Genomic DNA, 57,671 nt, shown 5'->3' on the forward strand with positions numbered 1-57,671 from the left:
CGCTCGCGGCGGCCAGGATCGCCTTGACGGGGCGGGAGTCCAAGAGCCGGTGGGTGTCGTTGCGTGCGGTGCCGTTTCCGTCGCCCGGTCCGCCGTCGTCCGGGAGCGGGCCGACGTGCACGCTGGCGCGCAGCCGGATGCGCGGGCCGACGGTGCGCTGGTTGTAGTCGCCGAGGACCTCGTCGAGCACCCCGAGGAAGGGCCAGAGGACGAACGGGAGATGGGCGGGGTCGAACCCGAAGACGATGCCGTCGCCGGTGCTGGCCGGGAAGCGCTTGGCGTCCTTGAGGCCGAACAGCCCGGCTCGTTCGAGCGATTGGTCGACGAGTTCCGGGATCAGCGCGCTGACCGGTCCGTGCAGCACGGCGGGCAGGCCGGTGAAGTCCTTGGCGTCGACGGCGAACAGGGCCCGGTACGCGGGCAGCGGCCTGCTCTCGGCATGGGGCAGGGGCATGGTGGTGGGCATGGGACGCTCCTTCACGGGACGGGGCGGTGCGGTGCACCGCCGGCCGGCTCGTGTCGAGCATCGGCGAGCGTCAGCGGGGCGAATGCCCACCGCAGGGCGCCCCGGAGGTGACGGCCGTCACAGGGCCTCGGAGAGGCCTCACTCCGCTGCCGCCCAGCGGCGTAAGGCCGCCATGTCCCTGATGACCACGACGCGGCGGGCCGTCTCCACCGCTCCGGTGTCCCGGAGTTGCTGCAGACCGCCGATGACCGCGTTCCGGGTGACACCGATGGACTGCGCGATCTCCTCCTGCGTCAGTCCGGTCAGCCGCAGCCCCTCCGGCACGGCGCCGGTGACGGGTTCCGCCAGCTCCGCCAGCCGGACGAGCGACCTCGCGAGCCGTACCACCAGCGGGAGGGTGAGCCGTTCGGTCCGGTGCAGATCCGATTCGCGCAGCCGGGCCAGCGTCTGCCGCATCAGTGCCATGACCAGTCCTCGTTCCTCGACGAACCGGCGGAACCGCTGGGCCTCCAGCACGATCGTGGTGCACGGGCTGAGGGCGATCACATCGGCCGTCCGCGTCGTGCCGTTGAAGACCGAGACCTCCCCGAGGAGATCGCCCGGTCCACGGAAGGCGAGCCAGGTCGTGACCCCGTCGGTCTCGCGGCACACGACCTTCGCCAGGCCGTCGGTCAGCGCCAGCAGATGGGTTCCCGGGTCCCCCTGCCGCAGCATCACGCTGCGCTCGCGGAACCGTCGTACCGTTCCCTGGTCCCGCAGTTCACGCCACACGTCGTCGGACAGCACTCCATGGCCTTCCCGGTGAGTTCTCCGGGGGTTCGTCACCCCGGCGGGGCGGTGCGCGCCGTGGACCACCGCGCGCGTTCCCGCTCCCCGGCGGAGACCTTCCCCCGGGGACCGTTCCAGCACACCCGGGACTGCGGACCAGGTCAGGGCTGGGAGGGCTCGCGGTGGCCGATGGCCCGTCGGACGCCGGGCCCACCGTCCCGCGGCACCGACCGCCCTCCGGCCGTCACCGGAACGCGGGCAATCCGCCGTGAAGCCTCACCCGGCGGGCGTCCGGTCGGTAGCATGTCGTTGCGATTTCAACGATGTTGGGAGTCAGGGCATGGACATCGCGGCGGAGTTACCGGCACCCGAGGACGCCCTCAAGTGGGCCTGGCTCGCCGCCTTCGGGCCCGGGCTCGCCTTCTCCCTCTTCGGGGTCCTGCTGCTGGTCTCGGCCTGGCTGGGCGCCGTGCGCAGCACCCGGCAGGTGGTGCTCCGGGCCAACGGCGCGGTGCGCGCCGGGCGGGCGCGTCTGAGCCGTATGCCGCGGGCGCAGGTCGGCGCCCTGCTCCTGCTGTCGTCCCTGCTGCTCGCGCTGCTGACCGCCTGGGTCCCGGGGGTGCTGGTGATGGGCAACGTGGCGCGGTACGCGCTGGATTCCGCGTCGCAGGAGGAGTTCGTCGCCCTCGATCCGGTGGCGATGTGGGCGGACGGGCTGTGGACCCGGTGGGACGACATGACCGCGACGTACGTCCTGTGTTCGGTGATTCTCGCCGCGCTGCTCTGCGTCCGGCGGTCGTCCGCGGGGACCGCGGGCTGGGCCCTGGCGCTCTGCCTGCCGCAGGTGCTGTGGGTCGTGCCGATCGCCGCGGAGACGCTGTTCACGCTGCTGCTGGGGCTGCCGTCGGCGCTGTTCGGGCAGAGCTCGGGGCTGGCGGAAGTGCCGCGCAACCTGGTGTTCGTCGGAGTGTTCGCGATGTACTACGGCTCGTGCGCGGGCGCCCTGGCCGCGGCCCAGCGGCTGGGACTGCTGTGGCTGGGACCGCCGGCGGCCGCGGGCTGAGCACCGCGGGCAGCGAACGGACAGGCCTGCGGGCGGGCAGAGCCGCGGGGCGAGCGGGCGCAGAGACGCGCCCGCGGAGCGGGGCGGCCCGCGCCTCACCGGGACCCTCGACGGAGCCGTCGGAGGGGTGGCGGCTCGGACGGTACGCACCCCCGACACCACTGACTTGTGCACGCCACCGGTACGTATGGCATGCTCCGCACAGACCGCACGAGCACACCTCGCCGATCCCGCCCGGCGTCACCCTTGGTGCCGTTCACTGCGCCGACAGTGATCCGAAGGGCCCGGGTGGGGCCGAATCACAGGGGTGGATTTCGTCGATCGGCCCTCCGCAGTGACAATCACCGTGGTGCCTCTCCCCCACACCGCGGTGAAACCGCGCTGCGCCCGCCCGGCGGACCTCCTGCCTGGGCGAACGCACGGATTCACGCGCGGGGGCCCGGGAGCGGTCGCCTCGGTATGCAAGAGCTGATCTCCCTCGGGGAGGGATGTCATGGGAAGGAGGCCGGCCATGAGTGCGGACGCGCGTGGTGAGGTCGAGAATTTCTTGCTGGGAGACAGGTTCTCCTGTCTGGCGGGTCGCTCCGCCTGGCGCCAGGGCGGGATCGCTCACCATCATTACGAACGGTTGGGCGACGTCGACGCGGCCCGGCTCATGGCGCGCGACCTCGAGGCCTATGTGCGCTCGGCGGACTGGAGCGCCCGGTCCTTCACCAGCTTCGTGGCGACCTTCGCGGAACCCCGCGGCGTGGACGAGCTGGAGTTCGAGCAGCTGCTCTGGCAGCAGCTGCAGCTGCTCCACGAGTACGACGCCGAGGCCCACCGCTGGGCCGAGGGGTACTCCTCCGACCCCGGGTCCGGGAAGTTCGCCTTCAGCGTCGCGGGCCATCCGTTCTTCGTGATCGGCCTGCACGAGACGCATGTCCGGCTCGGCCGGCGGCCTCCCTTTCCGATGCTGGCCTTCAACTCCCACGAGCAGTTCAGCCGTATCAAGGGGGCCGGGATGTGGGACCGGCTCGCGGAGAAGATACGCAAGCAGGACATCAAGCTGCAGGGGAACATCAACCCCAATCTCCACGAGTACGAGCAGCTGTCCGAGGCCCGGCGGTACTCCGGCCGCCCGAAGCCCGCGGACTGGCAGTGCCCGTTCTCGGCCCGCGAGACGGCTCATGACGCGGTGCGGGAGCCGGAGCTGGAGCCGGCGCCCGTCCGGGAGCCCGCGCGGGAAGCGCTGCGCGAGTCCGGGCGGGAGCCCGAGCGGGAGCTGACCGCCCACGTGGGCTGAGTTCCTCCGCGCATCGCCCGGCACCGCCGTGGCCCCGGCGGCCGTACCCCTGAGGTGCGGCCGCCGGGGCGTTTCGGCAGCGTCCCGCTCCCCCGGTCCCCGTCCGGTCCTCGTCCGGCCCGTGTCCGTTCTTCGTCCCGTCTGTGGCACGCGCGGAATCCGGTGAGCGGATCGGGCCGCCGGTCCGTATCTCCCTGACGGGCCCGGCCCCGGCCGGCCCCCGAAGCAACGGCAGGGCAGCGGTACAGCGGAACGGAGACGTGGGGTGGCCGGAGTGCTCGTGGGAAGGCGTACCGGACGGCGCCGGCAGGGCGGGTACGGCGCACGCCGTGCGGCGGCCGCGGCGGGGAGTCTGATGGTCCTCGCGCTCGTGGCGGGCTGCGGCACGGCCGACGGCTCCGGGACGGCGGACAAGCCGCGGCCGAAGCCCCGCGCCGTCGCTCCCGCGCCCGCGAAGGTGGAACGGATCGCCGCGCTGACCGGCTGCAAGGTCAACATCCGCACGGAGGCGGACGAGCTCCGGGAAGGGGTCTGCCGGACCTCGGTGGGCGACTACCTCATCACCACCTTCCCCCGGGAGAAGTACAAGCTGACCTGGCTGGACAGCGCGAGCATGTACGGCGGGACGTACCTCGTCGGCCCGCGGTGGGCCGTCAGCGGGAAGCCCGGCGTGCTGGAGCGGCTCCGGGCGAAGGTGGGCGGACGGATCCAGGAGCTGAGGGGCCCCGGCGGCGGGGGCTGATCCGGCCGCTCGTGGCCTGGCTTCGCCATGGCCCTGACGATCCATGCCCCTGATGATCCGGGGGCCCTGACCCTTCGTGGCGCGTCCGTAGGGCGTACCCGTGGGGGCGCATCCGTGGCGCGCGTCGTGCCGGAGGCGCTGCTGGAGCACCTCCGGCACGACGTCACGGGTTCCCGGCGTTCCCGCGACGTCACGGCCTTCCCGGCGTCACGGCCTCAACGGTGCCCGCGCCGCCCCGCACTCCGGCCGGCGGCCGCCCGTCCGGAGTCGGGCCGGGCACCCGACTCGGCGGGAGGTCCTGCGCGGCCCCTGCGGCACCGTCACGCGGCGTTGATCAGGGTCCACGGGACAGGGCGGCTGAGGGCCTGGCGCGGCTTGCTCTCCGCCCAGTGCCGCACCGACGCCGCGAGCACTCCGCCCGGGTCGGCGACCTTCCGGGTCGGTTCGAAGGGCTCCCCCATGCTGGTGTAGCTCTGGAACATCGCGAGGAGCTTCACCGCCTGCTGCTGGACCGGGGAGAGCCACTGCTCGGCCAGGGGCAGGAAGAAGCGGTTCCAGCTGTCCGTGGACACCGTCGGCGGCTTGGCGATCGGTTCCACGCCGTGCTCGGCCCGGAAGGCGTTCAGGGTGTCGCAGGTGATCCGGACGAGGGTGTCCAGCCGCAGGCTGTCCGGCCCCGCGGCGATCACCTCGGTGCGGGGCGCGGAGGGTACGGGGCCCAGGGCGGCGGCCGCGATGGCCTCGGCCACCTCGTCGACCGGGCTGATCTCGGCGAAGCCGCCCGGGTCGCCGACGACCACCGCCGCGAGCCCGGAGACCAGCGCGGGGAAGAGGCTGTACGGGCCGGAGAAGCGGGCGATGTGCCCGTCCCCGCGGCGGCCCATGACCAGCGGCGGGCGGACGATCGTGACCGGCCCGCGGTGCTCGGTGGTGACGATCTCCTCGCACCGGGCCTTGGACCACTCGTAGCCGTTGCGGTAGCCCTCGAACTCCGCGCCGCGGAGGTCCTCCGGGGCGCGGACGCCGCCGACGTAGGCGGTGGAGACGTGCACCACGTGGGTGTCGGGGCCGGCCAGTCCGAGTACGTCCCGCAGGGTGCGGATGTTGGCGTCGGTGGCCTCGTCGCGGGTCATGGTCCAGCGGGTGGAGGCGGCGGTGTGCACGATGACGTCCCACGGCCGGCCGGTGAGGGCCTCCGGCGCCGGCTCGGAGCCGATGTTCCACCGCACCGGGGTGTCCCCGGGGGCGCGGCGGGCGGTGTGCACGATCTGCGGGCCGGTACGGCCGGCGGTCCCGGCGGCGAGGCGGGCGGCCACCTCGGTGCCGACGACTCCGGCCGCGCCGGTGACAAGGATGCGCATGGGTGAGCTCCTGGGGTCGTTCAGGTGGCGGGCTGGAGGACCAGGCAGACGTTCTGTCCGCCGAAGCCGAAGGAGTTGGAGAGCACCGGGGCGCAGTCCACGGCGCGGGGAGCGCCGGCGACCACGTCGATCCGGTCGGCCTCGGACGCCTCGGTGAGGTTCGCGACCGGCGGGACGATCCGGCGCTCGGCGCAGACCAGGGCGATCGCGGCCTCCAGGGCCCCGGAGCCGCCGATGAGGTGCCCGGTGACGCCCTTGACGGAGGTCACCGGCGGGGCCTGGCCGTTGAAGCACCGGTGGATGGCCGCGGCCTCGGCGCTGTCGTTGGCCTGGGTCGAGGTGCCGTGCGCGTTGATCTGGCCGATGTCGGACGGCAGCAGTCCGGCGTCGGCGATCGCCTCGGCCATGCACGCGGCCGCGACTTCGCCCTCCGTGTGCGGGGCGACGATGTGGTGGGCGTCGGCGTTGGTGGCGTAGCCCGCGACCTCGCCGAGGATCCGCGCCCCGCGGGCGGTCGCGGCCTCCAGCCGCTCCAGGACGAGGACGGCGGCGCCCTCACCCATGACGAAGCCGTCCCGGCCGGCGTCGAAGGGGCGGCTGGCCCGCTCCGGGTCGTCGTTGCGGGTGGACAGCGCCTGCATCCGGGAGAAGCCGCTGAGCATGAAGGTGGTCACCGCGGAGTCGAAGCCGCCGGCGACGGCCGCGTCCAGCTCCCCGTACCGGATCCGGCGGGCGGCCTCGCCGATGGCGGTGGCGCCGCTGGCGCAGGCGGTGGTGTAGGTGACGCACGAGCCCTGGAAGCCGTAGCGCATCGCGACCCGGGCGGCAGCCGAGTTGGCCATGGTCCGGGGCACGGAGAACACCGGCATCCGGGTGGGTGCGGCGTCGTGGTCGCGTACCAGCCCCTCCATCGTGGGGAGTCCGCCGATGCCGGTGCCCAGGTGGACGCCCACGCGTCCGGGCGGCAGTTCGGGCAGGGCGGCCTGGCCGACGGCGTCCACGGCGGCGCACAGGGCCAGTTCGGTGGGGCGGTCGATCTGCCGGAGCTCCCGGCGGGTGAGGTAGGGGCCGAGGTCGAAGTCGGGCACCTGGCAGGCGAAGTGCACCGGTGAGCCGCCCTCGATCAGCTCCTTGCGGGGCGCGGCGGCCGTGGAGCGGGCGGCCAGGACGGTGTCCATGACCTCGTCGAGGGTGACTCCGGCCGGGGACTTCACGCCGATGCCGGTGACGACGACGCGGTGCCGGTCCGACGGCCGGGGGGCGGGTGCGGGGGCGGGGGCGGGCGGGCGCGCGGTCATGTCCGGTCGGCCTTGCGCTGGGCGAGGAGTTCGACGGCCTGGCCGACGGTCTCGGCGCGGACCAGGTCCTCGGCGGATATCTGTACGTTCAGGGCGCGTTCGAGGTGGGCGCCGATCGACATCAGCTCCAGGCTGTCGATGCCGTACTCGGCCCGCAGGTCGGTCCCGGCCACGATGGCGTCGGGGGTGGTGCCGAGGACCTCGGCGGCGGCCTCGCGGACCGCCGTGAGCAGGTCGGCGTGGGACGAGCCGATGGCGGCGTCCCCGGTGCGGGGGAGGTCGGTGGGGGACGTGCCGGTGACGGTGTCCCCGGTGCGGGCTGCGGCTTCGGTGGATCCGGTGTGAGTCAACTGGGTTCCCTGGTGGTGTGGCTGGTACGGGTCGGTGGTCCGGCTCCGGACGGTCGGCCGTCCGGAGCCGGTGCCGGGCACGGGGCACGGCGGTGCCGGGGCGCGGGCGCCGCGGCGGTGCCGTGACGCCCGCGGCGGCGGTCAGTCGTGGAGGCCGGCGGTCGCCGCGTGCAGCGCGGAATCGAGGATGCTCAGCGCCTCCTCCAGCTCCGCCTCCGTGGTGGCCAGCGACGGCAGCAGACGGATCGTCGTCGGGCGGCTCAGGCAGGGCGAGACGAGCAGCCCGTCACCGGCCAGGGAGACCACGACCTCACCGGCCGCTCCGGGAGTGCTGAGGTCGAGGCCCCACAGCAGCCCCCGGCCGTGGAACCCGCTCAGTACCCGGGGGTGGCGCTCGTGGAGTGCGCGCAGACCGGCGGCGAGCCGGTCGGCCAGCAGCCGCCCGTGGCCGGCGAGTTCCTCCACGGTCTCCAGCGCGGCGGGCAGCGCGGCGCAGCTCAGCGGGTGTCCGCCGAAGGTCGCCGAGTGCAGGAACGGGTCGGTCGCCAGCGGCCGGTAGAGCTCCTCGGTGCAGACCACGGCGGACAGGGGCATCACGCCGCCGCCGAGCGGCTTGCCGACGAGCACGGCGTCCACGGGCAGCCCGTCGGCGAGGGCGACCGAGCGCTCCCCGCAGCGGCGCAGCCCGCACTGGATCTCGTCGGCGATCGCGAACGCCCCGTGGGCGTGGGCGTCCTCGCACCACTGCCGCAGCATCTCGGTGCGCAGCGGCACGGCGCCGTTCTCTCCCTGCACCGGTTCGAAGATCACCGCGGCCACGGGGCCTTCGGCCACCTGCCGCCGGACGGCGTCCGGGTCGTCGGGGTCGAGGTGGACGACGTCGACCGCGCAGCCCAGCAGCCCGGTCCGGAACAGCGGGCTGTGGGTGAGGGAGAGGGCTCCGAGGGTCTTGCCGTGGTAGCCGCCGGTGACGGCGAGCACCCGTTCCCGCCCGGTGGCGAGCCGGGCGAGCTTCACCGAGACCTCGACGGCGTCGGCCCCGTTGAGACCGAAGTAGATCTTGGGCAGCCGGCCGCCGAGGTAGTCGGCCAGGTGTGCCGCGGCCTCGGCCGCCACCGGGTTGGCCAGGCTGCGCGTTGACGTCGGCATCACCTCCAGCTGCCGGGAGACGGCCTCGACCACCCGGGGGTGGCGGTGGCCGACGAGCGTGACGGCGTAGGAGCCGAAGTCGAGCGCCGAGCGGCCGTCGGAGAGGGTGACGCGGGAGCCCAGGGCGCTGGACTCGACGGCGCCCCGGCCGGCGAACTTGCCGGTCAGCGCGAGCTTCGGGGACTGGTGGCGGCGGAGTTTGTCGAACACCTCGCCGCTGGGCGGGGTGGTCATGGCCTGGGGACCCAAGGGGACCTCCTGCGGGAGTAGGGCCGCCCGGCGGGCCGGGCGGTGTCGGACGGGGACGGCGGGCCGGGCTCGGATGCCCGGCGTACAGCACCGGGGCGGCGTACGGGCGGCGCGCCCCGGTTCACCGGCCGGCCGCGCCGGTCAGCCGCCGTTCCAGCGCCTGGAGCATCTGTTCGGCGTTCTCCCGCAGCGCGGTGGCCGCGACGGGGTTGAGCATCTCGGCGAGCAGCGGGATGCCGATCTCGAACTCCACGGTCAGGGACACCAGGCTGCCGCCGTCCTCGCCCGGGCGGACGGCCCAGTGGCCGACGAAGTGCGCGAGGTCGCCGCTGACCTGGTGGAAGTCGAAGCGCCGGGCCGCGTGGTCGAGTTGCTCGGACTCCACCCACTCCAGGACGGAGCCCTTCAGGTGGACGGACCACGCCGTGGTCCGGCGGTCCTCGCCGGAGCTCTCGACGACGGTGACGGACTGGACGCTGTCCATGCAGGCGGGGTACGCCTCGACATCGACGACGGCCTGCCAGGTGTGCTCCGGCGGGGCGGCGATGGGGAGTTCCACGTCGACACGGGGCATGGTGATCTCTTTTCGATGAGAGGTGGTGATGAGCGGTGGTGCGGGGTGGTGCGGGACGGGCTGCCGGTCCCCCCGGACGGCGGCCGCCGGTCCCCCTGACGCCGGTCCCCCTGGTGGCGTCCGCCGGGCAGCCGGACGGTCTCCGCCGGCCTCGGCTCCGGGCCCGTTCTTCGGACCCGTTCTCCGGGCCCGTTCTTCTGATCCGGCCCTCAGGACTTGGGGGCCAGGGCCTGCTCCCGGGCGGCCTCCAGGGCCCGGGGCAGCAGCAGGCGGAGGACGGCGCGTGGCAGCCGTCGGGTGTGGGTGATCGCGTAGCTCTGTTCGACCAGTTCGCAGCCGAATTCACGCTTCGGTTCGTAGGCGGTCTGGGCGAACCGGATGTGCCGGCAGCCCCGGCTGATCGCCAGTTCGATCGCCGCGTAGTGGAGGTTGTGGTAGAGCCGTGCCCGGTGGGCCAGCCGGTAGTCGAGGCCGATCCGGGTCCCGACCGCGCCCCGGCCCCGGAACAGGCAGTGCAGGTAGCCGACGAGGCGGTCGCCGTCGAAGCAGGCGACCAGCCGCTGGTCCACGTCACCGGTGTCCGCGAGCGCCCGGACGAACGCCTCGTCCAGCACGTCCAGCGTCTGGTCCGCACGGTCCATGACCTGCTGGTACAGCTCCATCATGGCCGGCACCAGAGGGCCGAACTCCGCCAGCACCTCGATCCGCAGGCCCTGGTGTGCCCGGAACTTCCGTATCTTGCTGCGGGCGTTGCGGCGGGGCTTGGCCGGCAGCGATCCGAGGTACTCCTCGAAGTCCCGGTGACCGAGGGTGAGTTCGGTGTCCGGCAGGCCGGCGGCGGTGAAGAATCCCGCGTCGTCCAGTGCCGGGCGCAGCGCGTCCAGCTCCTCCGGGGCGAAGTCCTTGAAGACCACCGTGCCCAGCCGGTGCCCCCGGGCGAAGTCCAGGACCTCCCGCACCAGTGCCGTGGCCACCGGGGCCGGCAGCGGGCCCTCGCCGGCGACGTGTCCCTGGCCCAGGAAGTTGCCGCAGAAGAGCATCGGCACCCGGGTCAGGCGGGGCAGCCGGCGGGCCACCGGGGCCAGCAGTCGCCGCTCCCGGGGCCCGACCACGCGCTCCAGTTGCAGGCCGCTCACCGCGCTGAGCGGCAGGACGGCACAGGGGTGTCCGTCCCGGCGCACCAGCAGGCAGGCGTACCCGTCCGGGCCGATCGCGGACCGTTCCATGGCCGCGAACACCCCCCGGGCCCACATCGGGTCGTCGGCCGGCGTCAGCGCGTCCCACACCTCCGGGGGCACGTCGCCGGGGCTCGTCAGCCGCTGCACGGTGTAGCGCGGAGCCGCCGGCGCGTCCGGTGCCGGGCGGGCCGGGCCGCCGCCCGCGCGGACGTCCTCAGCCGACATGCAGCGGTCCGCCGTCGAGCGCCGCGCACAGCGACTCCGCCATCCGCCCCCGGGACGGCGGGTGGAAGTTCAGGCCCGCGGCCGCCGAGGCCAGGTAGGTGCCCTCGTCGGAGGAGATGAAGGACATGCCGCCGAGCGTCTCCAGCGCGGTCCGGGTGGTGCGCCCGATGGCGTCCTGTGCGGCGTAGCGGGCCGTGAGGGCGTCGGTGAGCAGCCCTTCGCCCCAGCTCTCCGACTCCCGCATGGTGCGGGCCACCGCTTCGACGGCGAGCATCGCCGCGCCCAGGTCCGTCACCAGCTCCGCGCGGACGGACGCCGGGGAGCGGCCGTGCCGCAGCACCCGTTCCACCAGGGCGCTCGCCGTGCCGAGGTATCCGGCGGTCATGAGCAGCTCGAACCAGAGGAATCCGGCGATGTGCAGGGAGTCCAGGACGGCGTCGGCGCCGACCTCGGTGAGGACCACCATCTGCGGATCGAGCGCCACGTCCCGGAGGACCACTTCCTCGCTCTCGGCGCCGGCGAGCACGGTGCTGCGCCAGAACGGGCGCACGGACACCCCGTCGGCGTCGGCGGGGACGATGGCCACGGCCAGCCGCCGCTCGCCGCTGTCGTCGGTCATCTCCACGGAGGCGGTGAGCAGGTCCATGGAGTGCGCCAGGCTGCACGGCTTCTTGCTGCCGTTGAGCACCACCTCGCCGCCGCGCCGCTCGGCCCGGATGGCGGGCCGCAGGATGGACTGGCCGGTCTGTCCCTCGGCGAACCCGGAGGCCAGCAGCATCCGTTTGCCGACGACGGCCTCCAGCAGCATCCACTCGAAGCCGGCCCCGTGCTTGGCGGTCTCCACCAGGCTCGCCACGGAGAAGTGGTGCATGGTGGTGGCCACGGCCAGGGACGGGCACCGGGCGCCCACGGCCCGCTGGACCCGTACGGCCTGCAAGGGGTCCGCGCCGATACCGGTGTTCTGCGCCGGCACCAGCAGGGCCGCACCGCCGGCCTCGCGGAACGCGGCGACGGCGGGGCTGCCGGGCCGTTCCAGCTCCGCCAGCGGGTGCCGGGCGAGCGCGGCGTCCAGGCCGGGCAGCAGGGTGTCGAGCGTCTCGCGCTCGGTGTCCAGGAAACCCATGGCGTCAGTCCTTTGCTGTGGTCGCTGTGAGGGACGGGGAGACCGCGGCACCGTCGGTGGTCAGGGGCAGGTCCTCGTACACCCGGAGGCTGAAGGACTCCCGGCGCACCGGGGGTCCGGCCAGGGCGAGGCCGGGGAAGCGGGTGAAGAGGCGGTCGACGGCCACCGCGCCCTCCAGGCGGGCCAGTGCGGCGCCCAGGCAGTAGTGCGGACCGGCGCTGAAGCTCAGCACCTTGCTGCCGGTCCGGCGGATGTCGAAGCGGTGCGGGTCGGTGAACTGGGCGGGGTCCCGGTTGGCGGCCGTGAGCACCGTGGTGACATTGGCGCCGGCCGGGACCGTCACGCCGCCGATCTCCGTCCGCTCGCCGGCGATCCGCTCGGTCATCTGCACCGGGGTGTCCCAGCGCAGCGCCTCCTCGACCGCCTGGGCGGCCAGGTCCGGTTCGGCCGCCAGCAGGGCCCGCTGGCCGGGGTGGGCCAGCAGGGCGTGGGTGGCCAGGCCCAGCATGGCCGTGGTCGTCTCGAATCCGGCGACGAACACCAGCAGCAGGGTGTCCACCAGCTCCCGCCGGGACAGCCGCTCCTGGCCCTCCTGCTCCTCCAGCAGCACCGTGGCGAGGTCCTCGCGGGGCTCGGCCCGGCGGCGGTCGAGCAACTCCTCGAAGTATGCGCGGAGTTCTACCACCGCGGCGTCGGCCCGCGCCCAGTCCTCCGGGGTGCGCACCGGTTCCAGCAGCCGGCTGGCGTCGCTGCCCAGCCGGCGGAACCGGGGGTGGTCCCCGGCCGGGACCCCGATCAGCTCCCCGACGACCGCGACGGGCAGCGGGTAGCCGACCAGCTCCTGGAAGTTCGCCGAACCCTCCCGGGCGGCCGTTTCGGCGAAGGTGTCGAGCAGCCCGTCGGTCAGCCCCTCGACGGCCGTGCGCAGGGCGGCGACCCGGCGCGGGGTGAAGCCGCGGCCGACCAGGCGGCGCAGCCGGGTGTGGTCGGGCTGGTTGGCGCGGAGCATCGAGGCGTAGAAGAACTCGGCCGCGGGATGGTCGCGCCAGTCCGAGAGGTGCTCCTCGCACCAGCTCAGGTCCGGGGTGCGGAAGGCCGCGTCGGTGAGCACCGCCTGGCAGTGCTCATGGGTGGTCAGGAAGTAGGTGTCGAGATCCTTGTCGTAGTAGACGGGTGCGGTCTCGCGGAGCGTTTCCAGCGCCGGGAAGGGGTTCTCCCGCCCTTCCGGCGTGAAGAGGGAGAAAAGCAGGGCCTGGGGGTCCAAGGGATTCCTCAGCAGATCGGCGTGCGGTCCCGGGGTACCGCGCGATGCCCGGGCCGCCGTGGCGCGCTCGTTCGTGCGACGAACGTCCGCGTCAGGCGTTGGTCAGAGCCTGGCAGCGCTGTGCTCGCACGCCCTCAACAGCGCATCAACGGCACATCAACCGGGCGCCGTTCACGCCTCGTCCGGCAGGCCCGGGGTGCCGTCCGACGGGCACGACGACGGGCGCCCCACCGCGGGAAGCGGTGGGGCGCCGAAGGTGGGGTACGGCCCGTGGTGCGGTGGACGCCCGGGGTCAGCCGGTGCCGAGCCGGGCCTCGACGTCCGCGGCGTCCGGCATCCCGAGCCGCCGGAAGACGCCGAGCGCCGACCGGTAGTGGAAGGCCGCCTGTTCCGTACGGCCCTGGGCGCCGTACGCGTGGCCGAGCTGGGTGAGGGCCCGGCCCAGCAGGTACGCGTCGCCGTGCCGGGTGGCGATCTCCCGGGCCTCGGCCGCGTGGCCGATCGCCTCCTCGGGCCGGCCCGTCAGGTTGTACGCCTCGGCGAGCCCGCCGAGGACCAGCGACTCCCGGAACGAGGACCCGGTCCGGCGCCACAGCTCCAGGCTGGAGTGCAGGCACTCCAGCGCCTCGTCGGGGAACCCCGCGTACAGCAGGGTCTGGCCCAGCGCCCGCAGCGCGTTGGCCTCGCCGCCGCTGTCGCCGCGGGACCGGGCGAGCGCGACCGCCGCCCGCCCCGACCGCACGGCCTCCCCGGGCCGGCCGGTGGCCAGCAGGGCGAGGCCGAGGTAGCCGAGGGTCAGGGCCTCGCAGCCGGGGCTGCCGGTCTCCCGGGCCAGCGGCAGCGCCTCGGTGAAGTGCTCCAGGGCGGCCGGGAAGTCGCGCAGGGCGAGCGCGCAGCCGCCGAGGGCGTTGAGGGCGTGCGCCAGCAGCGTCCGGCGGCCCTCGCGGCGGCAGATGCCGGCCGTGGTGCGCAGATGGGGCACGGCGGCCGGCATCTCGAACCGCATGGCGAACGCGCCGCCCAGCATGTAGTGCGCGGCGGCCTCGGCCGGGGCGTCGCCCGAGCGTTCGGCCGCGTCCCGGACGGCGCGCGCGGCCCGCTCCAGGTTCCGCGTCCGGGTGCTGTTGCGGCCCAGCGGGTCGGTGGCCAGCAGCAGTTCGGCGCAGAGGGACGCGGGCGCTCGGGGGACGCCGGCGACCTGCTCGACGAGGGCGAGCAGCGCGGCCTGTTCGTCGAGCAGCCAGGCGGCGGCCTGCTCCTGGGAGGCGAACGCGGCGACGGGCCGCGGTCCGGTGCCGCGCCGGGCCGCCCCGGCGGGCTCCTCGTCCGTGGGGAAGGCGTCGTCCGGGGTGGCGAGCCGGTAGGCGTCCCGGGCGAGAGCCAGGGACGAGCGCAGCAGCCGGACCAGCGCGGCATCGCGCTCCGCGGCGGGCAGCCCGTCGGCCGCGGACTCCCTGGCGAAGAGCCGCAGCAGGTCGTGGTAGCGGTAGCGGCCCGGGGCCGGCGACTGCAGCAGGCTCGCGTCCACCAGGGCTTCGCAGAGGTACTCGGTCACGTGCTCGGGGCGGTCCAGCAGGGCGGCCGCGGCGGACCGGGACAGCTCCGGGACGGCCGGCAGCGCGAGGAGGCGGAACGCCCGCAGCTGCTCGGCGGTGAGCAGCCCGATCCCCAGCCGGAACGTCGGCTCGACGGCGGCGGTGTCACCGCTCAGCTCCGCCAGCCGGCGGCGTTCGTCGGCGAGTGCCCGGGCGAGCTCCGCGACCGGCAGGGCGGGCCGCGCCGCCAGCCGCGCCGCGACGATCCGCACGGCCAGGGGCAGCCGGCCGCAGTCCGTGACCAGTGCGCGGGCCGCCTCCTCCTCGGCCCGCACCCGCCGGTCCCCCACCAGCCGGGCGAGCAGGGCCAGGGCGGCGCTCTCCGTCAGCTCCTCCAGGTCGACCAGGGTCGCGCCGCTCAGCCCGGCGAGCCGGGTGCGGCTGGTGACCAGGACGCCGCAGCCGGGGCCGGCGGGCAGCAGGTCGCGCACCTGGTCCAGGTCCCGGGCGTTGTCGAGGACGAGGAGAACCTGCCGGTCGGCGAGGAGCGACCGGTACAGGGCGGCGCGCTCGGCGGACTCCACCGGGAGGTGGGCCGGGGCCACACCCAGGGCACGCAGGACGTCGCCGAGCACCTGGTTCGGGTCCGCCGGCCGGCGGTCCATGCCGGACAGGTCGACGAAGAACACCCCGTCCGGGAAGCGCCCGCGGACGGCGTGGGCGACCCGTACGGCCACCGCGGTCTTGCCGACGCCGCCCATGCCGCTGATGGCGCTCAGCGCCACCACCCGGCCCTGTTCCAGGGCGCCTTGCAACTGCTCCACCACGGCGTCCCGGCCGACGAGGTCGGTGATGTCCGACGGGAGGTTCAGCGTGACGGACACCGGGGCGAGCGGCCGGAACGGGGCGGCGGGGGCCGCGTCGGGCGCCGTCCCGCCGTCGGCGCGGCCGCGGAGTGCGGTGTGTCCGGGGCCGGGTGAGTGGCCGTCACGGGCCCGCTCACCGGCCAGAATGCGCCGGTGCACCTGCTCCAGTCCGGCGGCCGGCGCGGGGCTTCCGCTCCCGTTCAGGGCGTGGCGGGTGCGGGCGTAGACCTCCAGGGCCTCGGTCTGCCGGCCCGTCTCGTGCAGCGCGGTCATCAGCAGCTCCTGCAACCGCTCGCGCCGCGGGTGTTCCTCGGCGTGGGCCCGTAACTCCTCGACGGCGCGGGCGTGTCCGCCGAGCGTCAGCTCGACGGACCAGCGGGCCTCCACCGCCGCCAGCCGCCGCTCGCGCAGGGCGGCACGCTGCGCGGCGGCGAACGGTCCGGGCACTCCGGCCAGCGGCTCGCCGTACCAGAGCTCCAGCGCCGCGTCGTACAACCGCCGCGCGTCCTGCGGGCGTCCGGCGCGCAGCGCCCGCTCCGCGCTGCCCACCCGGCGGTCGAAGACCGTCAGGTCCAGGGCGTCCGGCTCCAGCCGCAGGGCGTATCCGTGCGGCCGGGTGACCAGGACGCGCGCCGGGGTACGGGGCGGACGGCCGGGCTCCAGCAGCTCGCGCAGCCGGGCGACATGGCCGCGCAGCGAACCGGCGGCCCGGGCCGGCACGCGGGCCCCCCAGACCGCGTCGACGAGCGTCGCGGTGCTGCCGCGGCGGCCGTGGCGCAGCAGCAGGGTGGCGAGCAGGGCCGCGCACAGGGGCGGCCGTACCTCGGTGCCCCGGCCGTCGACCCCGACGTGCAGCGGGCCGAGCACCTGGAAGGAGAGGTCCGGCGATCCGGGCGGCGGGACGGGGTGGTGGGACGGCACGAAGGGTCTCCCTGGGGATCGGTGGCCCTGGGACCTGGGCCCGCAGGCTGCCGACTGGCCGGCGGAGCCGCCTGCGTGGTGCTCCGCCCCTGATCATTATCGGAGTACGGCCGGCCGCGGCGGGCGTCGGTGCGGCTGGCACGCCGGCTGGTCGGCGGATGCGCTCAGGAGGCAAGGTCGTCCTGCCCGCCCGGGCGCAGCCGGCGCGCCGCCGCGCCGCGGCCGCCCTCGTCACCGGGGGCGAAGAGAATCTCCGCGTAGGGACCGTCCTCCCGCCCCGGTCCGCCGCCCGCCTCCCGGGCACCGGCGAACTCCCGGGCGCCGACGAACTCCTGGAGCAGACCGTGGATCCGGTAGTGCCCGGGCGCCGCGGACTCCACCCAGCTGACGTCGACCAGCTCCTCGCAGAGGTCGTGTGCGGCGTGCGCGGACCTGCCCAGGGCTCCGGCCAGCGCGGCCGTCCCGATGACGCCGTCCTCGTCCGCGGACCGGGCCACCGCCGGGAGCGCCTGACGGAGCCGGACCGGCAGCCGGGCGTACTCCCGCTGGAACACCCCCTCCGCGGAGAGGTCCGCGACGCGCAGCCAGGCCGGCCGGTTCCGGCCGGACACGCTCTCCACCACGGACGCGACCGTCCAGGACGGCCGGGTCGCGAGCCGCATGGCGAGGATGCGCACGGCCAGCGGCAGGCTTCCGCACACCTCGGCCAGCCGCGCGCACGCCTCGGGTTCCGCCGCGACCCGCTCCGGGCCGATCGCCTTCTCCAGCCAGGCGAGCACCTCGTCCGGGGTGAGCACGTCCAGATGCGTGTGACCGGCGCCGGCCGGCGCCGTGGCCCGGACGCCGCTGGTGATCAGTGCGGCACAGGCCGGGCCGCCGGGCAGCAGGGGCCCGATGAGCTCCGGGTCGGTGACGTTGTCCAGGAACACCAGGACCCGGCGTTCGGCGAGTTCGGTGCGGTACAGGGAGACGCGGTCGGCGACGCTCTCCGGGATCGGCTCGACCGGTCCCCGGAGGGCGCGGAGGAACGACCCCAGCACACCCCCGAGATCCGCGGGCCCGCCGTCCGGGGCGCGCAGATCCGCGTAGAGCTGCCCATGCGGGAAGTGGCCGCGCACCCGGTGGGCGGCGTGCACGGCGAGCGCGCTCTTGCCCACCCCGGCCATGCCGGAGACCAGCACCACGGGCACCGCCCGGCCGACGGCCGTGGTGAGTGCCCCGGTGACCCGCTCGACGGCCACGTCACGGCCGGTGAAGTCGGCGAGGTCGCGCGGGAGTTGTGCGGGGCGGTGGAAGCCGCTCCGCACGGTGCCGGTCCCGGCCGCCGTCGCCGCTTGCGGGAGGGAGCCGGGGGCGGGCGGACCGCCCGGCGCCCGGCGCAGGGGGAGGCTACCGGCCAGCGACGCCATCTCGTGCCCGGGGTCGAGACCGAACTCCGCGGCGAGGACCCGCCGGGTGCGTTCGTAGACGGCCAGCGCCTCCGTCTCCTGGCCACTGAGCACCAGCGCCCGCATGAGCAGTTCGCCCAGCCGCTCCCGCAGCGGATGACGTTCCGTCAGTTCACGCAGCTCGCCGAGGACCGCGGCCTGCTCCCCCAGCTCCACGTCGAGCGCGAGCCGTGACTCGAGGGCGGAGAGCCGCCGCGCGGACAGCCGGGCCCGCTCGGCCTCGATGCCGGGGCCGCCGAGCCCCGCCAGGGGCTCCTCGCCCCACAGGGCGAGCGCGGTCCGCAGCAACTCCCGCGCCTCACCCGGCCGGCCCGCCGCCCGGGCGAGCTCCGCCGCGGCCACGTCCCGCTGGAACCGCCCCAGGTCCACCGCCTCCACCGGGACCCGCAGCACATAGCCGCCGTGTTCGGACACGAGCACGGCCGGCGCGTCCCCGGTGCCGTGGCGCGGCTCCAGCAGCTTCCGTAAGCGGGAGACATAGGTCCGCAGCGCGCCGACGGCCCGAAGCGGAGGATCCTGCCCCCAGACGGCTGCCACCAGCCCGTCCACCGACAGCGGCGCCCCCTGGCGGAGCAGCAGCAGCGCCAACAGCGTCCGCTGCTGCCGCGATCCCAGCTCCACCTCCTCCGCGCCGCGCCATGCGCGCAGTCGATCGAGCAGCGCGTAGCGCACCGTCTCAGCCCCGGCGGTCATCTCGTTCCCCATGCACTGTCTCGCCCAGCAGGCCCGGATGCGACCGGCACTCCGGCCACTTCCGTAACACTCCCCCACCAGGCAAGGAGCCATGAATCGCCCCTGCGGTTTGTTTGCCGCCGGGAAAGAGATCCGCGTCATAGCGACACCGCGCGACGAGTCCGACCGACACCCGGGCGGGCCCGAGGGCGCACCGGGGACGGGACGGAACGGCATCGACCGGCCCGGCCGGACCGGGCCCCCGGACGCCGTCGACCGCTGAGCGGGAACCGGTCCGTTCGGTGCCGTCGGAGCCGCACGGCACGCAACGCGGCTCGTGAGGGGCGGTATACGGTCGGTAACACCGCTGCGGAAGCGGAATCCACCCGAGGGCAGGTCGAGCCCCAACACGCCACTGGCAGGCCTGCCCCGCGCCAACAACCCCCATTCGGAACGATCTTGGCGATTACACTGACCGACCGGGCTGCCCCCGGCCTGTCCGTGGCGGGGCCCCTGAACCATGGGTGACGCCGAGAAGGGGAGCTTTCCATGACCGCCGCCGCCATCGTCGGCTTCAGTCTCTTCGCCTTGCTGGTGACCATGGCGCCGGGTCCGGACACTCTTCTGGTGCTGCGGAACTGCCTGCGCGGTGGCCGGTTTTCCGGTGTCGCGACAGCGCTGGGTGCGGCCGGGGGCTCACTCGCCTGGGCCGTGGCCGCCGCGCTCGGCCTGGCTGCGGCGCTTCAGCGGTGGGATGCGGCGCTGACGGCTGTTCGTCTGGCCGGTGCCGCGTATCTGATCCTCCTGGGCGTGCAGGGTCTGTGGGCGCACCGGCGCGGCACGGCCCAGCGGCTGCCGGTCTCAGAGCAAGCCGCCACTGACGCACCAACGCCCGGACGCGCCTTTCGCCAAGGCCTTCTGAGCTGTCTGCTCAATCCCAAGGTGGGACTCTTCTTCGTCGCGGTGGTCCCGCAGTTTCTCCCCGACCATCACTCGACGCTCGTGCCGACCCTGGTCCTCGGAGTGATCGACGCCGCGATCGCGGCACTGTGGCTGATGCTGGTGGCAACGACCGCGGCCCGCATGCTCACCTGGCTGAGGCGGCCACGGGTCAACACGGTCCTGGAGCGAACAGCAGCGGGAGTCCTGGTGGCCCTGGGCGTCGGCACCGCAGCGGAGTCGGTTCGCTGATCGTCCCGGCGAGTGCTCGTCGCGGCCTCGACAGCTGTCGTCATCGAGGAGTTGGATCCCGCCCCCGAGGTCCGATGCCTTCCCCCTTCTCCCTCCACACCGCTCCCCCGGCTGGGATGATGCCCCCCATGGAAGCGACCACCCTGCACGCCGATGAGGTCCGGACCGACGCCGCGCTCGTCCGTCGGCTCGTGGCGGGGCAGTTCCCCGACTGGGCCGGGCTGCCCGTCCGCCCCCTTCCGTCCTCCGGGACGGATCACCGCGTCTACCGTCTCGGGGACGCGCTGTCCGTCCGCATGCCGCGCGTCGCCGGGGCCGTCAAGCAGGCGGTGACGGAAGCACAGTGGCTCCCGGTGCTCGCCCCGCGGCTGCCCCTGCCCATTCCCGCCCAGGTCGCGGTGGGAAGGCCGGACGGGGACTACCCGTTCGACTGGTCCGTCCACGCGTGGCTGCCGGGCGAGGCCGCCACCCCGACGACCGGTGACACGCCACACGTCGCCACCGCACTGGCCGAGTTCGTCACCGCGCTGCGCGCTGTGGACACCGAGGGCGCTCCCCTGTTCTCCCACGGCTCCCGGGGCGGGCCGCTCGCGGGTCTGGACGCCTCCGTGCGCCGGGCCGTGGCGGAGCTCGGCGACCGTGTGGCGGGAGCGCACGTGCTGCGGTCCTGGGAGGAGTCGCTGACGGCCGAGCCCGCCTCCGCCGTGACATGGATCCACGGCGACCTTCTGCCCGGGAACCTCCTCCTGGCCGGGGACCGGCTCTCCTCGGTGATCGACTTCGGCTGTCTGGGCGTCGGCGACCCGGCCGTCGACCTGCTGCCCGCCTGGAACCTGTTCACCGGCCCGAACCGCGCCGAGTTCCGCGCGCGGACGGCCGCCGGGCCCGCCGCCTGGCTGCGCGGCCGCGGCTGGGCCCTCGCGCAGGCGGTGACGGCGCTGCCGTACTACTGGGACACCGACCCCGCGATGGTCCGCCAGGCGTCCCATGCCCTGAGGCAGGTGCTGGCGGACACCGAGGCGGGCTGCTGACCGGTCGTCGGCATGGCTTACGGGTGTCGGCTGGCGGTTCGAACAGGATCCGCGTCTCTCACCGGTAGCGGGCCCGCCCCGCGGCCGCCGCCACCGTCAGGGGCACCGTCAGCACGGCGGCGAGCCAGAACAGGGGCCGGTAGGCGTGGTGGTCCGCGGTGGACGCGGCGAGACCGGTCGCCAGCGCGCTGCCCACGTACAGGGCGACGCCGAACATCGCGACCCCGGTGGCGCGGGCGGCGGGGACCAGGGCCGTCGCCCAGGACTGGACCGTGGAGTGCAGGAAGGACCAGCCGCCGCCGAGCAGCAGTGCCGCCACCACGAGGGCCGGGACGGACTGGCTCCACCCGGCGAGCAGATGGGCCGCCCCGGTCTGCACCCCGCCCACGACGATCAGGCGCACCGGTGTCCACCGGCCGACCAGGCGCGTAACGAGCCGCGCCGCCGCCATCGACCCGACCCCGTAGAGCGCCACGACCGCGCCCGCCAGCGGGACCGGCACCCCGCGCGCCTCCAGCGCCGGTGCCAGATAGGTCAGGAAGCCCAGCAGGACGGCCCCCTCCAGCAGGGCCACCGCCATGACGAACCACTGCCACCCCGAACGCAGCACCAGGCGGAACGGGGCCAACGGGGTGCGGGGCCGCTCCCGTTCGGGCTCGGGCAGCCGCCGCAGCCGCACCGCCAGGCCGGCCGCGAGGAGTCCGGGCACGGCGAAGACGAGCCGCCAGCTCAGCCAGTGGGCCAGGGCGCCCGCGGCCACGGACGCCGTGGCCGTGCCCAGGGCGAAGGCGGTCATCAGCTCGCTCAGCGGGCGCTGCCGCACCGCCGCGGGCACCGTGTCGCCGACGTAGGTCAGGGATGCGGCGATCGCCGCCGCGAAGCAGCCGCCGGCCACCATGCGCGCCCCGATGAGCACCGGGGCGTTGCATGCCGCCGCGGAGCCCAGGGCGGCAACGGCCGCACCGCCGAGGGACACCCGCATCGCCCACACCCGGCCCCGGAGATCACTGACCAGGCCCCACACCGGCTGCATGAGGCCGTAGGCGAGGTAGTAGCCGCCGGCCGCGAGGGCCACCACCGGTAACGGGGCGCCCAGCTGCGGGCCGATGAGTACGAGCATGGGGGCGATGCAGAAGCGGTCGAAGTTGCTGACGAACCCCGCGGTACGCAGCAGCCGCAGGGCGGACGGCGACAGGTGGGTCGCCGCCGGTGAGGGGAGTGCGGTGGTCATGGTCGGGCACACCTTCCGTGGCTTCGGCGAAGGTTGGTGAACTCCGCACACAGGCTGCGGAGTTGACCCCAGTCCAGCACCGGACCCGCCGGCGTGGACGCCGCCGGCTATTACCCTTGCTGACAGGCAGTCGGGAGACCTGCACCTCCCGGCTCCGAAGGCCGGTGCGGGACACGCCGGTGCCCGGAGCGGACGTCCACGACCCCGGAGGACCGGCACCATGGCACGCGGCAGACCGTCGGGCCCCACCCGATCCGCGCGAGCGCCCCACGCCGCCCCCGAGGCCGAACTCGGGGCCTTTCTGCGCTCGCGCCGGGAGCGGCTCGCCCCGGCGGACGTCGGGCTGCCGGAGACTCCCGGCCGCCGGACACCCGGGCTGCGGCGCACCGAGGTCGCGGATCTCGCCGGTATCAGTACGTCCTGGTACACGTGGCTGGAGCAGGGCCGGGTCCGCACCTCCGAGCAGGTGCTGCGTGCGGTGGCGACGGCGCTGCGGCTGGATCCCGCGGAGCGCGCGCATGTGCTGTCGTTCGTGGCGGAGCCGCCCGCGGCGGCGCCCACCTGGGTGTCCCGCAATCTGCACAGCCTGGTGCGGGCCATGACGCCGCATCCGGCAGTGGTCCTCGATCCGCACTGGGACCTGCTGGCGTGGAACGACGCGTACGCCGCTCTCCTGACCGATCCGGCCCGGCTCCGCCCCGGCGAGCGCAACCTCCTGTGGCTGGTCTTCCACTGGCCCGGCGCCCGCACCCGGCTCGCCGACTGGGAGCGGGAGGCCCGTGCCCTGCTGGGGCAGTTCCGCGCCCGGGCCGCGCGGTCGCCTCGGGACCCGCGGTTCGCCGAGCTGATCGGCACGCTGCTGGCCGACCCGGACGCGGCGTGCTGGTACCGGCGGCGGGAGACGGCCGAATTCCAGCCCGCGGTACGGCACTTCAGGCATCCGACCGCCGGTGATCTGCGCCTGCGGTACGTGAAACTGGCCGCGGTCGACGAGCCGGGCCACCACTTCCTGACGTATCTGCCCGACGACGCCGCCACGGAGGACGCGTTGCGGACGCTGTCGGCGCCGCCCGGCGGCCGCCCTGAGGAAGGGCGGGAGGCACCGGGCGCGGCGCCTCCCGCCCTCATGCAACAGGAGTGGGCCCATGGGAACCGGCGCACGTCGCAGCGCCTCTCACTCCCTGGAGAAGCCGTGGGGCCCACTCCACCACACACTGCGAGGGGTTACAGATGATCGGGATGCTGGGAACCGGCGAGAAGATCATGGCGGTACTCGTCACCGTCACGGCGATCGGCCTCGCCTTCGGCGCCTTCACGTGGTTGAAGCGACGCTGACCCGCCCTGGTTCTCCGGGAACGGGTACACCTCGACGGCCCGACACTCCTGCGCCGGCCGTCCGCAGGCACTCCGCGAGCAGGCACTCCCCCGAGCGGGCGCTACCGGCCGGAAACGTCGTCCGGTCCCTCCGGCGGGACGGGGTACCGGAGATCGAGGCGCACCTCCTCCGCGTCCAGGACGGCTTGGACACGGAGGAGGACGGTGTCGTCGATCAGCCGTTCCCGCCGGAGCCGGATCAGTTCCTCCTTCTTGGTCTGGAGCAGCGCGCGGTGCAGCTCCGCGGCCTTCCGGTACGGCTCCTCCCCGCCCGGTGAACCGTCGTCGTCGGCCGCATGGGCCCGCAGTTCATCGGCGACCCGTTCCACGACCTCGTCCGGCACGTCGAGACGCTGAGCCCGGACGGGCAGTGCCTCCAGCGCCGCGGCGGAGATGAGACGCTGCGCGGTCCGTTCCTCCTCGCCGCCGGTGTCGGGTGGCATGCGCGCCCATCGCACGATCGCGGGCAGCGCCTGCCCCAGCAGCACGAGGGTGACCAGAATGACGCCCACCGTGATGAAAACGATGGCGTCACGGCCCGCCAGGGGTTCGCCGTCGTCAGTCGTGGTGGGGACGGCGAGCGCGACGGCCAGCGAGATGGCGCCCCGGACTCCCGCGAGAGCGCCGGGCAGCCGGTGCCGGGCGCTGACGCGGCGGGCCCGCTGCTGGGGGCGCCGGTCGACTGCCCGGATGAGGTACGGAACGGTGTACACCCAGGCCAGCCGCGTGAGGATGACCACGGCGCTGACCGCCAGGGCGGCCCATACGGCTTGGGAGAGGGACAGGGAGGACAGGCTGCGGACGGCGGTGGGCAGTTGCATGCCGACCAGCACGAAGAGAGCCGCATTGAGCAGGAAGGTGCTCACCTCCCAGAAGGAGTTGGACATGACACGGATCCCGGCGTCCACCACACGCGGGCCGAACTGACTGATCATCAACCCGCAGGTGACGACCGCCAGCACCCCGGAGACGTGTGCCACCTCGGCGGGCAGATAGGTGGCGAACGGGGTGAGGACGCTCAGTCCGCTGCCGATGAGGGTGTCGTGGACGCGCCGCCGGACGGCGATGATGACCAGTGCCGCGACAGCACCGATCGCCATGCCGCCCGCGTAGGCGGCCACGAACTGCACCACGGTCGACGACCAGGAGAAGGGATGCTCCCCGGTCGCGATGCCGACGGCGACGGCGAAGAGGACCAGGGCGGTTCCGTCATTGATCAGGCTCTCCGCGCGCAGTGTGGTCAGCATGCGCCGCGGCAGTGCGCGGGCGACGGCTGCCACGGCGATGGCGTCGGTGGGCCCCACGGCGGCACCCAGCATGAAGGCCACGGGCCAGGAGAGCCCCAGGGCGTGTGCGGTGGCCGCCACGGCCGCGCTGGTCGCCAGAACGAGACTGGTGGACAGCAGGACGATGGGGCGCAGGTTGGCCCGGATCTCCCCCAGCGAGGTCGTCGAGGACTCCCAGTAGAGCAGTGCGGGCAGGAACAGCAGGAGCACGACGTCCGGAGTGAGTTCCACCGAGCCGAATGCGTCGGTCAGCCCGATGAGACATCCGCCGCACAGGAGCAGCGCGGGTTCACTGATGTGGAGTCGGCGGGCGGCCCAGGTGAAAAACAGGACGGCTGCGAGCACGACGACGGTGATTTCCAGACCCAGCACGGAAGCACTCTGCCATCCGCGGCACACATCGGGACCGAAGGAACGAATCGGACGAGTTCGCGCCGTGTCGCTTCCGCCGAGCGACGCCCACGCCGACGCTGGGACACCCACGCCGGCGCTGCGACACCCACTCCGACGCCGCGCCGGGCGCGGGCCGACCGGACGCCCGTTCCAGGCGGACCGGGCGCACCCATCGATCGGACTGGTGCTCATCACCGGGAAGGCCCGCCCCCGGCCAACGGCCGGAGGCGGGCCCTGTGTGTCCATGGGTCATTGCCGGAAGGCGTGCTGCGGAAGGCTTCGACGAGGGCCTCAGCGGCTGCCATCCGAGTCAGCGGCCCGCCGACAGTGAGTCCCCGGCGCGGGACGTTGCACTCGCCCGAACCGGCTGGACACCAGCGTCGACGCGCGCCGTCAGGTGCGGACCTTCGAGTAGGCGCAGGTCCCGTCCTCGATGTCGTCGCCATCGATGAGGCAGACGTTCAAGGCGATCGTCTTTCCCTCGGGGAAGGACAGATTGTGGTTGGTGGAACCGCCGGTCCTGTTCGTGATGGAGCGCCCACCGACGTACGCGGTGACTCCCCGGCCGTCCGCGTAGCGGTCGACGAGCTGCACGGTCTCCCCCTTGCTGAAGAAGATCGCCTGTCCCGCGCCGGCCTTCAGATTGCCCCACTTCTCCGTCTCGACGTACCCGTTGGCACTGGCCGGAGACGCGAGGGCCATCGTCAGAACAGCGCCGGATGCCAGCGCCCCGAAGATCTTCGCCTTTCCCCTGAACATGCAGAAATCAGCTCCCCGTTGTGTTGCAGTCGTGCAGGTGCACTTTCCCTTCCAAGCTAGGTGCGCCGGGTCGGCGGGGGCAATGACTTTAGCCCTCGCCGACCGACCTCCACCCGGCTTGTGAAGGTGCGGTGAATGGCCGTCACCTGTTCCTCTCAGGTCAGCCGGTCCCGTCCCCCAGCCATGCGGTGACGGTGAATTCATCTCCCACCGCCAGTTTCCCGGTCCGAACGACGGAGAATTTCGAGCCGAAAGCCACACCGCCCCCAGGCGCGCGCCGGTAGGAGGCGAAGGTCCGCAGTGGCTCCGGTCCGGCCTTGGTACCGGTCTCCTGGTCGACGAGGGTGACGGCGCAGCGGAGAGCGAGCTTGGCGAACCCCAGCTCGGCGTCGCCCACCTCGGCCCGGTGCACTTGGTCCTCGGTGTGCGGCTCGTGCCACCCGTCCAGCACGATGTTCGGCCGGAACCGGGTCATCGGCAGGGTTCGCTTTCCCGCGGCTGCCAGCCGCTCATTGAGGTCGTTGAAGGTGGCCATGGAAAGAAGGTGCAGCGGGCTGCTGTCGGCGTAGCCGGAGGTGCCCGGGATGAGCCCGTCGGCCAGCCGGTCGTGCTCCGGTGGTACACGCACCAGCCGGCAGTCCGTACCGAGCGTCTCGGACAGCCAGTCGGCGGCCGCCTCTCCTTGGTCGATGCCACGGAATTGTTCCCCGAAGAGGTCGATGTCCCTCCGCGGCGAGGTGGTGTCCACCTCGATGTCCACTGATCCACCCCCCTCTATTCGTAAGGTGAGTTGGCTGCCGTCGGAGCTGACGTCGGGCCGGATCACCGCCAGCAGGGGATCGGTGCGCTGGGTGCGGAACACACCCCGATCACTGACGACCAGGAAACTGCGGTCGTGCGGGAGACCTGCCGGAGTGAGGGCGGCCTCCGTCAGCGGAACGCCGGCGCACCCTTTGACGGGGTAGGTGATCAGTTCGGTGACTGTGGGCATGCTGACACCTTAAGAGCACGCCGTCAGGTACGTAACGCGCCTTCCTCGGCAGCCGGTTGATCCATCCGTCAGCGGTGCCGGGCGACCGGCGGAGCGGTTCACCGACATGGCTGCGCTGAGTGCCGGTCAGCGCGTGGCCGGTCAGCGCGTGGAAGCGGTGGCCTTGCCCGTCAGGCGCCCCTGAGGGCTGCGGCACGGGCGGCGATGCCGGCCACGATGCGGCCCGCCGGAGCGACGTCATGGACGAGCCCGGCGCTCTGGCCCGCGTAGAGGGCGAGGGCTTCCAACTCCCCCGATATGCCGGGCACCGGGACCATGTCCTCGTAACGCGACCACGTCCGTCCGTCGGCGCTGCCGGCCACCACGGTGCCTTCTCCAGGACGGTTCGGCGCGGCGGGACGGCCCGCGGCCTCCCAGGCGTCGAGTGTGGAGTTGCGCAGTGCCCGGTGCGGGGCGTCGGGCCAGCCTCCGTCGAAGCACCGCGTGTGCACCGCGTCCTGCGGCGCCGCCCGGATCACGGCTTGGCGGTAGACCTCGTGCGTGGCCGCCTCGGATGCCGTCAGGAACCGGGTGCCCAGCCATCCGGCCTGGGCGCCGAGAGCCAGTACGGCGGCGAGCCCGCGCCCGTCGGCAATGCCGCCGGCCGCGATGACGGGCACCGGGTGCACAGCGTCCACGACGGCGGGCACGAGCGCCATCGTGGTGGTCTCCCCGCGCACATGGCCGCCCGCCTCACACCCCTGGGCCACGATCACATCGACGCCTGCGGCAACGGCGCGTTCGGCCTCGGCGACGGAGCCGACCGTGTGGAGGTGAACGGCGCCGGCCGAGCGGGCGCGTTCGGCGACAGCCGAGGGATCCCCCCAGAACGTCGAAATGATCGGCGCACTCTCCGCCAGGCAGGCATCGAGGATCTCGTCGACCGGGAAGTCCAGCACCACGTTCACCGCGAAGGGCTTCGGCGTCAACCGCCGGACCTCCCGGATCCGGCGCACCGCCTCTTCCGCGGTGACCCACGTCAGAGCGAGGGTGCCGAGCCCACCCGCCTCCGCCACCGCAGCCACCAGATCCGTCGTGACCGCGGACCCGATGGGCGCCTGCACCACGGGCACCTCGATTCCCAACTGCCGGCACAGAGGCGTGGTCAAGGTCGTCACGGGATCCCCCAAGCGGTTCGATTTCCGAATCAACTGGCGATGTTAGTGTTTCGGAAACCGAAGCACCAGGGTTGTGCACCCGCAGGAGCGCAGGAGGGCCGCGATGGCCACACCGACACCAGGACGGCCGGTGCGCGGCTCGGCCACCGGAAGCCCTCTCATGGCCGCGCTCGATCTGTTCGGCCGTCGCTGGAGCCTGCGCGTGGTGTGGGAGCTGCACGAAGGCCCCCTGGGCTTCCGCGCCCTTCGTGGACGCTGCGCCAACATGTCCTCCAGCGTGCTGCGTCAACGCCTCGTCGAGCTGATCGAGGTACGTCTGGTGCACCAGACTCCGGACGGCCACTACGCCCTCACCACCCTGGGACGAGAGGCCCACACCGCGCTCAGCCCCCTCGTCGACTGGTCGACCACCTGGGCCGCGGCCCTGGCCGAGCGGTCCGCCGATCCCGGCACCCCTGCCGACGGCGCCCCGGACGCCCCCGCCGCGGGGCAGGTCGAAGGGGTCGCCGGCGCCAGGGGCGTTCTCCGCGAGGCCGGCTGCACCGTGGAGAAGGGGCAGGGCCAGCCGCACGGTCCCGGCGCGCACGGCGGAGGCTGAAGTGCCGGCGCGAGCAGCAGGCTTCGAACCGGACGAGTTCGGCCGGCGGGGTCCGCGCAGAATCGGTGTTGAGCACTCCGGACAGTGAACGCAGCTGAAGATGGCCGATTACCGCGACGGCACGGCGCGACGGTGTTGCTGTACAACGACATGGGCCACCTGCCGGTCGACCTGCGCTGGACGGGGTTCGGGGCCGGCACCCGGCCCTGAGCGGAGCCGACGTCCCGCGCCCCTGCCGCCCTTTCCCGGGGGAAAGGGCGGCGGCCGTTCGAGGTGCGCCCCAAAGACCCTGTACTACCAGCGCACTTGCCCCGCACCGGCCCGGGGTGCTCCGCGACAGTGGAGCCTACGGCGTGCCCATGGCCCCGCTCGTCCACGCAGCGCGCAGCGCCTTCTTGTCCACCTTGCCGACCGTGGTCATCGGCAGCTGGTCCAGCAGCACCGTCTTCGCGGGCGTGTACAGCTCTCCCAACTCGGCGGTCACCGCCGCGCCGACCGCCTCCGGGTCGACGCCGGCGCCGCCCTCGGCCGTGGCCAGGAAGATCTGTACGGCCTCCCCGTACTCCTCGTCCGGCACACCCAGCGCCGCCGCGTTGCGCACACCGGGCAGCGTGAGCAGGAAGTCCTCCAGGACCCGGGAGTAGACGTTGTCGCTGGTGCGGCCGGTGACGATGATGTCCTTGGCCCGGTCGACGAGATAGAGGTACCCCTCGGCGTCGAGATAGCCCATGTCCCCGGTGCGCAGCCAGCCGTCGTGCAGTGCCGCCGCGGTGCGCTCCGGGTCCTCGTAGTAGCCGAGCATCACCGTGTCTCCATGGACGCACACCTCGCCGACCTGCCGGACGGGCAGTGCCGCCGTGCTGTCCTCACCGCGGATCTCGATCTCGACGTCGGAGATCGCGCGACCGCAGCTGCGCCAGAGCTCGGGGCGCCGGGCTCCCTCCGAGGCGAGGTCCTCCGCACCGAACGCGGTGATGCCGAGCGCCTCCGACTGCCCGTAGCCCTGGCTGAGCACGGGCCCGAACACCTCGACCGCCTGCTGCAGCCGACTGGGCGAGGTGGCCGCGCCGCCGACGACGATCCGCCGCAGCGCGGGCAGGGCGCCCGGCTCGCACTCCAGGTGGTCGAGAATCGCGTACATCATGGGCGGTACGAACATGGTGACGGTGATCCGCTCCTCGCGCAGCACCGTCAGCGCCGCGCCCGCTTCGAACTCGGGCAGCACGACGAGAGCGGACCCCGTCACCAGGGCCTGGAGCGAGGTGAGGTGGCCGCTGCCGTGCGTGAGCAGCGTGGCGGCGAGCACCCGGTCCGTGCCCTGGCCCATGGCCGGGAAGAATGCGGAGCCTTCGGTCTCCGAGGCGTCATCCACCAGGTCCACCACCGCGTCGTAGAGCCGGTGGCTGTGCGCGGCGAGCTTGGGGCGGCCCAGGGTTCCGCCGGTGTAGAGCACGGTGACCGCTTCGTCCGCTCCGGGGGCGGGCACGCCGTCGGGGCGCACGTCCGGGCAGTCGGCCGCCAGGTCGAGCAGGTCGGTGCACTCCTGCTCACAGGGCCCGAGGCTGAGCAGCACGGGAGCGTGGACGCTGCGGCCGGCTGCGTCGGCGGCCCGCTGCGCGAAGAGCGGGTCGGTGACCACGGCGCGCGCCCGGGACTGCTCGACCAGCGCGGCGAGCTCGCCGGGCCCTGGCTCGGGCGGCAGGAACACGACGCGGCAGCCGATGAGATGGACGGCGAGCTGCACCAGGACGGAGTCCACGCGATTGGCCAGGAACAGCCCCACTCCGTCGCCGGGCGCGAGCCCCTGCCCGCGCAGTGCATGCCCCAGCCTGAACAGCCGGCGGCGAGCCTCCCCTCTGGTCAGCCGCTGTGTCCCCTGGACGAGCGCCTCGGCGCCCTCGTCCGTGTGCCAGTGCTCCAGAATGCGGTCCACGTAGGTCCGCGGCTCAGATGTTTCCTGTGCGTTAACAATCACCAACACATCCAAACATGCTGTTCAGACGCCATGGCCTCACGGGGGCCGCCTTCGGCCATCAGCTGACGGAGTACCATGCGCATGCTCATCCCGTGACGAAATTCCCTTGTTCGCCGGACAGTTGAGCGCTGGAGAGAGCGCACGGAACGCCCGTCATCATGGCGGGGAAGCGCTCCCCGTGGTGTGGCCCCAGCAGGCCCTTGCGCGGAGAAGCAGGCGCCGCTCCCCCCGGCTCGGCACACCGGTCGCTTATCGTGATGACGCCAACTCCCATATCCAGAGGAAGCGTTCATACCGTGACAGCGCACATGGCCGCCTTCCGTCCGCTGCCGGATCTGCTCCGGGAGCACGCTCGGCGTCTCGGTACCAAGACCGCCTTCCAGGACGGCCGTTCCCGGGTGACCTACGGGGAGCTGGAACTGCGGACCGGCCGACTGGCGGGACATCTCGTCGGCCTCGGTCTGCGGCACGGGGAACGAGCGGCGGTCCTCCTGGGCAACCGGGTGGAGGCCGTCGAGAGCGTCCTCGCCGTCACCAGGGCGGGCGCGGTCGGTGTGCCGATGGACCCGCGGAGCACCACCGCCGAGTTGGCCCACCTGCTGGACGACAGCGGGGCCCGGGTCGTCTTCGCCGACCGGTCCTCCCTGGAGCGGTTACGGCCGTTGCTGCCGGAGCGCCGCGGGCTGCGCGTGGTGCTCGTCGAGGATGCCGGGACGCGGGACGGACACCCGGCGGAGGGGGCACCTGGCGGCCCGGCCGGCCAAGCGGGCATGGTCCGCTACGCGAACCTGGCCGTCACCGAGCCGCCCGTGCCGGCTCCGGATGATCTCGGGCTCGACGAAGTGGCCTGGCTCCTCTACACCTCCGGGTCGACCGGTCTGCCCAAGGGAGTGCTGTCCACCCAGCGCAACCGGCTGTCGTCGGTGACGTCCGGTTTCGTCGCCGTCCTCGGCCTGTCGGCGGACGACCGCCTGCTGTGGCCCCTCCCCCTCCACCATGCCCTGGGGCAGATCCTGTGCGTCCTCGGGGTGACCGCGACCGGAGCGTCCGCCATGCTCCTGCCGCGGTTCTCCGTGACGGACGTGCTGGGTGAGCTGCGCCGGACCGAAGACCCGTTCACCCTGCTCGCCGGTGTGCCGGCGACGTACGGCAAGCTCGTCGACGCCGTGGGGGACGGCGGGCTGGGGGCACCCGCCCTGCGGGGCTGCGTCAGCGGAGGCGCGGCCGCCCCTCCCGCCTTCCAGCGGGCCTTCGAGGAAGTCTGCCGGGTTCCGTTCCTCGATCATTACGGAAGCACCGAGGCGGGGCCCGTCACCATGACGGCACCGGGTGCCGCCGGGGTGGACGGCTCCTGCGGCCGGGTGCTGCCGGGCATGCGGGCGCGTATCGGCGACGGCAGCGGCGCTCCGGCCTCGGGCGAGGGCGAGTTGTGGGTCTCCGGGCCCGGTGTCATGGCCGGGTACCACCAGCGGCCCGACGACACCGCCGAGGTCCTGCGCGACGGGTGGTACCGCACCGGAGACCTGGCCCGGCTCGGCCCCGACGGTCGACTCACCCTCACGGGCCGGGTCGGCGAGCTGATCATCCGGGCCGGGAAGAACGTCCATCCCTCCGAGGTGGAGGCGGTGCTGCTGGCACTGCCGGGCATCCGGGACGCCGCCGTGGCCGGCCTCCCGGACGACGTACACGGTGAGGTCCCGGCCGCCTACCTGGTCCCGGCGAACGCCGGTGCCCTCGACCGGAGGGCGATTCTCGCCGCCTGCCGGGAACACCTCTCACCGTTCAAGGTGCCCGCCGTCCTCTACGAGGTGGACGCGATCCCGCGTACCGCCTCGGGCAAGGTCAGGCGGTACGCGCTCGCAGGCGTGTCCGCGCGCCCGCTGCCCGCCGGAGCCCGCACGCCGACGGGGGCGGAGCCGGAGACGGTGGCGGAGACGGCGGACCTGACGGCTCTGGTGCGCGCCGAGGTCGCCGCCGTACTCGGCTGTGCCGTGGACGAGGTGGAGCAGAGCACCGCGTTCCGTGACCTGGGGCTGGACTCGTTGACGTCGGCGGTGCTGTGCAGCCGCTTGTCGACGGCGACCGGCCTCCCGCTGTCCGAGGCCGCACCATTCGACTTCCCCACCGCGGCCGAGCTCGCCGCACATCTCCGGGCGCGGCTCACCGGTGGGACGGCGACTGCCACGCCCAGCCGTCCGGAAGGGGCCGGCACGGACGAGGACCCCGTGGTCATCGTCGGCATGGCGTGCCGTTTTCCCGGCGGTGTGCAGAGCCCCGAGGACCTCTGGCGGCTGGTCGAGGACGGGACCGACGCCATCACTCCCTTCCCCACCGACCGGGGGTGGGACGTGGACGGGCTGTACGACCCGGACCCCGGGCGGGCAGGCCGTACCTACGTACGCGCGGGAGGCTTCCTGTCCGGGGTCGACCGCTTCGACCCGGCCTTCTTCGGGATCTCGCCCCGCGAGGCCCTGGCCATGGATCCGCAGCACCGGTTGCTGCTCGAAGTCGCCTGGGAAGCCTTCGAACACGCGGGGATCGATCCCGGCACGGTGCGCTCCACACCCACCGGTGTCTACGCCGGACTCATGTACAGCGACTACGCCGGCCGTATCGCCCGCACGCCGGAACGTGTGGAGGGCTACCTCGGTATCGGCAACGCGGGCAGTGTCGCCTCCGGCCGTATCGCCTACACCCTGGGCCTGGAGGGGCCGGCGGTCACCGTGGACACGGCGTGCTCGTCGTCGCTGGTGGCCCTGCACCTGGCAGTCCAGGCGCTGCGCAGGGGCGAGTGCTCGCTGGCGCTCGCCGGAGGCGCCACGGTGATGTCGGCACCCCACTCCTTCGTCGAGTTCAGCAGGCAGCGCGCACTCGCCCCCGACGGCCGTTGCAAGGCGTTCGGGGCGGGGGCGGACGGCACCGGGTGGGCCGAGGGCGCCGGGATGCTGCTCGTGACCCGGCTGTCCCAGGCCCGGCGGGCCGGCTACCGGATCCTGGCCGTGGTGCGCGGTTCCGCGGTGAACCAGGACGGCGCGAGCAACGGCCTGACCGCGCCGCACGGACCGGCGCAGCAACGGGTGATCCGCCAGGCTCTGGCGGACGCCCGGCTGGGACCTGCGGACATCGACGCGGTGGAAGCGCATGGCACGGGCACCCGGCTCGGCGACGTCATCGAGGCGGAGGCCTTCCTGGAGGCGTACGGGCAGGCCGGAACGCGTGAACACCCGCTGTGGCTGGGCTCGGTCAAGTCGAACATCGGGCATACGCAGGCGGCGGCGGGTATGGCCGCTGTGATGAAGACGGTCCAGGCGCTGGCACACGGCGTACTGCCCCGTACGCTGCACGCCGAGCAGCCGAACCCCGGCGTGGACTGGTCCTCGGGTGCGGTGTCGCTGCTCACCCGTCCGGTGCCCTGGCCCCGGGCCGGGCGGCCCCGGCGAGCGGGTGTGTCGTCGTTCGGGATCAGCGGGACCAACGCGCATGTGGTGCTCGAGGAGGCACCCGCGGAGAAGCCGGAAGCCCCGGCCCGCCCGGACAGCGGATCCACGGCCGCTCAGGCGGCCGCGGGCCCGGTGGCGGCCGTGCCGTTCCCGGTGTCGGCGAGGAGCGCCCCGGCACTGCGGGCGCAGGCTCGGCGGCTGCACGCCCACGTGGCCGAACGCCCCGGAACAGACCTGCTGGACCTCGGTTTCTCCCTGGCCACGACCCGCGCCCACTTCGAGCATCGCGCGGTGCCGGTGGCCGGTGACCGCGAAGAACTGCTCGCCTCGCTCGACGCGGTGGCGGAAGGCCGCTGCCGGCCGGGCCTGAGCACGAGCGGCCCCCGCCCGGCGGGCCCGGTCGCCTTCCTGTTCACCGGGCAGGGCAGCCAGCGGGCCGGCATGGGCCGGGAACTGTACGAGGCCCACCCCGTCTACGCCCGTTCCTTCGACGAGATCTGCGCAACTCTGGACCCGCTTCTGCCGGAGCCGCTTCGGGACGTGGTGTTCGCCGCCGAAGACGCCGAGAACGCCGAGAACGCCGACGCCGCCGAGGGCGGCACGGGGAGCGCCGAGGGCGTCGGGGGCTCGCGAGCGGGCGGGCTCCTGCACACGACGCGCTTCGCACAGCCCGCACTCTTCGCCCTGGAAGTCTCCCTGTTCCGGCTGCTGGAGTCCTGGGGCGTACGCCCCGACATGGTGGCAGGGCACTCGGTCGGCGAACTGGCGGCGGCGCACGTCGCCGGGGTGCTCTCCCTCGCGGACGCCTGCACCCTGGTCGCGGCACGGGGCCGTCTGATGGACGCGCTGCCCACCGGTGGGGCGATGGCCTCGGTACAGGCCGACGAGAGCGAGGTCACCGCGTATCTGGCAGGCGGAGCGGACCGTGCGCGGGGGCTGGACATCGCAGCGGTGAACGGCCGCTCCGTGGTCGTCTCCGGGGACGCATCCGCCGTGCTGGAGGCCATCGCGCACTGGCGCGAACAGGGGCGCGAGACCACCCGACTCCGGGTGAGCCACGCCTTCCACTCGGCGCACATGGAACCCATGCTCGACGCCTTCGCCCGGGTCGCGCAGGGGATCAGTTACTCCCCGCCGAACCTTCCCCTCGTCACCGCGGTGGCGGACCGGCCCGCTACCACCGAGGAGATCCGCTCGCCCCGGTACTGGGTGGACCATGTACGCCGACCGGTCCGGTTCGCCGACTCGGTGCGGTATCTGTCGGAGCGGGGGGCCACGCACTTCGTGGAGCTCGGCCCGGACAGTGTGCTCGCCGGCCTGGCAGGCGACTGCCTCTCCGGCCGCCGCCCGACGGCCACGGCGGACGCGGCGGACACGGCGACGGCGATGTCCGGTGGCGGTACGGACGGCCCCGCGCCTCTGGTCGTCCCGACGCTGCGCGGCCCACGGCCGGAGACCGGGGCGCTGCTCACCACGGTGGCCGCACTCCACGCCCACGGTGTCGACGTGGACTGGCACGCGGTCTTCGCCGGGCGCGGCGCACGGCACACGGCGCTGCCCACCTACGCGTTCCAGCGTGAGCGGTACTGGCTGGAGGCCGACCCGGCGGGATCCGCGGCGGAGCCGGACACCGCGACCCACCCGTTCCTGCGAGCGGTGACGTCGACGGCGGACGACGACGGCCTGCTGCTGAGCGGCCGGCTGTCCCTGCGTGACCAGCCCTGGCTCGCCGACCATGCGGTGCTGGACACCGTGCTCCTGCCGGCGACGGCCTTCGTCGACATGGCGATCCACGCCGGAGACCGGACGGGGGCCTCCGTCCTGGAGGAACTGACCCTGACGGCACCGCTGGTGCTGTCCCCCGACGAGACGGTCGAGCTCCAGGTGAAGGTGGCGCGAGCGGACACGGACGGGCGCCGGGCGGTGGTCTTCCACGCCCGGACGCACGCTCCCGGACACGACGACCGCCCGTGGACCCGCCACGCCTCCGGAACCCTGGCCTCTGCGGACTTCGGCCTTCCGGACCTGCCCACTCCCCCGGACACGCCGTCCCCCTGGCCTCCGGCGGGCGCCGTACCGGTACCGCTCGGCACCGAGGCGGGTGCCGGCCTCTATGAGGGACTCGCGCATGGCGGGCTCCGTTACGGACCGGCCTTCCAGGGCCTGCGGGCCGCCTGGCGCCTGGGCGACGACCTCCTCGCCGAGGTCGAACTCCCGGAGGGTGAACACGGAAACGCCCACCGGTTCACCGTGCATCCGGCACTGCTGGACTCGGCGCTGCACACTCTGACGCTGGATCAGGCCGTCCCGGAGGGCGACGGCGGCAGCGGAACCGGAGCGGTGTTGTCGCTCCCGTTCGCCTGGAGCGATGTGCGGCTGTACCGGTCGGGCGCCCGCACCCTGCGGGTCCGGGTGTCCCGGGCGGCGGGGAACACGGCCCGGCTGGAGCTGACCGACGGGACCGGAGCCCTCGTGGCCACGGTGCGCTCGCTCGCCCTGCGGCCGCTCTCCCCCGAGCAGTTGAGCGGCGTACGCGCGCACCGTGACAGTCTGTTCCGCCTGGAGTGGACACCTCTGACGGCTTCCTCCGCCCCGATGCCGACGGAGCCGCCTGCGTGCGGGCTCCTCGGCGAGCCGGGCCCCCAACTGAGCGCCTCACTGGGGCAGTCGGGCATCCGGCCGACGGTCTACTCGGACCCGGACCCGGCCTCGGCGGCGGCCGACGCACCGGCCGTCGTGATCGCCTGCCCTCCGCTCACCGGGGTGGACGGACCGGACCGTGCCTCGGCCGCACACCGTGCGGCCGGCTGGGCGCTGCGGCTCGTACAGGGCTGGCTCGCCGAGGAACGGCTCGCCGACTCGCGTCTCGTCGTCCTCACCTCGGGCGCCGTCACCACCGGAGCCGATCCGGACGGAAGTGTCAGCGACGACGGTGCCGCTCTCGTCCAAGCACCTGTGTGGGGGCTGTTCCGCTCGGCGCAGACCGAGAACCCGGGCCGCTTCTCGCTGATCGACATCGACGACCATCCCGCGTCCGCGCGGGCCTTGGCCCGAGTCCTGACGAGCCCCGAGCCGCAGACGGCCGTACGCCAGGGTGTCGTGTACGTACCGAGACTCGTCCGCGCATCCGCAGCGGCAACAGCCACAGCCGATGGTGCACCGCGTCGGCTGGACCCGGACGGCACCGTCCTGGTCACCGGTGGCTCCGGCTCCTTGGGCATGGCGTTCGCCCGTCACCTCGTGGTCGCCCACGGAGCACGTCACCTGCTGCTCGTGGGACGGCGCGGAGCCGCTGCGCCCGGTGCCGCCGAACTGTGCGCGGAACTCACCGAACTGGGCGCGGAGGTCACGGTGGCGGCCTGCGATGTCGCCGACCGCACGGCGCTTGCCGCGCTGCTCGCGAGCGTGCCGGCGGCACACCCGCTGACCGGCGTGGTGCACACCGCGGGGGTCCTGGACGACGGCGTGGTCCCGTCACTCACCCAGGAGCGGCTGGACCGCGTACTGCGACCGAAGGTGGACGCGGGCCTCGCCCTGCACGAGTTGACCCGGAGCAGCGACCTGGCGGTGTTCGCCCTGTTCTCGTCGGTGGCCGGGGTGTTCGGCTCCGGTGGCCAGGGCAACTACGCGGCGGCGAACTCGTTCCTGGACGCGCTGGCACGGCACCGCCGGGCGCTCGGGCTGCCCGCCACCTCTCTCGCCTGGGGGCCGTGGCAGCAGAACGGTGGGATGACGGCCGGGCTCCGGGGCGCGGACCTGCGCCGGATGGCCCGTTCCGGCTTCCTCCCGCTGCGGACCGAGGAGGGCCTCGCGCTCTTCGACGCCGCCGTCGGAGGACAGGACGCGGTCCTGGTGGCCGCTCATCTCGACCCGGCGGCAGCCGGGGCATCCCGGGAACCCGGGGCGCCGCTCTCCCGTGTACCGGGACGAGGGCCCGCACGGAGGGCCTCCGCATCGCTCACCGGACCCCACGCCGACGGCGAGGACGCGCTGCGCCGGCAGCTGGCCACCACGCCCGCGGGCGAACGCGGTGTTCTGCTCCTCTCGCGGGTCCGGGCGGAAGCCGCCCTGGCACTCGGCCACGGCCCGGGGGATTCCGCGGTCGAGGCGGACCGCGCGCTGGCCGAGCTGGGCCTCGACTCACTGGCCGCGGTCGAATTGCGCAACCGGCTCGCAGCGCTGACGGGACTCGCTCTGCCGGCCACGCTCCTGTTCGACCATCCGACGCCGCGTGGGGTTGCTGCCCACTTGGAGGAGCTCTGGTCCCAGGACGCCCCTGAATCCCCCGGCCCGTTGTCCTCTCCCCGGCGTCAGGACGGTGCAGCCGCAGGCACGTCGTCCCCGAACGGCACGGACGCCGACTCCTTGTCCGCGCTCTTCCGTACGGCGTGCGCCCGTGGCAAGGCGTGGGACGGGATGGCCCTCCTGACGATCGCGGCACGTCTCCGTGAGGTGTTCGAGGACGCCGCGGGCCTCGGCTCACCACCCTCGGCCGTCACCCTTGCGACCGGCGGCTCCGGGACCCGCCTGATCTGCTTCCCCGCCCTCAGCGCCCTGTCAGGGCCGCACGAGTACGCCCGTTTCGGGCCGGCCCTCCAGGACCGGCGTCCGGTTTCGGTCCTGCCGAACCCGGGCTTCCTCCCGCGGGAACTGCTGCCCGCCACACGGGACGCCTTCGTGGCGGCGCAGGCCGCCGCCGTACGCGCATGTGCGGGAGACGAGCCGTTCGTCCTGCTGGGGCGCTCGGCCGGCGGATGGGTGGCACACGCGGTGGCCGAGGAGCTCGAGGGCGCGGGCCTGCTTCCGTCCGCCGTCGTCCTGATCGACACCTATCCCGGCCAGGAAAGCGGCCCCGGCGGCCGCGGTGGGGACGGGCCCGCGCTCTCGGCGATGACCGCAGGCATGCTGGAGAACTCCGCACAGTTCGCCTCGGCCGAGACCGACCGGCTCACCGCGATGGCCGGCTACCTGGAGCTCTACGCCGGCTGGAAGCCGACCGCCCTGACGGCCCCCACCCTCTTCGTCCGGGCCGGAGACCGTCTGCCCGGCATCGAGGCAGCCGATCCATGGAGCCTGCCGCACTCCGAGATCACCGTGCCCGGCGACCACTTCACCGTTCTGGAGGACCATTCCCGCACGACCGCCCTCGCCATCCACACCTGGCTCTCCGAGCACGCCCGAGTGGACGCCTCCGGAGAGGCGCCCCAGGGCCACGACGGGGAAGCCGGACGGTAGCCGACGTCCCGGCCGTCCCCCGCCGGCGGCGGTGGGCCTCCTCATGGCCTCCGACTCACCCGTCGCGGCGGATCCGGGAGGACAGGGCGCGGGCCATGTCGCCGTCCACCTCGGCGACCTCGGGGCGCGGCCGGACTTCCCCTCTGCAGTCCCACCGAAGCGACTCCTCCCGAGCCGGTTCAGGGTCCGACGTTCCTCGTCCGGTGCTGGGCCGTCCGCTGCTGGCAGCGGACGACCCAGCACCATGCGGGCGGTGCACGCCCCTCACCCCGACGCGTGCTCGGCTCGGCAGCCTCAGGCGAGGTCGAGGAGCTGCTCGTAGAATCCGCCGAAGCCACGCGCGCGGTCGACGAAGTGCAGTTCCAGGATCCAGTGACAGGTCCGGCCGGCCCGGTCCGTCCGCCGCAGCGGGCTGTCGTTCTCCGGCGTGATGTAGGACTCCGCCTTGGCTCCGTCGTTCACCTCGTGGGGGAACTCCCCGACGAGATGACCCGCATGCCAGATGCCGATCTCCCAACCGGCCTCCCGCGCCAGGCGTTCCACTTCGGCGTACAGGCGGCGACCGGTCATGGCGGGGTCGGCGGCAAAGGCCGCTCGCCCCTCGTCGAAGATCCGCGGCAGGTCCAGCAGCAGGCGGTGCTTGTGCGGATCGTCCCCGAAGACGTACGTGCGGCCGAAGTCCGCCTCGTACTCCTCGAAGATCGGGCCGAAGTCGGCGAAGGCCACGTCGTCCTCGCCGATGACCCGGTCCGGCGGATTCTCCCGGTACGGCAGCAGGGTGTTGGGACCCGAACGGACGATCCGCTTGTGCCAGTGCTTGGTGGTGCCGAACATCTCGTTGGCGAGGTCCCGGATGCGGTCGCTCACCTCGCGCTCCCCGACGCCGGGTGTCACCAGCCCGCGGGCCTCCACCTCATCGAAGAGGGCGATCGCCTTCTCCTGTGCCGCGATCAGGCCGGCGACCCGCGGGTCCTCCCCCGGTCCAGGGTGCTCGGATGCCATGCATTCCCCCTCTGTCCATCAATGATCCGAACCCCATCTTCACACATACGATCCCCTTCTCATCAAAAGGTTGCATTTCCTGTCTCGGGTAGCTTTCCTGGCCACGTCGGCCCGGGATCCCCGAGGGAGCAGGCGTGGAACGCCGGCCGTGCACTGCGCCGCGTTCCGCCGGCCCCTGACCCCGAGGGCGGGTGTCATCTTCCGGTCGTCGATCAGGTGTGCCGCGAGGCCGGCGCGGATGGTGGCCGGCAGTGCGTGGGCGGTGAAGGCCGCGTCGTGGACGCCGGGTACCTGAGCCGGCACCGCGCGCAAGGTCTCGTGCCATCAGCCGAACTGTCGGTGCCATCGCCCCCGAGGGCGCGGCACACTCCAACAGCAGCGTGAGGATGCATCGCGGCGGCTTCAGCGCGTCAGCCCGGCGTCCTTGGCGCACAGCGCAGCCTGCACCCGGTTGTCCACCTCAAGGGCGGCCAGAATGCGGCTCACGTGCGCCTTCACCGTGCTCTCCCGCATACCCAGACCGGTGGCGATCTCAGCGTTGGACGCGCCGCCGGCCAGGAGCCCGAGCACGTCGGTCTCGCGCGGCGTCAAACGCTCCATCCGGGCCCGGGCAGCGGACGAGGCGCCGTGCGCCGCGTGGTGATGGTGCGCGATGAGTCGTCGGGCAGCAGCGGGGTGCAGCATCGCCTGTCCGTCGGCGACGACCTCGACGGCCCGGATGATCTCCGCGGGGTCGCTGTCCTTCAGCAGGAAGCCGACCGCGCCGGCGGCCAGCCCGTCGTAGACATACTGGTCCAGGTCGAACGTCGTGAGCATCACGACCTTGGGCGGCTGAGGCAGCGCGCTCAGCCGCCTGGTGGCCTCGATACCGTCCATGTGGGGCATCCGCACGTCCATCAGCACGACGTCCAGGCACTGAACGGTGGCCCGTTCGAGGGCTTCCCGGCCGTCGGAGGCCTGTGCGGCGAGGGTGATGCCGGGGGCATCCTGAAGGATGTCGGCGAGCGCCAGCCGCACCAGGCCGTCGTCGTCAACGATCATCGTCCGGATCACGCCGCCCCCTCCTGCGCTGGTTGTCGAGCGGGATGGTGGCGGCCACCCGCCAGCCTCCCGATCCCGTAGGACCGTACTCCAGATGACCGTTGAGCGCGGCGACCCGCTCGGCCAGTCCGACCAGGCCGTAGCCGGAACCCTCGGCCGCGGCCTCCGACGAGGCTCCGGCGGGGTTGCGGATCACCACCGTGGACCGCGGCGGACCGTAGCGCACCTCGAGCTGTGCGGTCGCTCCGGCGGCGTGCTTACGGGCGTTGGTCAGCGCTTCTTGGGCAAGTCGGTGAACGGCGAGCCGATGGCTGGCCGGTACGGAGTCGGGGTCGCCCTCAATGGCCGCTTCGATCGGCTGACCGGCCGCCCGCGCCTCGTCGATCACCGTCGAGAGTTCCGGCAGACCGGGTACCCGTGAGGCCGGCGTCTCCCCGGTGCCGTGGCCGCGCAGCACACCCAGGACATCCCGCAGATCCCCGAGCGCGTCGGTGGACGCGGTGCGCAGCAGGCCGACCCGGTCGGCCACCGGCCCGGGCAGGTCGGCGGCCCGCCGCTTGAGGGCACCGGTGTGCAGGGCGATGACCGTGAGCCGGTGGGCCAGCACATCGTGCATCTCGGCGGCGATCCGGGTACGTTCCTCCAACCTGGCCTGTTCGGCACGGAGTTCACGCTCCACCCGCAGGCGGTCGACCTGTTCGGCAAGTGAGGCGACGTGCCGGCGACGGTTGCCCGCCAACAGCCCGATGACGACCGCGAGCAGCAGCACTGCCAGCGGTCCGTACTTGCGGGTCAACCACAGACTGCTCCCCGGATGCGCCAGCGAACTGCCGACCATCGCGACCACCACGCACAGTCCCTCGAAGGCGAACCGGCCCCGGGCAGCGCGATGGAAGAGCACGACCAGCAGCGGGAAGAACGATCCCAGTAACACCGCACCGACCGCGGTGCTCACCATGGCGAACACTGGCTTGCGGCGTCGCAGCAGGACCGGGAGGGTCAGCGCCGCAGCCAACCCGACGCGGGGGCTGAGTAGCGTACCCCCCGCACCCACATATGCCTGTTGCACCGTTCCGGCTCCGACGATGCCGGCCGTCAGCGCCTCGGCCCACCACGGCCAGGCCCGGCCCCCCACCCTGTTCACCGGGTCAGCATATTTTGGCAAGTCCCTTGTCCCCTCGGCCGGTTGGTGATCGTCACCCCCTACTTTCGTACGGGGTGGCTGCGGCACGAACGGCCGATGGAACAGGTTCGGCCGCTTCCTAGCGTGGTGAGCATGAACCAGACACCGGCTCCTGCCACAACTACTCCCGGGGCCACCGCCCTGACCGGCCCTCGACAGCGCAACGACGCGGTCGCGTTCTTCCGGGAGTCCGTCCGTTCCCGACAGGCCACCGGCGCTGTCGCCCCGAGCGGCTCCCCGCTCGCCCAGCGGCTCGCCGCGCCGCTGCCCGCCCCCAGCGGCCGCAGCCCACTGCGTGTCCTGGAGGTCGGCGCGGGTACCGGTACGGTCACGCGCGCGCTGGCCGAGCGCATCGGCCCTGGCGACCGGCTGGACACCGTTGAGATCAACCCCCTGTTCGTACGGCTGCTGACCGAGGCGTTGCGGACGGACCCGGTGCTGGCCGCCGCGTCCGAGCAGATCCGAATCGTCCCGGAGTCGATCTGCCACACGCCCCTCCCCGCGAACAGCTACGACGTCATCGTCTCTTGTCTGCCCTTCATGAACTTCGCTCCCGACACCGTGCGTTGCCTGCTGGAGCGGTACATGGCCGCCCTGGCGCCCGGCGGGCATCTGACCTTCTTCGGCTATCTCGGCACACTGCCCCTGCGGACCCTGTTCGCCCGGCGCACCGAGGCCGCCCGGCACCGCGCGGTGGCGGCCGTACTGGCCGAACTCTCCGACCGCTACGACGACGGGGGCGGTGGCGGCGTCGTATGGCGCAACCTGCCGCCCGCCCGGGTTACGCATCTGAGGGCACCCCAGCCGTGTGCAGACGCCGCGGACTCGCATTCCTCCGGTCACCGATCACGATGACGCCCGGCCATCCGCTGACGACAGCGCCGCCACAGAGGAACGGAACGTGGCACCGGACCATGCCGACGCGCGCGGCGCACCCCGCTGTACCCCTCGGCACAGAGTTCGGGTTTCGCGCTCGGATCCCCGATCGTCGGGATGGCAATCGATGCCTCCGTGCCGGCGGGCGGCTTCGCGGCGGCCGGGCCCGCCGGACTCGCCGCCGCGTCGGCTGGATGCCTGCCGTCCCGCCGCAGTCCGTCGCCGCGGCCGCCCCCTTCAGCTCGTCGCGAGTCGGCGAGAAGAACCGATGCACCTCATGTTCAGTGATCGGCCGCTGAAACCGCGGGGCACCAGCCAAGCTCGGAACTACCTGACCCATTGCCCCAATAGGCGGCGTCTGCAACTATTGAACACGCCTACAAGGGGCGCATGCATCTACTTGGGTCCCTGCCCATGCTTTGCGTGAGCGGTTTGGTGCCGACCGGCCTCCCCGGCGCCCCGCCGACCGCGCCTGAATCGTCGGCATCGAACCTTCAGCGCCTCAACCGCCCGCGACTGAAAGGCCGCAACCACCATGACGTACACGACCGTTCATGTGCCGATCTCCGGCGGTGAGAGTGCCGTCGACTGCCTGATCACCGGCTCGGGCCCGGCCCTTGTGTTGGTGCACGGGACGGGGGCCGACCCCGAGGGCAACTGGGGGCCGGTGATCGAGGCCCTCGACGACCGCTACACGATCGTCGCCCCGACTCTGTCCGGCTCGGGCGCCACCATCGACACCGGCGCCCCGCTGACTGTCGACGACCTGGTCGCCCAGGTGCTGGGCGCCGTGGACGCGGCGGGTCTGGGCGCCTTCCACTTGGCCGGGCACTCCCTGGGGGCGACGGTCGCAGCCGCTGTCGCCGGGGAGCGCCCCGAACGTGTGCGATCCCTCTTCCTGCACGCGGGCTGGGCGGTGACCGACGCCTGGCAGGAGTTCCAGTTCGGCCTGTGGCAGCAGTTGCTTCGTGCGGACAAGGACCTGCTCTCTCGGGTACTGCAGGTCACCGCATTCGGCGCCGGGACGCTCGCCAGGCGCCGGATCGAGGACTTCGAGCAGGGCGTAGCCGGCTTCAACGGGCTGTTCGACGCAGAAGGCATGGCCCGCCAGGCCGAGCTGAACACCCGGGTGGACATCACCGCGGCACTGGCCCGGATCACCGCGCCCACCCTGGTCGTGTCCGGGTCCCAGGACCTGATCGTCCCGCCGCACCACCAGAAGGAGTTGGTGGACGCCATCCCCGGTGCCCGCCACAAGGTACTGGACGGCGGGCATGCGCTGCCCTTCGAGCTGCCCGAATTGTTCGCCCGTACCCTGACCGAGTTCGTGGACCGGCACCAGGCGGCCGCCGCCGACGCTCCGGCCGCCTGAGACTCAGCTTCCTCGGCCCGCGTGACACAACATCACACAGCCCAGCCGTACCAGGGACGAACTCGATCGCGGGGATCTGCCTGTGGCCCGCCCGATGGCCCAAGCGAAACAGCCTCATCCCAGGGTTGGCTCGGTGCAAGGGTCGTCTGTTGCACGCACCGAGTTGGTGATCCGCTGGTATACCGAGTGTCCTCTCGCGCTCGATGTCGACGGCCCGGCCGCCCCGACACCGGGCGTGGAAAAGATCCGAGGCCCAGGACTCCGCGATCTTCCTGTACGCCGTGACAGGCGCGCCCGGAACGGGCTCTCAGGCCACCGCGCCCATGCTCGCCGCCGTATCACTGGGCTGTCGGAAGTGGTCGGGCAGTCAGGGTTCGTGGTCTGTCGTGGCGCGGATCAGCTTGGTGAGGCTTCGTCGGAGGTGGCGGCGACTCCGGCAAGGTGCGCGGCTGCGGCTGTCCGGAAGCCCCGGCGTACCAGACGGCCGGCTCCGCTGCCCTTCGCCACGGTCGTTCCCGACTCCGCACCCAGCTGTGTGCCGACGGTGGCTGTGCCCGGTCGGACCGGCAGTGCCGGCGCTTCATATGCTCGCGGTGCGGGATACCGGAAGTTGACCACCTTCGGAGGCGAACGAGCATGTCGGAACAGCGTGTTGTCCTGGTGACCGGCGGAGGGACGGGGATCGGGGCCGCCACCGCCCGGCTGCTGCGCACAGCCGGGCACCAGGTCGTGATCTCCGGGCGACGGCCCGAGCCACTGCGCCGGGTGGCCGAGGAGACCGGAGCGCTGGCCCACCCTTCCGACGCCGCCGACCCCGAGGCCGTGCGCGAGCTCGTCGAGGCGACGGTGACGGCCTACGGAAGACTCGACGGTGTGGTGCTCAACGCCGGAATCGGGCGGGGCGGCGCGGTCGGCGACACCACGGTCGAGGACTGGGAAGAGCTGATACGGACCAACCTCACCGGCCCGTTCCTGCTCCTGCGTGCCGCGCTACCGCATCTGCTGGCGGCCCGCGGCGCGGTGGTCGCGGTCGCCTCGGTCGCCGCGCTCCGCAACAGCGTCGGCAACGCCGCCTATGCGACGTCCAAGGCGGGTCTGCTCCACCTCTGCAGCTCCCTCGCCGTCGACTACGGGCCGCAGGGACTGCGGGCCAACGCGGTGTGCCCGGGCTGGGTGCGTACGGAGATGGCCGACCAGCGCATGGCGCGGTTCGCGGCGGAGGCAGGGCTGGCGAGCGGTGCCGAGGCGGCATACGAGGAGGCGAACCGGCTGACTCCCGCCAGACGGCCGGGCGATCCGGAGGAGGTCGCCGAGGCGATCGACTGGCTGCTGTCGCCCGCCGCGTCCTACGTCAACGGGGCCGTCCTCACCGTCGACGGCGGAGTGACCACGGTCGGCGTCGGCGGTGCCGCCTTCGACTACCGGATCGAGGCGCGCGCCCCGCGCGTGTAACGGACCACCGAACAGGTCCGTTCGACAGGACCCGTGGCGGAGCCAGGAACCCTGGCGGGGCCACGGCTCCAGAAAGAGGCTGGGCCTGGCCGGCGCCCCAGAGACAGCCGTGCTCGTCGCCGGGGGGATTCGATGCCCCCGGCGCGGGCGAGGCGGTGGCCGGCCTCAGCCCGCTCCGGCCCGGTCAGGGCACGGTCCTCGGAATGGAGCAGAACCACGCGCGCCCACTCCGTACGCCCGTCGCGGCGCGAGGCGTCGGCACAGGGCTATTATCCGACGACCCCGGGAAGCAATCGACGTCTGCTCATTCAACGCATCCAATGGCGGGGCAATGCAGCCTAGCCTCCGGGTCGAGACACCCTGCCGACGGTGTCGACCAGGGTACGCACGACGGTCGTGCCGGCGACCACGACCGAGGAGACCGGCGATGCCACCCATCGCACCAGATGGCCTCGCAGGCCGGGATCCAACTCGACCGTCACCCGGAGGTATCTGCTCTGTAGCGCGGTGACTTCGGTGGACCGGGGTGCGGCAACGTCCTGTCCACGCTGCAATGCCGCTCGGTAGCTTTCCTTGCGCTGGCTCATGCCTCATCCTGACGCTTGATCAGTTCCTCCGCGAAGTCCATGTACGCCGACCCCTTGGCCTGGACCGGGTTCCCGAATGACTGGGCGTACAGGTCGAGCCTCGCGATCTGGGTGTCCAGCACCACGAAACCCCGCTCGGTGAGTACCTCACGAGCGTCGGCATCGGGCCCGGTGCGCGTGGCGTCCGGACGGTTGGTGCGATTGAGCAGGACCGCCGTGCGGGCCGGTTCGGCACGCAAGGACTGCACGTCCGCCATCTCACCCCAGATGGGTGCCATCCGGTCCAGCTCGATGGGGGCGGGGGTCACGGGCACGATCCACTCCCCGGCGTACCTCATGATGCTGCGGGTAATCCGGGGATGGTCCTCCATCTGGGGCGCATCGAGCACGACGGCCTGCCGGTTGCCGAGGAAGTCGTTCACGCGCCGGTGGACGTCGCCCACCGGCAGGGCGATCACCGGAAACGGAAAGCCACCGGCCAATTCGCTCCAGCGCAGCGCGGAAGAGGCTGGGTCACCGTCGACCAGCAGCGGCGACAGTCCCGACTCGTGAAGCGCGTGGGCCAGCCACACGGCACTCGTCGTCTTTCCGACGCCGGGCTTGAGGTTCACAAACGCACAACTCAAGGGCACGAGAGCTGACAGTAGCGGGCACGCTCGTCCAGTTTCGGTCGGTACGAGGGCGTGGCCTCGTGGTTCACCCGCAAGCAGTGAGAAACAGCGGACAACCGTTGCGTTCGCGGCCGTCCGCAGGCACCACTGGCTGCTCCTTCTCGCCCCTCGCCGGATGGCTTCGGCCCCCGCCCGACCGCATCGACTGCTCCGCTCGGCCCCACCACTGCCGGCCCACGAGCCTGGGGTCCGGCGCGAAGGGTGTTCACCGGTCGACAGCACCCTGCGCGAACAATCAGCCGCGAAGCCCGCGAGCCGATCCGACCCCAGCGCCGGGCCACACGGCGCCGTGCCCGACAGCAGCCGGCTGTCCACCGCTGCTCCTCCCTGCGCACCACGCAGTAACCACACGCTGGCTCGCCGGCGCCGCCGGAGCTCCTTCCGTCACCCAGCCTCGTACGCTTGTGGACTCTTAACAGGCGCCCCCAGTGTTGGCACTGCGTCAGCCGACTGGCGGGAGGGGAATACGCGTGGTCGGACGGATGGGTGTGGATCAGTTCGTGGTCCGCAGTGTGTCGCGATCGGGCTTCGGGAGCCACCAGTCGGCGCTCGGGGGGCGGTGCCAGTGGTGGGTCCGGGCGTAGGTGTGGATGAGTTCCAGGGCGTGGTTGAGGGCGCGGTGTGCCGTGGTGGTGTTCCAGACGGCGTGCCAGGGGTAGAGCGGGACGGGGTCGGTGAGGGGCCGGGCGGTGAGGCCGTCGGGGAGGTGCGCGGAGGTGCGGCCGAAGGCCGGGTGGCGGAGGGCTTGGACGGCGGCCAGAGCGGAGGTGCGGCCGTGACCGCGTACGTGTGTCACCACCTTCAGGCCGAAGGCGGCGACGGCTTGGTCGACCCAGTCCTGCCACTCGGCGGACTCGTCCGCTGAGTGGATCAGGAGCGGGTGATCGGCGAGGGCGGCGAGGGGGACCTCGTCCCGGTCGGCGAGGGGGTGGTCGGCGGGGATGATCACGCCGATGGGGTCCAGGCCCACGGGCATGGTGGCGAGGGCGGCTCCGAGGGGGCGGCCGAGGCCGAAGGTGCGGCCGAAGGCGACGTCGAGGTCGCCGGTGAGGAGGCGGGGCAGTGCTGCGGCCATGCCGTGGCTCTGGAGCACCTCGAACGGCAGGTCGGGGGCCTGGGTGCGCAGGTGATGGACGAGGAGCGTGGAGGGAAGGCCCTCGGCGACGACGTCGATGCGCAGGGGCGTGCAGGTGTGGGTGATCTCGTTGACCAAACGTTCGGCGTCGACGAGGAGGCATCGGCCGCGTTCGGCGAAGGTCTCGCCGGCGGGGGTGAGGGCGACGTGGCGGCGGTCGCGGGTGAACAGCGGGACGCCGAGTCGCTTCTCCAGGGTTCTGATCTGGGCGGAGAGGGTCTGCTGGGCGATGGTGAGCCGGTCCGCGGCCCGGCCGAAGTGGAGTTCGTCGGCCAGGGTGACGGCATAGCGCACCTGGCGCAGGTCGAGGTCCACAAATCCCCACCGTAACAGTCTGAGGCTGTCACGTGTCCGATGATCGGTGTTGGACCGGCGGCACGTTGTGGTTGTTCACTCGTGGAGTGAAAGGTGCCGGAGGGCGCAAACCAAAGGCGTCGTCCAGCATTTGATCGCTGCATCAAAGGCTGGTGACGTGGCGAGCCAGTGGCCGCGCATACCTACCGGCCCCGCGAGCTGCGGTGGGCGTTCGGGGCTGCGTCGCCGCCGTGCCTGGCACGGGTGTGGCAGGGCGGGGCCTCTTGCCGGCCCGACCGCCACACCACGCTTACCTCTCACTCGCCCACCGGATGGGGCGCTTGGCGTTTGCCGGCGCCCATGGAGGAGTCGCTGTATGTTCGCGAAGCACGTTCAGGGCCGGATCTCCCACCAGGCCCATGCCCGGGTGCCTCAGGGCACCTTCGAGGAGCACCACGGCCGTCAGGGGTTCGAGGGGGACGTCTCTCAGCTCTACCACGCCCACCCGACCACGGACTGGCTGCGAGTGGAGGGCCCGATCCGGCCGCGGGGCATCCGGCTCACCGACGTTCCCGCCGCCGATGAGCACGACGAGCGCGCCCTGCCGACGCCGCTGATGTTCAACGAGGACATCACGGTCTCGGTGTCGAAGCGCGCGGCGCCGATGCCTTACTACTTCCGCAACACCGACGGCGACACCCTGTTGCTGGTCCAGTCGGGCAGTGGCACCCTCGTCACCGACTACGGCACCCTCGCGTACGGGCCGCTGGAGTACCTGGTGATCCCCAAGGGCACCAACTACCGGATCGCCCCCGACCCCGAGGCCGAGCAGCACGTCACCTACGTGGTGGAGACACGGGAGCCGATCACGCTCCCCGAGCGGGGGCTGCTGGGGCACTTCCTGCCCTTCGACCGCGGCGTCCTCGACGTGCCCAGGCTCGACACCGGCATCACCGTCCCCTCCGCGCAGAACCCGGCCGGCGAGTGGGAGGTGCTCGTCCAGCGCGCGGGCGAACTGTCATCGATCTTCTACGCCTTCGACCCCGCCGACGTGGAGGGCTGGACCGGCACCCTGGCCCCCTTCCGGCTACGCCTGGCGGACCTCCGCCCGCTCGCCTGCGAACGCCTTGAAATGCCGCCGGTGGCACACGCCACCTTCCAGGCCGGGCAAAACTGGTTCGTCACCATGGCACCCCGGCCCACCCAGACCGCGGACGACGCGGACAAGGCGCAGCCGGCCCATCGCAACGTCGACTACGACGAGCTGTTCGTCTTCCTCGGCACTGGCGACGGCGGCCAGGCCGGTCCGCCGGCGGGGCTGGCGAGCGTCACACCGGCCGGAATGAACCACGGCCCCGACCAGGTCCGCCACGCCAACCCGCGCACCCGGCTGCCGTTCTACGTCTGGAACGTCGACACCGTCCGCCCCCTGCGCTACACCGAAGCCTTCGAAGCCGTCGAGATACCCGACTTCGCCCGCCACGAGAGCTACCGCGGCTGACCCACGATGACCGACTGTCACTCCCCCACAGACACGCGGGCAGCGCGCCGCCGCCTACGCGATGCGCAACGTCGCCGACCACGCCGCGCTCGACACTGCTCGCGCCCGTGCCGGCAACGACGCCGAGGGGCTCGTCACCGCGGCCGGCGAGCTTCTTGCTACCAGTCGGCGTGGAACCGCACTCGGGAGCTGGTTGGCGGGTTCTCCGTGCAGGCGGTCAGCTCGACGCCCGGCTCGTGGCGGGCGACACCGAGGTCTGCCTTCTGCCTCGGCCTCGACTGGCCCTGTGTGGTTCTTCCGGATCAGGCGATGGTGCCCACTGCGGCGAGGTCGAGAGCGATGTCGGTGATCATGTCTTCCTGACCGCCGACCAGCCCGCGGCGACCGACCTCGATGAGGATGGCGCGGGCGTCGACGCCGTAGCGGTGGTCGGCCGTATCGGCATGGCGCAGGAAGCTGGAGTACACGCCCGCGTAGCCGAGGGTGAGGGTCTCGCGGCCCACCCGCACCTCGCGGTCCTGGAGGGGGCGTACGACGTCGTCGGCGGCGTCCATCAGGGGGAACAGGTCGCAGCCGTGCTCCCAGCCTGTCAGTTCGGCGACCGCGACGAACGCCTCCAGGGGACAGTTGCCCGCTCCGGCTCCCTGGCCGGCGAGGGAGGCGTCGACGCGGGTGACGCCGTTCTCGACGGCGACGACCGAGTTGGCCACCCCCTGCCCGAGGTTGTGGTGGGCGTGGATTCCCAGTTCGGTGGACGGGTCGAGGACGTCGCGGTAGGCGCGGACGCGGTCGCGTACGCCGTCCATGGTGAGGTGGCCGCCCGAGTCGGTGACATAGACGCAGTTCGCGCCGTAGGACTCCATCAACCCGGCCTGCCGGGCCAGTTCGGCGGGTTCGGCCATGTGGGACATCATCAGGAAGCCGGCCACGTCCATGCCCAGGTCGCGGGCGGCGGCGATGTGCTGGGCGGAGACGTCGGCCTCGGTGCAGTGCGTGGCGACGCGCACCGAGCGGATGCCGAGGGCGTGCGCTCGGCGCAGGTCGTGCACGGTGCCGACGCCGGGCAGGAGCAGGGTGGTGGGCACCGCGTGGGTCACCGCGCCGCAGACGGCCTCGATCCACTCCCAGTCCGTGTGGGCGCCGACGCCGTAGGTGATGCCGGAGCCGGACAGACCGTCGCCGTGGGCGATCTCGACCGCGGCGACTCCGGCGGCGTCGAGTGCGGCGGCGATGGTGCGGGCCTGTTCGACGGTGTAGCGGTGGCGGACGGCGTGCATGCCGTCCCTGAGGGTCACGTCCTGCACATACAGGGTGTTCGACTGGGGCGCGGTCATGGGGAAACCACCTTCGTGGTGCGGTGGGCGGCCATGCGCTCGGCGGTGCGCAGGGCGGCCGAGGTCATGATGTCGAGGTTGCCGGCGTAGGCGGGCAGATAGTGGGCGGCGCCCTCCACTTCGAGGAACACCGACACCTTGGCGGCCCGGCCGGACCGGGAGCCGGCCGGGAGATGGGAGCGCAGGGGGCTGTCGGTGGCGACGCGTTCGAACTGCACCTTCTGCTTGAGGCGATAGCCGGGGACGTACCTCTGGACGCGCGCGACCATCTCCTCCACGGATGCGGTCACGGCGGCGTCGTCGCAGTCACCGACGACGCAGTGCACGGTGTCCCGCATGATGAGCGGCGGTTCGGCGGAGTTGATGACCATGACGGCCTTGCCGCGGGCCGCGCCGCCGACCTGCTCGAGGGCCGACGAGGTGGTCTCGACGAATTCGTCGATGTTGGCCCGCGTGCCGGGGCCCGCCGAGCGGGAGGAGAGGGAGGCAACGATCTCCGCGTAGTGGACCGGGGTCACGGCGGCGACGGCGGCCACGACGGGGATGGTGGCCTGCCCGCCGCAGGTGACCATGTTGACGTTGGGCGCGTTCAGATGGGCGTCGCCGTCCACCGGCGAGACCACATACGGGCCGAGCGCGGCGGGGGTGAGGTCGACGACCGTGCGGCCCAGGGTGCGCAGGACCTCGTCGTGGCGATGGTGCGCGCCGGCGGAGGTGGCGTCGAAGACGAGGGACACGTCCGCGAACTCGTCCAGCCGGTCGCGGAAAGCACGCCGATCTTCCTGCCGCTCGCACCAGCTCCCGCCCGGCTTGGTCCGCGACGGCGAACTCGGTGCAGCGTTGGCAGGCGGCCTTGTCGGGCCGGTCCCTTCACCCGACCCGAGTGGATCAAGCAAGGCGGATCTGGGTCATCGGGTCGCCCGTGTCGAGGTAGAGGCAGGAGTTCGGCTTGAGGGCACGTCGAATGTGCTCGACCGCGGATGGGTACAGCTCGCGGTGGCGGCCGTCCAGAGCACCGACGCGGCAGGCGAAAGCCAGATCGAAGAGGCCGGTCCCCTCAGGCAGAGCGAAGTTCTCCACCGCAGCGCAGTGCGTGGAGAGGAGTCCGGCCTCGATCTCGCCGCACAGTGGCGGCGCGTTCTGTCGATCCCGGCCCGGGACCGGTCCAGCACCAGGATGTGGCCGGTGGGAGCGACTCTCCGCGCGACCTCGCGTGCGGCGGCCCCAGGTGCACCACCGATCTCCAGCACCCGCAACCCCGGCTCCAGCGGGAGAACGTCGACGACCCGGCGCAGCCGCTCCGACAAACCATCAGACATTCGCTGACCACTTCATCGCTGCGGGGACCTTTCCGCTGATTCGCCTCTTCCGATCTCTCCGTATCGGACACGCAGGGTACGGAGAATTGGCGGCCACGCCCCGAACGATCTCAGCCCAGAAAGCTCAGCCGCACCTGGCGGTGGGGGTTGTCCTTGTTGGTGTCCGCGAGGCTCCGTAAAGACAACCTCACCGTAGCTGACCTGCTCAGTGCCAGACTCAGCATCAGGACTGGCTACCCGGCCTGAACGACAATCGTGGCCTCGGCCTGGTCGCTCGGGTGATTCTGGGATCCCCCCATAGGGCAGTACGTGTGACGTCAGGACGGCATCCGATGCGGACATCCGCGTGGGCAGGAAGTGACTCGGGCCGCCTGGCCGCACGTGTTACAAGCTGGGCAGATGGACTGGCTGGTGCGATCTGGAGCCCAGCATGGGACCGCCAGGAAGGCGCCGCCGACGCGGCGGTCAAGGTCAAGCTCGGAGGCACCGGCAGGCGCAAGGCCGTCTGGGTCGAGCAACGGGAAGGTGTGGCCACAGGCCAGGCAGCAGCGAAGCTCCCACCGGGTGCGGCATGCGGAGCAGGTCGCGGCGAACAGGCCCTCCTCACGAGGTTCGAACACAGTCCGGCGCTGCTCTCCGGTCTTGGCACACACCGGGCACACTTCGAGAAACTCGGTCGCGGTGGCTGCGTCTTCCAACTCCGCACATACGGCGCGCAGCCGCTGGGCTTCGTGCTCTGCTGCGTGGCCGCCGCCACGGCGGCGGCCCCTGCCCCCTCTCAACAGTGTGGAAAGCCGGTCCAGCTCCTCCGGACGCGGGGCACGCACGACCGCGACACCGTCAGGGCGCGGTTCAAGCCAGTCGCAGTCCGCGAGAGAGCGCCGCTCGCCTGCCGGTACGGCGACAGTGTGGGGGTAGTGGCGCGCGTCGGCGCCCAAGGTGGCCCACTGGATGGCCCGCACCAGTCGGCTCACGCTGAAAATGTCCAGTGGGGACAGGGGAACAACATCGGCACGCTGCTCAGGCGTATCGCCGTTGCCGTGCCCGATCCGATATGCGGCCTTGGCGACGTCGGGTTCCGCATTCTGGAGTACGCCTGGATAGACGATGAGGTCGTTGCCGCACTCGGCAGACGGCCGGTTTCGGCAGACGTCCGCGATCGACGCAGTGGCCGCGGCCTCATCAGGGGCTGTGCACAGGTCGGTCGTGATAGGCACGACGCGCAGCACATGTCGCGCACGCCAGTGGAGGGTGAAGTGGTCACCGGATTCGGACCAGGTGACCGTCAATGGTGCGCCCCGCATGCGGAAGCGCATGGTGCGGCCAGGGGCAGGTGTCGGCTGGTCGGCATCCGGCGCTGCTTGGAGCAGCTTGAGGGCAAGGAACAGCAGGAGACCGGTGAATCGTTCGAAGGCGACACGGAATTCCTGTCGGCGGAGGGCCGTTTCGGGCGCACCGGCTCGCACGGCCTCGATCGCGGTACAGGCTTGCCAGAGCAGGGCCACCCTCCGGTAATGCGGGTCGCTGCTCAGCAGATTGGTCGGGTGCAGATCGCGGGGTGGTGTGGAACGGTGGTCGACCGCGCGGGCCAGCGGCGAGCTCAGCATGATTTCCACTGCCGCGAGGGACGATTCGAGTGTGCGGAGGCGCAACTCCGCAGCCGCCTGGTGCCTAGTGGAGTCCTCGACGTTTCGCAGCAGTCCGGTGAGGTCCCGTCGGGCCCGCCAAGAACTCTCCTCGGAGGACATCAGCAGACCATGGACATCGCCCACCATCCTGCTCAGATCCCTCAGCTTGGCGATCCGCTGCTGTAGATGCGACCGCATGACGTTGAGGACGGCGACAGCGACCCGGTTCTCGTAGATGTCTGCGTCCTCCTCGCTGCGCCGGGCCAGCAGACGGCGGGGTCGGACGCCTGCGAGCGTGTGCGAGACCCAGTCCTCCGGACGAGCGGCCAGACGTGCCGCCGCGCCGGCGGCGATGGAGCGCACACGGGACGTGGGCAGCATCTCCTCCACCGTGCGCAGCCGCGTATACGGGTGATGACACACGGTACGCAGCGCACCAGTTTCACGTTCGAAGACGTCTTCCAGCGGCAGTGCTTCTGTCTCGTCGGAGACGTCGAGGATGATCGGCGGCATAGCCAGCCAGTCATCGAGCGTGCTGGCCTCCTCGGCGAGACGGGCCGACAACGCCAGCAGATGCCGGACGGGCAGGGAGTCGGGATCCGGCTCGGTCGCTTGCCGGTTCATCGCCGACCACGCGAGCGGATCTCGTCGTCCAGCAGCCGTTGTGTCGACGCGGGTTCGTGCTCGCTGTCAAACCGCAGCAGGCTTTCTACAAGGTCGGTGCGCAGCGTGTCGAGGGTGTCGGCATGGATGTCGTACCGTCCCCGGATGGAGCGCAGGATGCGCGTGGCCAGCAGATGGTCCAGAGCCTCTCCGGGACTGCCCTTGGCGGCGACGGCCACGGGAGCGAACTCGTTGATCTGCAATTCCAGCCGGTTGCCCCAGCCAATGCGCATGTCCTCCGCGAGGCGACTGCGCCAGTGGGTGTCAAGGAAGTCGATGATGTCGCCGGCTTGCGCACCATAGGTGGCCTGCGCTTCGGTGAAGGCATGGGTGAGACCGCGATACCCGAGAGGTTCCGGCAGCGCGGTCGCCATCTCCGGAAGCTCCGGGTGCTGCCAGGGCAGTTCCAGGACGAAGGCCCGGTCGTAGGTCTTGTCGGCGAAGCCGACGGTCGTCTCGTCGTGGTTGGCGGTTCCGATGAACCAGACATTGTCCGGAACTGCGATGTGGGTGCCGTCGATCAGCAGGTCGGGAGGGTTTCTGACCGGCGCCGTGGTCAACGTCAGTCTGGACCGGTCCTTGATCGCGAGTGCGGAGAGTACCCCGCTGAAGTACTGCTCGGGATGGGAGAGGTTCATCTCGTCGAGGACGATGAAGAAGGGCCGGTCTTTGAAGGCGGGGCATTGGGCGCGGTACAGAGCCTTGGTGAAATCGGATTCGTAGAAGATCCGATCAAAGCTGTTGTAGTAGCCCATGAGGTCCTGCGGGTCACGCCAGCCGGCCTGGACGGGGACCACGGCGACACTGGTGTCACTTCCGAAGGCGGTGGCGAGTGCACGGGCCAGGCCGGTCTTGCCGATACCGCTGATGCCCTGGAAAAGGTGGAGGCGGCTCATCGCCATGCCTGCCAGGACCAGGCGCAGGTCCGACAGACCATAGGAGAGGCCTGCTTTCTGGCAGATGACCGACTGCATCTGACGCACGAGTTCGGACAGCTCCGGCGTGCGCGCGTCGGACGGCCATGGCGTGCCGAGTTCCCGGTCCATGTGTGAGCAGGCTGGGAAGGCGTGGCCCTCCTTGCCTGCATCGGCTGTGGCCTTGAGCTTGGCCGCCTCCTCATTGAGCAGTTGCTGGAGTTGGCTGTTAGCAGCGCGCAGCCAGTTGTTGGATTCCAGGTAGTTCTGGCGTTCGTTGACCGCTATGCGATCGCGTTGCAGAGCGGACTCCAGTTCTCCGCGTTCCCTCACCAGTTCTTCATTGCCGGCGGCGAGCTGAATCACCTGCTGCCGCAGTTGCTCAAGCACGCGCGCGTCAGCGCGTGGTGCGGTGGCGTTCTCCTCCAGCAGACGAGCGTTCTCTGCGCGAAGTTCGGCCATGCGCTCGACGGCCTGACCCAGGGTCATGCCGCCGAGAGAGGCCAGTGCGCTGTCGTATTCGGCGAGTCGAGCGCTCAGGCGCTCTTTGCCTTCGGTGACGGCGGCCAGCCTGCGCTGGTCCTCTTCCATCTGCTGGAGTAGTTGGTCGGTGCGGCTTGTCACCTCGCGCTCGATTCGTTCCGCGCGGCCGGCTTGCTGCTCCTTGAGCGCGGCTTTGAGCTCGGTGACGTCCTCACGTTCATCCGCCAGCCTGAGCTGTGTGGAACGCAGGTCCCTTTCCCACTGGGTAAGTTCACTCTCACGTTGGTCCAGGGCCGCCTGCGCATCGGTCAGGCGACGTTGTGCCTCGCTCCACCGGGTCTGCCATGCCTGGCGTTCGGTGTCGAGTGCGTCGACTGTCGTCCGGCGCTGGTCCGCCAGCCAGGTTTCCAGTTCGCGGCCCGCCTCTGCACGGCGTTGGGCGAGCTGTGCGTCTGCCGCTTGCTCGCGGCCGGAAAGGTCACGCTCTTTGCGGTCAAGGAGCTCCGTGCGGTCGTCGAGTGCTGCGCGCTGTTCCTGCAGGGCCGTGGCCTCCGCGGTTTGAGAGGCGACAGCGGCATCGAGTTCCGCTCGCTCGACACGAAGCCGCTCCCCCTGTCCCGCCAGGGCGTCTACGGCTTCTGCCTGGCGCTTGGCGAGCATGCGGTAGAGCTGCCAAGCCTGTCCGAGCCCAGAAGCGGCGCTGTCGGGCTCGTCACCCGCGGCAAGAACCACCTGGGCCTCGGCCGCTACCTGCTGTATCTCCGTCAGCAGCGCCGCGGTGCCATCCTTCTCTTTCGGACCGTCCAGACCGGTGGTGGCTGCCGCCGAAGCTGGCGGACGAGCGCGGGGGACCGCGCTGCGCTCGGAAGCCGCCTGCTGGCCCGGCCACACCGTTCCCTTTGCCTTACCACGCGTACGTGGCCTCTTCCCCATGGCGTCAGTTCCCCCTCGTGCTCGCTGTGGATCGGCCGCCGCTCAGATTGAGCAAGTGGCGGGCTGCTTCGTAGGCGAGAGTCCT

The 57,671-nt window shown here is 72.4% G+C and carries 41 protein-coding genes and 1 pseudogene (2 of these 42 cut by a window edge); 12 read left to right on the forward strand and 30 right to left on the reverse strand.

Annotation, left to right across the window (positions count from 1 at the left end; genetic code table 11):
• On the reverse strand, nucleotides 1-466 hold the 5' portion of the coding sequence (locus tag ACFYYR_RS19665; RefSeq protein WP_388854671.1) for a hypothetical protein. Its footprint begins 428 nt before the window's first position; only the first 466 of its 894 coding nucleotides appear in the window; it begins with the start codon at nucleotides 464-466; its stop codon lies off the left edge, out of view.
• Nucleotides 467-604: 138 nt separating this feature from the next.
• Entirely contained in the window at nucleotides 605-1,252 is a 648-nt protein-coding gene (locus ACFYYR_RS19670) for a Crp/Fnr family transcriptional regulator (RefSeq protein WP_388854674.1), read from the reverse strand.
• A 322-nt stretch (nucleotides 1,253-1,574) separates the two neighbouring features.
• On the opposite strand from ACFYYR_RS19670, the gene ACFYYR_RS19675 reads away from it, so the two are divergent.
• The 3 genes from ACFYYR_RS19675 (at nucleotide 1,575) to ACFYYR_RS19685 (ending at nucleotide 4,324) form a co-directional block, all read left to right on the forward strand.
• Complete coding sequence (locus tag ACFYYR_RS19675; RefSeq protein ID WP_388854677.1) at nucleotides 1,575-2,297, forward strand: hypothetical protein; 723 nt, start codon at nucleotides 1,575-1,577, stop codon at nucleotides 2,295-2,297.
• Nucleotides 2,298-2,808: 511 nt separating this feature from the next.
• Entirely contained in the window at nucleotides 2,809-3,582 is a 774-nt protein-coding gene (gene gntA, locus ACFYYR_RS19680; RefSeq protein WP_388854681.1) for a guanitoxin biosynthesis heme-dependent pre-guanitoxin N-hydroxylase GntA, read from the forward strand.
• Between the two features lie 280 nt (nucleotides 3,583-3,862).
• Nucleotides 3,863-4,324: a hypothetical protein gene (locus ACFYYR_RS19685; RefSeq protein ID WP_388854684.1), complete on the forward strand. Its 462-nt coding sequence runs from the start codon at nucleotides 3,863-3,865 to the stop codon at nucleotides 4,322-4,324.
• A gap of 320 nt (nucleotides 4,325-4,644) precedes the next feature.
• Here the strand turns inward: ACFYYR_RS19685 and ACFYYR_RS19690 are convergent, their stop codons facing one another.
• The 10 genes from ACFYYR_RS19690 to ACFYYR_RS19735 form a co-directional block, all read right to left on the reverse strand.
• The gene (locus ACFYYR_RS19690; protein ID WP_388854687.1) at nucleotides 4,645-5,685 is read right to left on the reverse strand and encodes an SDR family oxidoreductase; all 1,041 of its coding nucleotides are present in this window, start codon (nucleotides 5,683-5,685) and stop codon (nucleotides 4,645-4,647) included.
• Between the two features lie 20 nt (nucleotides 5,686-5,705).
• Entirely contained in the window at nucleotides 5,706-6,983 is a 1,278-nt protein-coding gene (locus tag ACFYYR_RS19695) for a beta-ketoacyl-[acyl-carrier-protein] synthase family protein (protein ID WP_388854690.1), read from the reverse strand.
• Nucleotides 6,980-7,333, reverse strand: a complete 354-nt coding sequence (locus ACFYYR_RS19700; protein ID WP_388854693.1) for an acyl carrier protein — start codon at nucleotides 7,331-7,333, stop codon at nucleotides 6,980-6,982. Before ACFYYR_RS19700 ends, ACFYYR_RS19695 begins: the two co-directional genes overlap by 4 nt.
• A gap of 141 nt (nucleotides 7,334-7,474) precedes the next feature.
• Nucleotides 7,475-8,731: an aspartate aminotransferase family protein gene (locus ACFYYR_RS19705; protein ID WP_388854696.1), complete on the reverse strand. Its 1,257-nt coding sequence runs from the start codon at nucleotides 8,729-8,731 to the stop codon at nucleotides 7,475-7,477.
• A 121-nt stretch (nucleotides 8,732-8,852) separates the two neighbouring features.
• Nucleotides 8,853-9,305 (reverse strand): type II toxin-antitoxin system RatA family toxin, encoded by a 453-nt coding sequence (locus tag ACFYYR_RS19710; protein ID WP_388854699.1) that lies wholly within the window; start codon nucleotides 9,303-9,305, stop codon nucleotides 8,853-8,855.
• Between the two features lie 209 nt (nucleotides 9,306-9,514).
• Nucleotides 9,515-10,708 (reverse strand): GNAT family N-acetyltransferase, encoded by a 1,194-nt coding sequence (locus tag ACFYYR_RS19715; RefSeq protein WP_388854702.1) that lies wholly within the window; start codon nucleotides 10,706-10,708, stop codon nucleotides 9,515-9,517.
• Nucleotides 10,698-11,831: an acyl-CoA dehydrogenase family protein gene (locus tag ACFYYR_RS19720; RefSeq protein ID WP_388854705.1), complete on the reverse strand. Its 1,134-nt coding sequence runs from the start codon at nucleotides 11,829-11,831 to the stop codon at nucleotides 10,698-10,700. The genes ACFYYR_RS19715 and ACFYYR_RS19720 overlap by 11 nt, the downstream gene beginning before the upstream one ends.
• A gap of 4 nt (nucleotides 11,832-11,835) precedes the next feature.
• Nucleotides 11,836-13,095: a cytochrome P450 gene (locus ACFYYR_RS19725; RefSeq protein WP_388854708.1), complete on the reverse strand. Its 1,260-nt coding sequence runs from the start codon at nucleotides 13,093-13,095 to the stop codon at nucleotides 11,836-11,838.
• A gap of 292 nt (nucleotides 13,096-13,387) precedes the next feature.
• Complete coding sequence (locus tag ACFYYR_RS19730; protein ID WP_388854711.1) at nucleotides 13,388-16,417, reverse strand: tetratricopeptide repeat protein; 3,030 nt, start codon at nucleotides 16,415-16,417, stop codon at nucleotides 13,388-13,390.
• A 164-nt stretch (nucleotides 16,418-16,581) separates the two neighbouring features.
• Nucleotides 16,582-18,558 (reverse strand): BTAD domain-containing putative transcriptional regulator, encoded by a 1,977-nt coding sequence (locus ACFYYR_RS19735; protein WP_388854714.1) that lies wholly within the window; start codon nucleotides 18,556-18,558, stop codon nucleotides 16,582-16,584.
• Nucleotides 18,559-19,086: 528 nt separating this feature from the next.
• Between ACFYYR_RS19735 and ACFYYR_RS19740 the strand changes: the two genes are divergently transcribed.
• Complete coding sequence (locus ACFYYR_RS19740) at nucleotides 19,087-19,728, forward strand: LysE family translocator (RefSeq protein ID WP_388854717.1); 642 nt, start codon at nucleotides 19,087-19,089, stop codon at nucleotides 19,726-19,728.
• A 128-nt stretch (nucleotides 19,729-19,856) separates the two neighbouring features.
• Entirely contained in the window at nucleotides 19,857-20,759 is a 903-nt protein-coding gene (locus ACFYYR_RS19745; protein ID WP_388854721.1) for an aminoglycoside phosphotransferase family protein, read from the forward strand.
• A gap of 58 nt (nucleotides 20,760-20,817) precedes the next feature.
• Here ACFYYR_RS19745 and ACFYYR_RS19750 read toward each other — a convergent pair whose 3' ends face one another.
• Nucleotides 20,818-21,990, reverse strand: coding sequence for an MFS transporter (locus ACFYYR_RS19750; RefSeq protein ID WP_388854724.1), 1,173 nt, complete (start codon nucleotides 21,988-21,990; stop codon nucleotides 20,818-20,820).
• Nucleotides 21,991-22,210: 220 nt separating this feature from the next.
• Between ACFYYR_RS19750 and ACFYYR_RS19755 the strand changes: the two genes are divergently transcribed.
• Nucleotides 22,211-23,224 (forward strand): helix-turn-helix domain-containing protein, encoded by a 1,014-nt coding sequence (locus tag ACFYYR_RS19755; protein WP_388854727.1) that lies wholly within the window; start codon nucleotides 22,211-22,213, stop codon nucleotides 23,222-23,224.
• A gap of 202 nt (nucleotides 23,225-23,426) precedes the next feature.
• Here ACFYYR_RS19755 and ACFYYR_RS19760 read toward each other — a convergent pair whose 3' ends face one another.
• The 4 genes from ACFYYR_RS19760 to ACFYYR_RS19775 form a co-directional block, all read right to left on the reverse strand.
• Nucleotides 23,427-25,022 (reverse strand): Na+/H+ antiporter, encoded by a 1,596-nt coding sequence (locus ACFYYR_RS19760; protein WP_388854730.1) that lies wholly within the window; start codon nucleotides 25,020-25,022, stop codon nucleotides 23,427-23,429.
• Nucleotides 25,023-25,436: 414 nt separating this feature from the next.
• Nucleotides 25,437-25,802: a hypothetical protein gene (locus tag ACFYYR_RS19765; RefSeq protein WP_388854733.1), complete on the reverse strand. Its 366-nt coding sequence runs from the start codon at nucleotides 25,800-25,802 to the stop codon at nucleotides 25,437-25,439.
• A gap of 160 nt (nucleotides 25,803-25,962) precedes the next feature.
• The gene (locus ACFYYR_RS19770; protein ID WP_388854736.1) at nucleotides 25,963-26,793 is read right to left on the reverse strand and encodes an MOSC domain-containing protein; all 831 of its coding nucleotides are present in this window, start codon (nucleotides 26,791-26,793) and stop codon (nucleotides 25,963-25,965) included.
• A gap of 170 nt (nucleotides 26,794-26,963) precedes the next feature.
• The gene (locus ACFYYR_RS19775) at nucleotides 26,964-27,950 is read right to left on the reverse strand and encodes an NAD(P)H-dependent flavin oxidoreductase (RefSeq protein WP_388854739.1); all 987 of its coding nucleotides are present in this window, start codon (nucleotides 27,948-27,950) and stop codon (nucleotides 26,964-26,966) included.
• A gap of 103 nt (nucleotides 27,951-28,053) precedes the next feature.
• Here ACFYYR_RS19775 and ACFYYR_RS19780 point away from each other — a divergent pair, with 103 nt between their 5' ends.
• Nucleotides 28,054-28,548, forward strand: a complete 495-nt coding sequence (locus ACFYYR_RS19780; RefSeq protein ID WP_388854742.1) for a winged helix-turn-helix transcriptional regulator — start codon at nucleotides 28,054-28,056, stop codon at nucleotides 28,546-28,548.
• A gap of 346 nt (nucleotides 28,549-28,894) precedes the next feature.
• Here the strand turns inward: ACFYYR_RS19780 and ACFYYR_RS19785 are convergent, their stop codons facing one another.
• Entirely contained in the window at nucleotides 28,895-30,523 is a 1,629-nt protein-coding gene (locus ACFYYR_RS19785; RefSeq protein WP_388854745.1) for a class I adenylate-forming enzyme family protein, read from the reverse strand.
• Between the two features lie 296 nt (nucleotides 30,524-30,819).
• Here ACFYYR_RS19785 and ACFYYR_RS19790 point away from each other — a divergent pair, with 296 nt between their 5' ends.
• A complete protein-coding gene (locus ACFYYR_RS19790; RefSeq protein ID WP_388854748.1) occupies nucleotides 30,820-39,198 on the forward strand; it encodes a type I polyketide synthase in 8,379 nt (2,792 codons plus the stop codon).
• 294 nt (nucleotides 39,199-39,492) lie between these two features.
• Here the strand turns inward: ACFYYR_RS19790 and ACFYYR_RS19795 are convergent, their stop codons facing one another.
• From ACFYYR_RS19795 to ACFYYR_RS19805, 3 genes are all read right to left on the reverse strand, one after another.
• Entirely contained in the window at nucleotides 39,493-40,200 is a 708-nt protein-coding gene (locus ACFYYR_RS19795) for a M24 family metallopeptidase (RefSeq protein ID WP_388854751.1), read from the reverse strand.
• 402 nt (nucleotides 40,201-40,602) lie between these two features.
• Nucleotides 40,603-41,253: a response regulator gene (locus ACFYYR_RS19800; protein WP_388854754.1), complete on the reverse strand. Its 651-nt coding sequence runs from the start codon at nucleotides 41,251-41,253 to the stop codon at nucleotides 40,603-40,605.
• Nucleotides 41,231-42,385 (reverse strand): sensor histidine kinase, encoded by a 1,155-nt coding sequence (locus ACFYYR_RS19805; protein WP_388854757.1) that lies wholly within the window; start codon nucleotides 42,383-42,385, stop codon nucleotides 41,231-41,233. Before ACFYYR_RS19805 ends, ACFYYR_RS19800 begins: the two co-directional genes overlap by 23 nt.
• A gap of 132 nt (nucleotides 42,386-42,517) precedes the next feature.
• Here ACFYYR_RS19805 and ACFYYR_RS19810 point away from each other — a divergent pair, with 132 nt between their 5' ends.
• From ACFYYR_RS19810 to ACFYYR_RS19820, 3 genes are all read left to right on the forward strand, one after another.
• A complete protein-coding gene (locus ACFYYR_RS19810) occupies nucleotides 42,518-43,279 on the forward strand; it encodes a class I SAM-dependent methyltransferase (RefSeq protein ID WP_388854760.1) in 762 nt (253 codons plus the stop codon).
• 556 nt (nucleotides 43,280-43,835) lie between these two features.
• Nucleotides 43,836-44,672: an alpha/beta fold hydrolase gene (locus ACFYYR_RS19815; RefSeq protein ID WP_388854763.1), complete on the forward strand. Its 837-nt coding sequence runs from the start codon at nucleotides 43,836-43,838 to the stop codon at nucleotides 44,670-44,672.
• Between the two features lie 636 nt (nucleotides 44,673-45,308).
• Nucleotides 45,309-46,124, forward strand: coding sequence for an SDR family NAD(P)-dependent oxidoreductase (locus ACFYYR_RS19820; protein ID WP_388854766.1), 816 nt, complete (start codon nucleotides 45,309-45,311; stop codon nucleotides 46,122-46,124).
• 338 nt (nucleotides 46,125-46,462) lie between these two features.
• Here ACFYYR_RS19820 and ACFYYR_RS19825 read toward each other — a convergent pair whose 3' ends face one another.
• The 3 genes from ACFYYR_RS19825 to ACFYYR_RS19835 all read right to left on the reverse strand — a co-directional run bounded on the left by ACFYYR_RS19825 (nucleotide 46,463) and on the right by ACFYYR_RS19835 (nucleotide 48,832).
• The gene (locus ACFYYR_RS19825; protein WP_388854770.1) at nucleotides 46,463-46,711 is read right to left on the reverse strand and encodes a hypothetical protein; all 249 of its coding nucleotides are present in this window, start codon (nucleotides 46,709-46,711) and stop codon (nucleotides 46,463-46,465) included.
• Nucleotides 46,708-47,322, reverse strand: coding sequence for a hypothetical protein (locus ACFYYR_RS19830; protein ID WP_388854773.1), 615 nt, complete (start codon nucleotides 47,320-47,322; stop codon nucleotides 46,708-46,710). Before ACFYYR_RS19830 ends, ACFYYR_RS19825 begins: the two co-directional genes overlap by 4 nt.
• Nucleotides 47,323-47,875: 553 nt before the next feature.
• Nucleotides 47,876-48,832 carry a LysR family transcriptional regulator gene (locus ACFYYR_RS19835; RefSeq protein ID WP_388854776.1) on the reverse strand — a complete coding sequence of 319 codons (957 nt, stop codon included), beginning with the start codon at nucleotides 48,830-48,832 and terminating at the stop codon, nucleotides 47,876-47,878.
• A 355-nt stretch (nucleotides 48,833-49,187) separates the two neighbouring features.
• Between ACFYYR_RS19835 and ACFYYR_RS19840 the strand changes: the two genes are divergently transcribed.
• Nucleotides 49,188-50,312, forward strand: a complete 1,125-nt coding sequence (locus ACFYYR_RS19840; RefSeq protein WP_388854779.1) for a homogentisate 1,2-dioxygenase — start codon at nucleotides 49,188-49,190, stop codon at nucleotides 50,310-50,312.
• A gap of 302 nt (nucleotides 50,313-50,614) precedes the next feature.
• Here the strand turns inward: ACFYYR_RS19840 and dmpG are convergent, their stop codons facing one another.
• The 6 genes and pseudogenes from dmpG to ACFYYR_RS19870 all read right to left on the reverse strand — a co-directional run.
• Entirely contained in the window at nucleotides 50,615-51,646 is a 1,032-nt protein-coding gene (gene dmpG, locus ACFYYR_RS19845; RefSeq protein WP_388854782.1) for a 4-hydroxy-2-oxovalerate aldolase, read from the reverse strand.
• Nucleotides 51,643-52,401: pseudogene (locus ACFYYR_RS19850) on the reverse strand (acetaldehyde dehydrogenase (acetylating)); the annotation flags it as partial. The gene dmpG and the pseudogene ACFYYR_RS19850, both read right to left, overlap by 4 nt.
• Nucleotides 52,402-52,534: 133 nt before the next feature.
• Nucleotides 52,535-52,726 carry a hypothetical protein gene (locus ACFYYR_RS19855; protein ID WP_388854785.1) on the reverse strand — a complete coding sequence of 64 codons (192 nt, stop codon included), beginning with the start codon at nucleotides 52,724-52,726 and terminating at the stop codon, nucleotides 52,535-52,537.
• 556 nt (nucleotides 52,727-53,282) lie between these two features.
• Nucleotides 53,283-55,217 (reverse strand): DUF2357 domain-containing protein, encoded by a 1,935-nt coding sequence (locus tag ACFYYR_RS19860; protein ID WP_388854788.1) that lies wholly within the window; start codon nucleotides 55,215-55,217, stop codon nucleotides 53,283-53,285.
• Nucleotides 55,214-57,544 (reverse strand): hypothetical protein, encoded by a 2,331-nt coding sequence (locus ACFYYR_RS19865; RefSeq protein ID WP_388854791.1) that lies wholly within the window; start codon nucleotides 57,542-57,544, stop codon nucleotides 55,214-55,216. Before ACFYYR_RS19865 ends, ACFYYR_RS19860 begins: the two co-directional genes overlap by 4 nt.
• A gap of 46 nt (nucleotides 57,545-57,590) precedes the next feature.
• A protein-coding gene (locus tag ACFYYR_RS19870) for a hypothetical protein (protein WP_388854794.1) crosses the window boundary here: on the reverse strand, nucleotides 57,591-57,671 show its end. The gene runs 1,374 nt beyond the window's last position; the window shows 81 of its 1,455 coding nt (coding positions 1,375-1,455); its start codon lies off the right edge, out of view — the gene reads right to left on this strand; it ends in the stop codon at nucleotides 57,591-57,593.

Source organism: Streptomyces sp. NPDC001922 (assembly GCF_042891165.1).
In the GTDB taxonomy this organism is placed as follows: domain Bacteria; phylum Actinomycetota; class Actinomycetes; order Streptomycetales; family Streptomycetaceae; genus Streptomyces.

Excerpts from the sequence above, each read along its gene's own strand:
- ACFYYR_RS19675 (WP_388854677.1), top strand. The coding sequence starts at position 1,575 with ATGGACATCGCGGCGGAGTTACCGGCACCCGAGGACGCCCTCAAGTGG.
- gntA (WP_388854681.1), top strand. The coding sequence starts at position 2,809 with ATGAGTGCGGACGCGCGTGGTGAGGTCGAGAATTTCTTGCTGGGAGAC.
- ACFYYR_RS19690 (WP_388854687.1), bottom strand. The coding sequence starts at position 5,685 with ATGCGCATCCTTGTCACCGGCGCGGCCGGAGTCGTCGGCACCGAGGTG.
- ACFYYR_RS19695 (WP_388854690.1), bottom strand. The coding sequence starts at position 6,983 with ATGACCGCGCGCCCGCCCGCCCCCGCCCCCGCACCCGCCCCCCGGCCG.
- ACFYYR_RS19710 (WP_388854699.1), bottom strand. The coding sequence starts at position 9,305 with ATGCCCCGTGTCGACGTGGAACTCCCCATCGCCGCCCCGCCGGAGCAC.
- ACFYYR_RS19715 (WP_388854702.1), bottom strand. The coding sequence starts at position 10,708 with ATGTCGGCTGAGGACGTCCGCGCGGGCGGCGGCCCGGCCCGCCCGGCA.
- ACFYYR_RS19720 (WP_388854705.1), bottom strand. The coding sequence starts at position 11,831 with ATGGGTTTCCTGGACACCGAGCGCGAGACGCTCGACACCCTGCTGCCC.
- ACFYYR_RS19735 (WP_388854714.1), bottom strand. The coding sequence starts at position 18,558 with ATGACCGCCGGGGCTGAGACGGTGCGCTACGCGCTGCTCGATCGACTG.
- ACFYYR_RS19740 (WP_388854717.1), top strand. The coding sequence starts at position 19,087 with ATGACCGCCGCCGCCATCGTCGGCTTCAGTCTCTTCGCCTTGCTGGTG.
- ACFYYR_RS19745 (WP_388854721.1), top strand. The coding sequence starts at position 19,857 with ATGGAAGCGACCACCCTGCACGCCGATGAGGTCCGGACCGACGCCGCG.
- ACFYYR_RS19750 (WP_388854724.1), bottom strand. The coding sequence starts at position 21,990 with ATGACCACCGCACTCCCCTCACCGGCGGCGACCCACCTGTCGCCGTCC.
- ACFYYR_RS19755 (WP_388854727.1), top strand. The coding sequence starts at position 22,211 with ATGGCACGCGGCAGACCGTCGGGCCCCACCCGATCCGCGCGAGCGCCC.
- ACFYYR_RS19765 (WP_388854733.1), bottom strand. The coding sequence starts at position 25,802 with ATGTTCAGGGGAAAGGCGAAGATCTTCGGGGCGCTGGCATCCGGCGCT.
- ACFYYR_RS19770 (WP_388854736.1), bottom strand. The coding sequence starts at position 26,793 with ATGCCCACAGTCACCGAACTGATCACCTACCCCGTCAAAGGGTGCGCC.
- ACFYYR_RS19780 (WP_388854742.1), top strand. The coding sequence starts at position 28,054 with ATGGCCACACCGACACCAGGACGGCCGGTGCGCGGCTCGGCCACCGGA.
- ACFYYR_RS19795 (WP_388854751.1), bottom strand. The coding sequence starts at position 40,200 with ATGGCATCCGAGCACCCTGGACCGGGGGAGGACCCGCGGGTCGCCGGC.
- ACFYYR_RS19810 (WP_388854760.1), top strand. The coding sequence starts at position 42,518 with ATGAACCAGACACCGGCTCCTGCCACAACTACTCCCGGGGCCACCGCC.
- ACFYYR_RS19815 (WP_388854763.1), top strand. The coding sequence starts at position 43,836 with ATGACGTACACGACCGTTCATGTGCCGATCTCCGGCGGTGAGAGTGCC.
- ACFYYR_RS19820 (WP_388854766.1), top strand. The coding sequence starts at position 45,309 with ATGTCGGAACAGCGTGTTGTCCTGGTGACCGGCGGAGGGACGGGGATC.
- ACFYYR_RS19825 (WP_388854770.1), bottom strand. The coding sequence starts at position 46,711 with ATGAGCCAGCGCAAGGAAAGCTACCGAGCGGCATTGCAGCGTGGACAG.
- ACFYYR_RS19840 (WP_388854779.1), top strand. The coding sequence starts at position 49,188 with ATGTTCGCGAAGCACGTTCAGGGCCGGATCTCCCACCAGGCCCATGCC.
- dmpG (WP_388854782.1), bottom strand. The coding sequence starts at position 51,646 with ATGACCGCGCCCCAGTCGAACACCCTGTATGTGCAGGACGTGACCCTC.
- ACFYYR_RS19860 (WP_388854788.1), bottom strand. The coding sequence starts at position 55,217 with ATGAACCGGCAAGCGACCGAGCCGGATCCCGACTCCCTGCCCGTCCGG.